Source organism: Paenibacillus xanthanilyticus, assembly GCF_042682185.1.
GTDB lineage: Bacteria > Bacillota > Bacilli > Paenibacillales > Paenibacillaceae > Paenibacillus_Z > Paenibacillus_Z xanthanilyticus.
The window spans coordinates 2,030,001-2,087,671 of the sequence record NZ_JBHUHA010000002.1 but is presented as its reverse complement, the minus strand read 5'-3'; the positions used below and the strand labels follow the sequence as shown (position 1 = coordinate 2,087,671).

49 protein-coding genes and 2 pseudogenes (2 of these 51 cut by a window edge) are annotated in these 57,671 nt (G+C 57.4%); 48 read left to right on the top strand and 3 right to left on the bottom strand.

The window, feature by feature from the left end; translation table 11 throughout:
- The 6 genes and pseudogenes from ACFSKT_RS26605 to ACFSKT_RS26580 form a co-directional block, all read left to right on the top strand.
- Positions 1-114: pseudogene (locus ACFSKT_RS26605) on the top strand (response regulator transcription factor) (its annotated part extends 255 nt beyond the left edge of the window); the annotation flags it as partial.
- Positions 106-852, top strand: a complete 747-nt coding sequence (locus ACFSKT_RS26600) for a winged helix-turn-helix domain-containing protein (RefSeq protein ID WP_377776387.1) — start codon at positions 106-108, stop codon at positions 850-852. The pseudogene ACFSKT_RS26605 and the gene ACFSKT_RS26600, both read left to right, overlap by 9 nt.
- Positions 849-2,273 (top strand): sensor histidine kinase, encoded by a 1,425-nt coding sequence (locus ACFSKT_RS26595; protein ID WP_377720799.1) that lies wholly within the window; start codon positions 849-851, stop codon positions 2,271-2,273. Before ACFSKT_RS26600 ends, ACFSKT_RS26595 begins: the two co-directional genes overlap by 4 nt.
- A gap of 466 nt (positions 2,274-2,739) precedes the next feature.
- The gene (locus ACFSKT_RS26590; RefSeq protein WP_377720800.1) at positions 2,740-3,840 is read left to right on the top strand and encodes a DUF3048 domain-containing protein; all 1,101 of its coding nucleotides are present in this window, start codon (positions 2,740-2,742) and stop codon (positions 3,838-3,840) included.
- Between the two features lie 304 nt (positions 3,841-4,144).
- Positions 4,145-4,756 (top strand): DUF47 domain-containing protein, encoded by a 612-nt coding sequence (locus ACFSKT_RS26585; RefSeq protein WP_377720801.1) that lies wholly within the window; start codon positions 4,145-4,147, stop codon positions 4,754-4,756.
- 20 nt (positions 4,757-4,776) lie between these two features.
- Complete coding sequence (locus tag ACFSKT_RS26580) at positions 4,777-5,772, top strand: inorganic phosphate transporter (RefSeq protein ID WP_377720802.1); 996 nt, start codon at positions 4,777-4,779, stop codon at positions 5,770-5,772.
- Between the two features lie 385 nt (positions 5,773-6,157).
- On the opposite strand, the gene ACFSKT_RS26575 is transcribed toward ACFSKT_RS26580, so the two are convergent.
- A complete protein-coding gene (locus tag ACFSKT_RS26575; protein ID WP_377720803.1) occupies positions 6,158-6,718 on the bottom strand; it encodes a hypothetical protein in 561 nt (186 codons plus the stop codon).
- A 320-nt stretch (positions 6,719-7,038) separates the two neighbouring features.
- Here ACFSKT_RS26575 and ACFSKT_RS26570 point away from each other — a divergent pair, with 320 nt between their 5' ends.
- The 30 genes and pseudogenes from ACFSKT_RS26570 (at position 7,039) to ACFSKT_RS26425 (ending at position 38,904) form a co-directional block, all read left to right on the top strand.
- Positions 7,039-7,329: a YerC/YecD family TrpR-related protein gene (locus tag ACFSKT_RS26570; protein ID WP_148932995.1), complete on the top strand. Its 291-nt coding sequence runs from the start codon at positions 7,039-7,041 to the stop codon at positions 7,327-7,329.
- A 2-nt stretch (positions 7,330-7,331) separates the two neighbouring features.
- The gene (locus tag ACFSKT_RS26565; RefSeq protein WP_377720804.1) at positions 7,332-8,198 is read left to right on the top strand and encodes a sirohydrochlorin chelatase; all 867 of its coding nucleotides are present in this window, start codon (positions 7,332-7,334) and stop codon (positions 8,196-8,198) included.
- Positions 8,199-8,313: 115 nt separating this feature from the next.
- On the top strand, positions 8,314-9,234 hold the full coding sequence (locus ACFSKT_RS26560; RefSeq protein ID WP_148932997.1) for a diacylglycerol kinase: 921 nt from the start codon (positions 8,314-8,316) through the stop codon (positions 9,232-9,234).
- A 29-nt stretch (positions 9,235-9,263) separates the two neighbouring features.
- Entirely contained in the window at positions 9,264-10,745 is a 1,482-nt protein-coding gene (gene rlmD / locus ACFSKT_RS26555; protein ID WP_377720805.1) for a 23S rRNA (uracil(1939)-C(5))-methyltransferase RlmD, read from the top strand.
- 85 nt (positions 10,746-10,830) lie between these two features.
- Positions 10,831-11,484, top strand: coding sequence for a M48 family metallopeptidase (locus ACFSKT_RS26550; RefSeq protein WP_377720806.1), 654 nt, complete (start codon positions 10,831-10,833; stop codon positions 11,482-11,484).
- A 342-nt stretch (positions 11,485-11,826) separates the two neighbouring features.
- Entirely contained in the window at positions 11,827-12,198 is a 372-nt protein-coding gene (locus ACFSKT_RS26545; protein ID WP_377720807.1) for a hypothetical protein, read from the top strand.
- 138 nt (positions 12,199-12,336) lie between these two features.
- Positions 12,337-13,902, top strand: coding sequence for a hypothetical protein (locus ACFSKT_RS26540; protein ID WP_377720808.1), 1,566 nt, complete (start codon positions 12,337-12,339; stop codon positions 13,900-13,902).
- Between the two features lie 26 nt (positions 13,903-13,928).
- The gene (locus ACFSKT_RS26535; RefSeq protein ID WP_377720809.1) at positions 13,929-14,798 is read left to right on the top strand and encodes an ABC transporter ATP-binding protein; all 870 of its coding nucleotides are present in this window, start codon (positions 13,929-13,931) and stop codon (positions 14,796-14,798) included.
- On the top strand, positions 14,780-15,430 hold the full coding sequence (locus tag ACFSKT_RS26530) for a hypothetical protein (RefSeq protein WP_377720810.1): 651 nt from the start codon (positions 14,780-14,782) through the stop codon (positions 15,428-15,430). Before ACFSKT_RS26535 ends, ACFSKT_RS26530 begins: the two co-directional genes overlap by 19 nt.
- Before the next feature lie 895 nt (positions 15,431-16,325).
- Positions 16,326-17,732, top strand: coding sequence for a cellulose synthase operon protein YhjQ/BcsQ (locus ACFSKT_RS26525; RefSeq protein ID WP_377720811.1), 1,407 nt, complete (start codon positions 16,326-16,328; stop codon positions 17,730-17,732).
- 4 nt (positions 17,733-17,736) lie between these two features.
- The gene (locus tag ACFSKT_RS26520) at positions 17,737-18,612 is read left to right on the top strand and encodes a CpaB family protein (RefSeq protein ID WP_377720812.1); all 876 of its coding nucleotides are present in this window, start codon (positions 17,737-17,739) and stop codon (positions 18,610-18,612) included.
- A complete protein-coding gene (locus tag ACFSKT_RS26515) occupies positions 18,588-19,412 on the top strand; it encodes a hypothetical protein (protein ID WP_377720813.1) in 825 nt (274 codons plus the stop codon). The genes ACFSKT_RS26520 and ACFSKT_RS26515 overlap by 25 nt, the downstream gene beginning before the upstream one ends.
- A 15-nt stretch (positions 19,413-19,427) precedes the next feature.
- A complete protein-coding gene (locus tag ACFSKT_RS26510; protein ID WP_377720814.1) occupies positions 19,428-20,888 on the top strand; it encodes a CpaF family protein in 1,461 nt (486 codons plus the stop codon).
- Entirely contained in the window at positions 20,878-21,855 is a 978-nt protein-coding gene (locus ACFSKT_RS26505; RefSeq protein WP_377720815.1) for a hypothetical protein, read from the top strand. Before ACFSKT_RS26510 ends, ACFSKT_RS26505 begins: the two co-directional genes overlap by 11 nt.
- On the top strand, positions 21,852-22,733 hold the full coding sequence (locus tag ACFSKT_RS26500) for a hypothetical protein (protein ID WP_377720816.1): 882 nt from the start codon (positions 21,852-21,854) through the stop codon (positions 22,731-22,733). Before ACFSKT_RS26505 ends, ACFSKT_RS26500 begins: the two co-directional genes overlap by 4 nt.
- Positions 22,734-22,766: 33 nt before the next feature.
- Complete coding sequence (locus ACFSKT_RS26495; protein ID WP_377720817.1) at positions 22,767-22,913, top strand: hypothetical protein; 147 nt, start codon at positions 22,767-22,769, stop codon at positions 22,911-22,913.
- A gap of 17 nt (positions 22,914-22,930) precedes the next feature.
- The gene (locus tag ACFSKT_RS26490; RefSeq protein WP_377720818.1) at positions 22,931-23,416 is read left to right on the top strand and encodes a hypothetical protein; all 486 of its coding nucleotides are present in this window, start codon (positions 22,931-22,933) and stop codon (positions 23,414-23,416) included.
- Positions 23,417-23,428: 12 nt separating this feature from the next.
- On the top strand, positions 23,429-23,926 hold the full coding sequence (locus ACFSKT_RS26485) for a hypothetical protein (protein WP_377720819.1): 498 nt from the start codon (positions 23,429-23,431) through the stop codon (positions 23,924-23,926).
- 13 nt (positions 23,927-23,939) lie between these two features.
- Positions 23,940-24,173, top strand: a complete 234-nt coding sequence (locus ACFSKT_RS26480; RefSeq protein ID WP_377720820.1) for an EsaB/YukD family protein — start codon at positions 23,940-23,942, stop codon at positions 24,171-24,173.
- A gap of 14 nt (positions 24,174-24,187) precedes the next feature.
- Positions 24,188-25,006 (top strand): DUF5050 domain-containing protein, encoded by an 819-nt coding sequence (locus ACFSKT_RS26475; protein WP_377720821.1) that lies wholly within the window; start codon positions 24,188-24,190, stop codon positions 25,004-25,006.
- 13 nt (positions 25,007-25,019) lie between these two features.
- A complete protein-coding gene (essC, locus tag ACFSKT_RS26470) occupies positions 25,020-28,871 on the top strand; it encodes a type VII secretion protein EssC (RefSeq protein ID WP_377720822.1) in 3,852 nt (1,283 codons plus the stop codon).
- 22 nt (positions 28,872-28,893) lie between these two features.
- Positions 28,894-29,229, top strand: a complete 336-nt coding sequence (locus ACFSKT_RS26465; protein ID WP_377720823.1) for a WXG100 family type VII secretion target — start codon at positions 28,894-28,896, stop codon at positions 29,227-29,229.
- A 286-nt stretch (positions 29,230-29,515) separates the two neighbouring features.
- Positions 29,516-29,815 (top strand): WXG100 family type VII secretion target, encoded by a 300-nt coding sequence (locus tag ACFSKT_RS26460; RefSeq protein WP_377488347.1) that lies wholly within the window; start codon positions 29,516-29,518, stop codon positions 29,813-29,815.
- Between the two features lie 91 nt (positions 29,816-29,906).
- On the top strand, positions 29,907-31,397 hold the full coding sequence (locus ACFSKT_RS26455) for a hypothetical protein (RefSeq protein ID WP_377720824.1): 1,491 nt from the start codon (positions 29,907-29,909) through the stop codon (positions 31,395-31,397).
- 86 nt (positions 31,398-31,483) lie between these two features.
- Positions 31,484-32,317 (top strand): hypothetical protein, encoded by an 834-nt coding sequence (locus tag ACFSKT_RS26450; RefSeq protein ID WP_377720825.1) that lies wholly within the window; start codon positions 31,484-31,486, stop codon positions 32,315-32,317.
- On the top strand, positions 32,314-34,218 hold the full coding sequence (locus ACFSKT_RS26445) for an Mbeg1-like protein (RefSeq protein WP_377720826.1): 1,905 nt from the start codon (positions 32,314-32,316) through the stop codon (positions 34,216-34,218). The genes ACFSKT_RS26450 and ACFSKT_RS26445 overlap by 4 nt, the downstream gene beginning before the upstream one ends.
- A gap of 27 nt (positions 34,219-34,245) precedes the next feature.
- A complete protein-coding gene (locus ACFSKT_RS26440) occupies positions 34,246-35,106 on the top strand; it encodes a copper amine oxidase N-terminal domain-containing protein (RefSeq protein WP_377720827.1) in 861 nt (286 codons plus the stop codon).
- Positions 35,107-35,114: 8 nt separating this feature from the next.
- Complete coding sequence (locus tag ACFSKT_RS26435; protein ID WP_377720828.1) at positions 35,115-37,829, top strand: Athe_2463 domain-containing protein; 2,715 nt, start codon at positions 35,115-35,117, stop codon at positions 37,827-37,829.
- A gap of 224 nt (positions 37,830-38,053) precedes the next feature.
- Positions 38,054-38,191 (top strand): annotated as a pseudogene (locus ACFSKT_RS26430) (DUF3934 family protein); the annotation flags it as partial.
- Positions 38,192-38,460: 269 nt separating this feature from the next.
- On the top strand, positions 38,461-38,904 hold the full coding sequence (locus ACFSKT_RS26425; RefSeq protein WP_377720829.1) for a HEAT repeat domain-containing protein: 444 nt from the start codon (positions 38,461-38,463) through the stop codon (positions 38,902-38,904).
- A gap of 88 nt (positions 38,905-38,992) precedes the next feature.
- Here the strand turns inward: ACFSKT_RS26425 and ACFSKT_RS26420 are convergent, their stop codons facing one another.
- Positions 38,993-39,553, bottom strand: a complete 561-nt coding sequence (locus ACFSKT_RS26420) for an O-acetyl-ADP-ribose deacetylase (RefSeq protein WP_377720830.1) — start codon at positions 39,551-39,553, stop codon at positions 38,993-38,995.
- A 633-nt stretch (positions 39,554-40,186) separates the two neighbouring features.
- Between ACFSKT_RS26420 and ACFSKT_RS26415 the strand changes: the two genes are divergently transcribed.
- The 7 genes from ACFSKT_RS26415 (at position 40,187) to ACFSKT_RS26385 (ending at position 53,110) form a co-directional block, all read left to right on the top strand.
- Positions 40,187-40,894, top strand: a complete 708-nt coding sequence (locus ACFSKT_RS26415) for a hypothetical protein (RefSeq protein ID WP_377776367.1) — start codon at positions 40,187-40,189, stop codon at positions 40,892-40,894.
- Entirely contained in the window at positions 40,821-42,116 is a 1,296-nt protein-coding gene (locus ACFSKT_RS26410) for a hypothetical protein (RefSeq protein ID WP_377776366.1), read from the top strand. Before ACFSKT_RS26415 ends, ACFSKT_RS26410 begins: the two co-directional genes overlap by 74 nt.
- Positions 42,106-42,945, top strand: a complete 840-nt coding sequence (locus ACFSKT_RS26405; protein ID WP_377720832.1) for a hypothetical protein — start codon at positions 42,106-42,108, stop codon at positions 42,943-42,945. Before ACFSKT_RS26410 ends, ACFSKT_RS26405 begins: the two co-directional genes overlap by 11 nt.
- Before the next feature lie 3 nt (positions 42,946-42,948).
- A complete protein-coding gene (locus ACFSKT_RS26400; protein ID WP_377720833.1) occupies positions 42,949-43,722 on the top strand; it encodes a DUF6339 family protein in 774 nt (257 codons plus the stop codon).
- Positions 43,723-44,015: 293 nt separating this feature from the next.
- Complete coding sequence (locus ACFSKT_RS26395) at positions 44,016-45,710, top strand: DNA cytosine methyltransferase (RefSeq protein ID WP_377720834.1); 1,695 nt, start codon at positions 44,016-44,018, stop codon at positions 45,708-45,710.
- A 163-nt stretch (positions 45,711-45,873) separates the two neighbouring features.
- A complete protein-coding gene (locus tag ACFSKT_RS26390) occupies positions 45,874-46,539 on the top strand; it encodes an HhH-GPD family protein (protein ID WP_377720835.1) in 666 nt (221 codons plus the stop codon).
- Positions 46,540-47,185: 646 nt separating this feature from the next.
- A complete protein-coding gene (locus ACFSKT_RS26385) occupies positions 47,186-53,110 on the top strand; it encodes a DUF3320 domain-containing protein (protein WP_377720836.1) in 5,925 nt (1,974 codons plus the stop codon).
- Between the two features lie 172 nt (positions 53,111-53,282).
- On the opposite strand, the gene ACFSKT_RS26380 is transcribed toward ACFSKT_RS26385, so the two are convergent.
- Positions 53,283-53,585, bottom strand: coding sequence for a hypothetical protein (locus tag ACFSKT_RS26380; RefSeq protein WP_377720837.1), 303 nt, complete (start codon positions 53,583-53,585; stop codon positions 53,283-53,285).
- A 500-nt stretch (positions 53,586-54,085) separates the two neighbouring features.
- Here ACFSKT_RS26380 and ACFSKT_RS26375 point away from each other — a divergent pair, with 500 nt between their 5' ends.
- The 5 genes from ACFSKT_RS26375 to speD all read left to right on the top strand — a co-directional run.
- The gene (locus tag ACFSKT_RS26375) at positions 54,086-55,252 is read left to right on the top strand and encodes a LysM peptidoglycan-binding domain-containing protein (RefSeq protein ID WP_377720838.1); all 1,167 of its coding nucleotides are present in this window, start codon (positions 54,086-54,088) and stop codon (positions 55,250-55,252) included.
- Between the two features lie 122 nt (positions 55,253-55,374).
- The gene (locus tag ACFSKT_RS26370) at positions 55,375-55,833 is read left to right on the top strand and encodes an acyl-CoA thioesterase (protein ID WP_377720839.1); all 459 of its coding nucleotides are present in this window, start codon (positions 55,375-55,377) and stop codon (positions 55,831-55,833) included.
- 119 nt (positions 55,834-55,952) lie between these two features.
- The gene (locus tag ACFSKT_RS26365; protein WP_377720840.1) at positions 55,953-56,456 is read left to right on the top strand and encodes an NUDIX hydrolase; all 504 of its coding nucleotides are present in this window, start codon (positions 55,953-55,955) and stop codon (positions 56,454-56,456) included.
- Between the two features lie 123 nt (positions 56,457-56,579).
- On the top strand, positions 56,580-56,927 hold the full coding sequence (locus ACFSKT_RS26360) for a hypothetical protein (RefSeq protein ID WP_377720841.1): 348 nt from the start codon (positions 56,580-56,582) through the stop codon (positions 56,925-56,927).
- A 389-nt stretch (positions 56,928-57,316) separates the two neighbouring features.
- A protein-coding gene (gene speD / locus ACFSKT_RS26355; protein WP_377720842.1) for an adenosylmethionine decarboxylase crosses the window boundary here: on the top strand, positions 57,317-57,671 show its beginning. It continues 455 nt past the right edge of the window; the window shows 355 of its 810 coding nt (coding positions 1-355); it begins with the start codon at positions 57,317-57,319; the stop codon falls past the right edge of the window.

Here is a 57,671-nt window from a genome sequence, read left to right as displayed (position 1 = left end):
GAAGAGGACAAAATCCGGGGGCTGGAATTAGGCGCGGACGATTACGTGCAGAAGCCGTTTAGCCCGGGCGAGCTGATCGCGCGCCTCGGGGCGCTGCACCGCCGCATGATGCCGGGTGGCTTATCGTGGACGGAGCAGCCGGGAGGATCGGGGACATCGGCCGCCGCACCGGGTGCAGGAGAATCGGCGGCCGCCAGCGAGACGGCGGACCTGCCGGAGAGCCGGACTTCGTCCGCGAGCAGCTTGACTCCATGGGACCAGGAGACGCACGAACCACAGTCGGCTAACGCCAGTCATGCAGGACCCGCGAGTATGCATCCCGAGCGGGACGCTTCGACCGTCGCCCACGCGCAGGCCCAAGCAAGCGCGCCTTCTTCCGTCATGCCGGATCCGGTTTCGGAGCTGCGCATGGATGGAGACGGCCATGCGCAATCCGCCGCGGCTTGGACCGGTGGCATATCAGCTCCTTCCGCGCCTGCAGCCGCAGACACGCACCCGACGGGCGTTTCGGCGCATAACGTTCCTTCCGTTTCCGGCGGCGGTCATGAATTGAAGGCGGGACCGTTCCGGCTGTCGGCCGTGCAGCGGCGCTTATGGAAGAACGGCGAAGAAGTGGTGCTGACGCCGACCGAATGGACGCTGGTGAAGCTGCTGATGGAGCGGGAAGGGGAGGGCCTCAGCCGGGACGAAATTTTAAGCGCCGTATGGGGACGGCATTTTATCGGGGACTTGAAAATCGTGGACGTGAACATTCGCCGCATCCGCCAGAAAATCGAGGACAATCCGTCGCACCCGAAATACATCGAGACGCTGTGGGGCTTCGGCTACCGCTTTAACCGGGGCGGCGCATGAACAGCATCCGGACGCGAATGGTGTGGAGCTTCGGCATCCTGATCATGCTCGTCGTCGTGACGCTCGGCTCCCTCTTCGCGGCGCTCGTCTGGAATTACTACTACGGCAGCGCGACCTCCTCGCTCATTCAGCGGGCGGAGACGGAAGCGGCGCTTCACAACCGCAATCTCGCGGTAGCCCCGATGAACGTGGTGGCGCGGTATATGCTGCAGAATATGACCGAGGGCAAATCCCGCTTGCAGCTGATCGACAACGCGGGCGCGCTTGTCGTGGACAGCGACGGTATGCCGGGCGAGGGACATGTGCTGGACACGCCGGACGTCGAGCAGGCGCTGAGCGGCGACCGCGGCATTTGGCGTGGTCGGGACCCGGTGACGGGTGAACGCGTCGCCGCCGTGTCGGTGCCGCTCATGCGGGACCAGCGCGTGGTCGCGCTTTTTCGCTATACCTCTTCACTGAAGGGCATCGACGACATCGTGCGCAACATGATCCTCGTCACGATCTTCGGGGCGCTCGTCGTCGTGCTGTTGTTCTTCGGCATGAGCGTCCTGATGGCGAATCTGATCGCAAGGCCCATTCGCAATTTAACCAAAGTAGCGGAACAGATGGCCGAAGGCGATTGGACGAAGCGGGCCAAAATCCAGAACCGCGACGAGATCGGGCGGCTCGCCGACACGCTCAATACGATGGCGGCGGAGATTACGAGAAGAGAGAAGCTGAAGAACGATTTCATCTCGTCCATCTCGCATGAACTGCGCACGCCGCTCACGTCGATCAAGGGCTGGAGCGAGACGCTCGTATCGGGCGATCCGACGGACGTGGAGGAAGTACGAATGGGGCTCAAAATCATCGACCGGGAGACGGAGCGATTGTCGGGTCTCGTCGAGGATTTGCTGGATTTCTCCAAGCTGTACGCCAAGAACATCGTGCTGCATCCCGAGCCGCTCGATATGCTGGCCCCGGTGCGGGAGACGGTTCGCCAGTTCGTGGCAAGGTCGCAGCGGGAGAGCGTGCAATTGTCGGCGGATTACGGGGCGGACGGCCCTTTGCTGGTCATGGCCGACGCCAACCGGCTCAAGCAGGTGTTGATTAATGTGTTGGATAACGCGCTCAAGTTCACCCCCAAAGGGGGAACCGTCGCGATTACCGTCTCGCGCGAGGCGGAGAAGGCCGTCGTGCGGATCGCGGATTCGGGGGTCGGCATCGCTGCGGACGATTTGCCGCATGTAACGGAGAAGTTCTATAAAGGCGAGAGCCAGCGCGCGGGGAGCGGACTCGGCCTGGCGATTTGCAAGGAAATCATTGAATTGCACGGCGGCGCGCTCGAGATCGCCAGCGTACCCGGCGAAGGCACGATGGTGACGCTCCGCCTGCCGCTCATGGAGACGCACGCGGCCGAGGATCCGACGGAGCATGTTTAGCAAGGCAGGCGAATCGGGAATCACATGATCGACAACAAGATGCCATCGCATGGGAATCGGATCGGATTTCCGGTGCGATGGCTATTCTTTATAGAACAATGCTTTATGTTTCGCGGTGATATAGGCGATCGCCAGGGCGGTAAGCACGACCAGCGAGACCGGCAGCCAGTGATCGACCACGAAATCGACGATAGCGGTCATCGTTTCACGTCCTTTCGTTCCAGCGTGAGGAGAGTTACGTTCAGTATGCCAACGGCGTGACGGAGGCTAACCGCGGTAACAATTGACTTGCAGGCGGCGAGCGGCATCTGAACGGTCAGAGATAGGTCGGCATTGACTTTCGCTAAAGATAGGGACTCCACATCTACGGGCGGACAAAAACAAGACAACCCGGTCTTCCTATGGTTTAATAGGGGTATTCTAGATATTGCCAGGCGAACAAGGCCGAAGAAGGAGGACCACTTCCTTGACCAACAGGTATACGAATGACGCGCGCCGCCATCCGCTGCGCTGGATGACGATCGGCGCGCTCGCCCTCGTGCTCATCGCCGGCTGCTCCGAAGGCGGCGGGCTGAACTCGCTGCCCGAGCAGCAATCGCAGTCGAACCATACGGGAAACGAGACGCAGCCGGAGACGGAGATTCCGGAGGAGGAAGCCGAGACGGGCGGCTACATCGCACCGCTGACCGGATTGCCGTCGGATCATGAGGTGACCGCGCGTCCGATCGCGGTGATGGTGAACAACATGGGCAAAGCCCGCCCGCAATCCGGCCTTCCGCATGCCGACGTCATTTGGGAGGTGCTGGCCGAAGGCGGGATCACGCGGCTGGTCGCGATCTTCCAGAGCGAGGAGTTCACGGACCCGATCGGCCCGATCCGCAGCATCCGCCCGTATTTGATCGAGCTTGGCGAATCGTACGGCGGTGTGCTCGTGCACGCAGGCGGCTCGCCCGATGCGTACGCCATTTTGCAGGGACAGGATAAGGAGCATCTCGACGAGATTACGAACGCGGGCAGCTACTTCTGGCGCGAATCGTTCCGCAAGGCCCCGCATAACCTGTATTCGAATTTGGAGAAAATTCGCGCGGGGGCGCTGAAGAAAGCTTACGCAAGCGACGTGCCGGCCCCGGTCCATCCGTTCTCGGAGACGGGCGGAACGGCAGGGGGCAGCGCCGCATCGAAGGTGGACATCTCCTTTATGCTGAAATCGTATCATGTCTCCTACGCGTACGACGTGGCGACCGGCTTGTACGCCCGGTCCATCAACAATGAGCGGCATATCGATCTGACGACCAAGGAGCAGCTGAAGGCGGCGAATCTCGTGCTATTGGGGACCGCGCACAAAGTGCTCGACAACGTCGGCCGCCTGGAGGTCGACCTGGAAGCCGGCGGTCCGGCCAAGCTGATCCAGAAAGGGTTGGCCGTGGATGCGGAGTGGGAGCGGGGGGTAGACGGCGTCATCCGGATTATGAAGGACGGCAGCGAGCTGCCGCTCGTCCCGGGCAGGACGTTCTACCATGTGCTTCCGAATTCGCCGAGTTTCGCCTCCCATTACACGTTAAGCTGATCTACGCGTTGAAAGCCGGTTCGCATGCTGCGGACCGGTTTTTTCATAGATAATCGAATCGTCCCCTTGCGGAGTTCTTACGTCCCGTGGCGGTTAAAATCAGCGCCGAAGGAAAACAATAGGGAGGCGGACGGCAGGGGAACGAAAGCTGAAGAGTTACTTAAAAAATGAAAGAAATCTAAAAATGTCATAATTCCTTTACAATGCCTTAACAATTGGGTAGTAAACTATGTTAAGATATTGTCGGTCTTAAGGTCTTTTAGAGTACTGGCAACGTAAACTGCATGATGCGAAGGGGATAACCATGTTTAAGAAAAAAGACGTGTTTTTCATCACGCTTGAAGCGATGGCGGACGTAATGCTCGAAGCCGTCGAATATTTCGCCAAGAACGTCTCGAACATCAAGGATGTCACGCATTTCGCGAAGACGATGAAAGAATACGAGAGCGCATGCGATCGTCATGTACATACGATTTTGACGGAGCTGAACAAGACGTTCATCACGCCGATCGAGCGCGAAGACATCATGGCGCTGACGACATCGCTCGACGACGTGCTCGACGGCATCGAGGCTTGCGCGTCGCGTTTCGAGATGTACCACATTACGGAGCCGGACGAGTACATTACGCTGTTCGCGGACAATCTGCTCCGCAGCGCGCAGCAGATCAAGAAAGCGATCTACCTGCTGACCGAGAAGAAGCTGCTGGCCATCCGCGAGCCGTCGATCGCGATCAACGAGCTGGAGAACCAAGCCGACGATATTCTGCGCGTCTGCATCAAGAGCTTGTTCGCGAACGTCAAGGATCCAATCGAGCTGATCAAGCGCAAAGAGATTTACGAGCGTCTGGAGCAAACGACCGACTACTGTGAAGACGTGGCCAATACACTCGAAACAATCATTATGCGCAACAGCTAAGGAGCAGGTGGACCACGGTCATGGATATCTATATTTTAGTCGGTATTGTTATTTTCCTGGCGTTGGCCTTTGACTTTATCAACGGCTTCCACGATACGGCCAACGCGATCGCGACGAGCGTATCGACGCGGGCGCTGTCCCCGCGGATGGCGATCATTATTGCGTCGGTCATGAACTTCGTCGGCGCGATGCTCTTCACGGGCGTCGCGAAGAAGATCGGCGGATCGGTCGCCGATCCGGCGAAGCTTGCGAACGGCGTCGAGATCGTCATCGCGACGCTGATTGCAGCGATCGCCTGGAATTTGCTTACGTGGTGGTTCGGCATTCCGTCGTCTTCCTCCCATGCGCTCATCGGCTCGCTTGCGGGCGCCGTCATCAGTGCGGAAGGCTTGGCCGGCATCAACGCCGGCGGTTTTATCGATATCGTGAAAGCACTTATTTTGTCGCCTTTGATTGCCTTTACGATTGGTTTCATCGTCATGTGGATTTTGAAGCTCATCTTCGCGAAGTCGAGTCCGCATCAGATCAACAAGGGCTTCCGCACCGGCCAGATCCTGACCGCGGCGTTCCAATCGTTCACGCACGGCACGAACGATGCCCAGAAGGCGATGGGGATCATCACCTTCGCGCTCGTGGCGGCGGAGCTGCAGGATACGCTGGACGTCCCGTTCTGGGTCAAGCTGTCCGCAGCGACGGCGATGGCGCTGGGTACCTCGGTCGGCGGCTGGAAGATCATCAAGACGATGGGCACGAAGATCTTCAAAATCGAGCCGATCAACGGCTTCGCGGCCGACATTACGTCCGCCTCCGTCATCATGACGGCGACGCTCACGCATCTGCCGGTCAGCACCACGCACGTGATCACGTCGGCTATTCTCGGCGTCGGCAGCGCGAAGCGCTTCTCGGCGGTGAAATGGGCGCTCGCGGGCAAGATCGTCATCGCTTGGGTCATCACGATCCCGATTACGGCGATTCTGGCGGCGCTCGTGTACAGAATCATGGCCCTCTTTATGTAAAAGGCAGACGGACCGCGAAGGCGGTCCGTTTTTTATTGCTTCGTGCTGAACTGCGCAGCTGGAAGGATCTTCAGAAGTGAACGGGAGTACGCGGCAAGCAAAGCCATCGAGATGGAAATGAAGCTGCCGCTTACGCGCCGGGGAAGCGCCAGGTAGGCGGCGAGTCTGACTGAGCGCCGCCGTCTGGGCTGCGGCCGCCAATTGTCACAGAATCGACCGGTACAAGTCTTGCAATTTGCTGGGAGATAGCGGATGATAAGGGGAGTCGAAGAGAGACCGGAGCCGCCCCGAAGGGCGATGCTCCGGTCTTCGTTGTGTGCGGCGCAGGGAGGTCAGCGACGACGCGCGCTGGCATTCAGCCAGCTCGCGCCTGCCGCGTGCCTCGTTACCGGCGCGGACGCCGGCGAGGTCCGCCTGCCGCCAGCGGCCTGCTTTTGCCGCCGGCGCGCTTGCGGGGCTTCTTCCGCTTCGGCGCGGCGGTTTCGAAGGCTTCCTCGTCCAGCGTGGCGGTCGTTGCCGCGGCGCCCTTCTTGCCGATCGAGCCGGCGAGCACTTTGATGAGCGGCGCCATCTGCTGCACGCTCGAGACGACCTTCTGCACCTTCTGCACGGTGCTCAGAATACCGTCGAGGCCGCCCATACGGTCGACGAGGCCTTGGAGATCCTTGATGTTGCCGCCGAGGCTGGCGAGCGAGAAGCCGCTCGCTTTCGTCGCGGCCGGCGCCGCCGCTTCGATCGCGTCGGCCGCGGCTGCGGCGGGGAGCGCGTCGGCAGTCGCACTAACGGGAAGCTGTGGAATATTCGTTTCGATCGTCGGGCTGAACGGCGTCGGGGCGCTGCCTAGACCGGGCGCTTGGAAGAACGGGTCGCTGATGCCCGGGTAAGGACTTTGTCCTCCGAACGGTTGCTGGAAGCCGCTGACGGAAGGGTCGTTACGGTATTTCACGCGGATCACAACCTTTTTCACGTTTTGCTGATAGTCTATGGGATAAAGGTCTATTCGGTCTGGACGAATGCCCGGGTTCGGCATAGAAATTTCCGCGCTTGCCTTGCGCGGAGCGCGTCCGGCACGGCTCGCTTCATAAGTACAGCCTATATCCTTATAGGTTGAAGGGCCTGCCGGGCGGCGGGAACGAAGCGTTGGAACGCGCAGGGACGGGCGCTGTAGTTCTTCTGTTCTGTAAAGCGTGAATACTGTAATGCTTGAAAAGTATGGGGAAAGCGAATACAATGAATTGCATAGTTCTTATAGGGATGTGACCTTTCATGCAGCTGAAAAAGCTGAACGATAAAACGATCGACCAATTATTCGAAGCGGTCTTAACGCTTAAATCGGTGGAAGAATGCTATATTTTCTTTGATGATCTGTGCACCGTGAACGAGATTCAATCCCTCTCGCAACGGCTAGAGGTGGCGCGCATGCTCGGCAAGGGCTGCACGTACAACCAGATCGAGGCGGAGACGGGCGCGAGCACGGCGACGATCTCGCGCGTGAAGCGCTGCTTGAACTATGGCAATGACGGGTACAAGATGGCGCTGGAGCGCGCGGGGCGCTAACCGTGAGCGGCCGGGGCATTCTCGTCATTAGCCATGGTTCCCGCGACCAAAGCTGGGTTCAACTGATCGACGAAGCGGTGGCGCACGTCGCCGACTCGCTATCGCTCGAGCTGCTGGATGCGGCGGAAGACGCCGAAGTCGTGAACGCTGCCGCCCCCGAGGGACGGCGCGGAGCGGGAACGCCGATCGTATCGGCGTTCCTGGAGATTGTAGAGGGCCGTCTCATCCAAGACGGCATAGACCGACTAGAAGCGGAAGGCGTAACGGAACTCTACGTCCTTCCGCTCTTTGTGTCGTCCGGAAGCACGCACGTGGACGACATCGCCCAAGGCTTCGGATTGCCGCCCGTCTCGCCCGGGCGTGAAGGGGAGCTTGGCCGCTTTCGGCTCCATCCCGATACGGCCGTGCGCTTCGGCACGCCGATCGACGGCCAGGCGGAGATCGCGGATCTGCTGCTCGCCAATATCCGGGAGCTCTCCGAGGCGCCGGAGCGGGAAGCGCTGCTGCTCGTGGCCCATGGCTCCAAGGAAGCGATCTTTCACGGCCGGTGGCGGCACGGATTGACGCATTTGGCGCGGCGCATGCAGGCGATCGGCGGCTTCGCCGGGGCGCACTACGCGATGCTGCTGCCGGATCAGGCGGCTTGCAAGCTTGGCGCGCTGCGGCGCAAACACCCGGAGCTTACCTTTATCGTCGTGCCGCTCTTCTTGAGCGACGGTTATTTTACGCGGAAGGTCATCCCGGGCCGGCTGGAAGGGCAGGCGTACCGGTACAACGGACGGCCGATGCTGCCGAATGCGGGCATCTTGCAGTGGATAGAAGCGCAAATCGCGCAGTATCTGAACGGGGCGAACGGACATATTTTATAAGAAATCGGGTAATAACGAGGGGCGGATGGGCTCGCTTGAGACTGCCCGCGAATAAGCGTAATATAGAGAACATTGGATGTCATCTTGTAAGGGAAGGGTACCGGAGGTGCCAGGGATGGAGATTAAACGGGCAAGATTGATTTATAACCCGACCTCGGGCCGGGAAGAGATGAAGCGACGGCTGCCGGATATTCTGCAGAAGCTTGAGCGCGGCGGCATCGAGACGAGCTGCCATGCGACCGAGAGCGAAGGCGACGCGACGATCGCGGCGGCCGAGGCGGCGGACCGCGGATTCGACATGATCATCGCGGCTGGCGGCGACGGCACGCTGTACGAGGTCATCAACGGCTTGGCGCAGAAGGAGAGCCGTCCGCCGCTCGGCATACTGCCGCTCGGGACGACGAACGATTTCGCGCGGGCGCTCGGCATCCCGAAGCATTGGGAATATGCGTGCGACCTGATTACGCAGCAGTATACGCGGCCGATCGACGTCGGGCAGGCGAACTCGCGGTATTTCATCAACATCGCGGGGGGCGGCTCGCTGACCGAGCTGACGTACGAGGTGCCGAGCAAGCTGAAGACGATGATCGGCCAGCTCGCCTATTATATGAAGGGGCTGGAGAAGATGACGCGCCTCCGGCCGACCGAGCTGATTCTGAAGGCCGAGGAGATCGGCGAGCTGCACGAAGAATTCATGATGTTCCTCATCTGTAACAGCAATTCCGTCGGCGGCTTCGAGAAGCTGGCGCAGGAGGCGATTCTCGACGACGGCCTGTTCGACGTAGTCGTGCTGCGCAAGTGCAACCTGCCGGAATTCATTCGGATCGCGACGATGGCGCTTCGCGGCGAGCATTTCAACGACCCGCACGTCATCCACTTCCAAACGCGCCAGCTGTCGGTGACGACGCCGGACTACGTGCAGCTGAACCTCGATGGCGAATACGGCGGCACGCTGCCGTGCACGTTCACGAATTTGCCGCGGCACTTGAATATTTTCGTGGACGAGGCGGGAGAATCGACGTATAAGCTGCGATAGGACTAACGAATACAAGACTGGAGATTGGCATGAGCATACCGGTAAATAAGAACGACGTCGTCACGGTCGATATCGTCGGTCTGACGCATGAAGGCGAAGGGGTAGGGCGCGAACAAGGCTTTACCCTTTTTATACGAGGAGCGCTGCCCGGCGAGCGCGTGCGCGCCAAGGTGCTGAAGGTGAAGAAGCAGTACGGCTACGCCAAGCTGCTGGAGCATGAGATCGCAAGCCCGGACCGCGTCGACGCGCCGTGCCCGATCTATAAGCAGTGCGGCGGCTGCCAGCTGCAGCATATGGACTATGCGGCCCAGCTGCGCTGGAAGCGGCAGCACGTCGTCGACAACCTGGTGCGGATCGGGAAGCTGGCCGTCGCGGGCGAGGCGGCGCCGAGGGCAGGCGCGAAGGACGACGAAGCGGCCCAAGGCGCGGCGCGAGAGGGCGAGAGTGAGGGCATTCTCGTGCATCCGACCGTCGGCATGGACGAGCCTTGGCGCTACCGCAACAAAGCGTCGGTCCCGATGGGCATGGGCCCGGTCGCGGCCGAGACGATCGGCGCGGCGGGAGCGTCCCAGCTGATCGGCGGCTTCTACGCGAGCGGCAGCCACCGCATCATCGACATGGGCGCGTGTCTCATCCAGCATGAGCGCAACGACGAAGTCGTCGCGCAGGTGAAGCGAATCGGACGCGAGCTCGGCATCACCGTGTACAACGAGGAGACCGGACGCGGCCTGCTGCGTCACGTCATGACGCGCGTCGGCTTCGTGACGGGCGAGGTCATGGTCGTGCTGGTCACGAACGGCTACCGGATTCCGCAGCTGGACCGCTGGATCGAACGTATCCGCGAGGCGCTGCCGAAGGTTACGAGCATCGTGCAGAACATCAACATGCGGACGACGAACGTAATCTTCGGCGACGAGACGAAGACGCTGTGGGGCAGCGACGTCATCTATGACGAGCTGGACGGCATCCGCTTCGCGATCTCGGCGCGTTCGTTCTACCAGGTCAATCCGCTGCAGACGATCGCGCTGTACCGCAAGGCGGTGGAGTACGCGGGGCTGACGGGGACGGAGAACGTCATCGATGCGTACTGCGGCATCGGGACGATCTCGCTGTTCCTGGCGCGGCAAGCCGGCCATGTGTACGGGGTCGAGATCGTGCCGGAGGCGATCGAGGACGCGAAGCGCAACGCGGCGCTGAACGGCATCGACAACGCCGACTTCGAGGCAGGCGCGGCAGAAGTCGTCATTCCGCGCTGGCGCAAGGAAGGCATCGTGCCGGACGTCATCTGCGTCGATCCGCCGCGCAAGGGCTGCGACCCGGCGCTGCTGGAGACGATTCTGGCGATGAAGCCGCGTCGCGTCGTCTACGTCTCGTGCAATCCGTCGACGCTGGCGCGCGATCTGCGCGTCCTCGAGGACGGCGGCTACCGGACGACCGAGGTGCAGCCGGTGGACATGTTCCCGTGGACGGTGCACGTGGAGAGCGTGGCCGTGCTGGATTATCAAGGGTAGCGGAAGGAGAGGGGCGTGCGGCATGCACGGCCCTTTTTGCTTATGTAAGGAGAAACGTCAAATCTATAAGCGGGAATGATCGCGAATGAAAGTACAAATCGAAGATTACGAGATTGAGGTCCATGTCCAATACGGGCAGCGGAAGAAGCTGGCGATGCAGCTCGAGGCGAACGGTCACGTGACCGTCAAGGCGCCGAACGGTACGAGCGACGAAGCGATCCTAGGCGCGGTGCGGCAGCATGGGAAGCAGATCGCGAAGCAGCTGGCGGCCATCGATCGGGCGAAGGAAGATCATCGCATCCGAGAGTATGAAGACGAGGGCAAATTTCTTCATTTGGGCAAATATTACGCGCTGCACGAGCTGATCGAGACGGACGGCCGCACGGAGGACGAGCTGCGGCTTCAGCTCAAGAAATTCTATTTCGCCAGCTGCAAGACGGTGATCGCAGAGCGGCTCAAGGTCTACCAGCCGCGGATGAAAGCGAAGGCGAAGTCGTTCGATATCGTGGAGTCCATCACCAAATGGGGCAGCTGCAGCTCGGACAAGAAGCTGACGTTCAACTATCGGCTCGCCATGGCGCCTGTGGACGTAATCGACTACGTCGTCGTGCATGAGCTTTGCCATCTGTTCCATATGAACCACGACCGCTCCTTCTGGCGGCTGGTCGGAAGCGTTATGCCGGATTACAAGGAGAAGGAAGCTTTTCTTGCGCGGTATGGGGGACAGATGACGCTGTGAGAGGACAGGCTCGCTGCCGAGCGTTCGGAGTTTTAGGCCCAAAGTAGTAACTTCTCGCCAAGCCGGTAAGGGAAGCATGAGCACTTATATAATCGAGGAGAATGAAAATGTAAGTTTTTTAAACGTACAAAACAATTGCAAATACATCTGTAGCGGGTATCTCGCCATGGAAATGATAGAATCGAGCTGTATGGCAACCCGTGTATACCTCTTGTTCGCTCTCGCAACCAAAAATAGTAATGGATCTCTATTCCATAATCATCCAAATAAATGATACTATTTCCAACGAAGATGGCCGGTTATCTTCTTCACCCGATCTTAAAGGAGGAAATGGTTTCAAAGGTGAAAGCATGCATCGTATCCTCATCCGCAGTCGTCGTTCTGTCCTTTGGTTTTTCAGCCTATGCGGCCGATCAGCACACGTATGTCGTCAAAGGCGTTAACACAACGAGCGCGACAAGCGGCAAAATTAACGGCGCTGGCCAATACGGCCGTATCGATGCCGGACTAGCGCAAGGCCAGAACGGCCGCGTCTCGTTGATGAAATCGAAATCGCTCTGGCCGGACTCCACGGAATACAGCATCGATCTGAATTCATCGACGACGTACAAAGCGGTGGATTACTGGCTCGAGGGCGGCGGCACATTATTCTACCTGAAGGCGACCGGGGATACGGACGACGAAGTGAGTGGCAACCTCTGGAACTACAAATAAGATCGAAATACGCGCTTCAACCATCGCGGCCGCGCATCGGGTACGCCATTCCCGATCGGCGTCAGTCCGCAAAGTAACGGGATATCGAGGGGGGAGAAAGTTCATCTTTCTCCCTACTTTCCATTTCAAGGAGATGCAATGGGCAAAGAGTGGAAGCAATTCTGGGCACAGCCGCAATATTGGTCGGTGTTCGCCGCTGCGCAGCTCGTCTTTCTAGGGGTTGCGATGCGTCTGCTGGAAGGCTGGCAAGACATACCGGGCATGATTTTTTTTATGATGGCGTTTCACTTTCTATTTTTGCTGTACGGAGCGGAACAAGCCCGCTTGGAGGCGAAACATCATACGGGCGAACTTGTCTCCTCTTTCCCGAACGGCGCTCGTTATTACGGGATCAAGCTGGCGTATTGGGTTTCGCACTCGGCGTTCTGGTACGGCTTGTTCGTCGTCATTCTACTCCTATGCCTGCAGCGGCAGGGGGAAGCGATCACCGGCGAGATCGCATGGATTATCGTTCTCTACACGGGCTGCAACTGGTTGGTCCCTTTTTTCGTGTACATGGTTCTCGGTTATGCCTTGTTTTCACTGCTTCCTTCGTTGACGACTTACGTGGCGCTGGCAGCGGTGTGGATTCTGCTAAGTCCTTATAATCATTTCGTTCAACTGCTTCCATCGCCGTTGCTTCCGTGGCTGGCTATCAGCGATCTTAATTTTTCGATTACGCAGAACCTCTTTACGACGGAGCATATGATGATCGGCGATGGCGTGCGCTGGCAGCGGCTGCTCGCCGTGCTTGGCGCCGTTGCGATCTATGCGGCGGCCGTTCCGCTTGTGCGAAGGAAGAAGACGGTCCGGCTGCTGCTGATCCCGCTGCTCGTCGGCCTGATTCTGATCCCCGCGTTCGCGCCGAATCAGCGGTTAACAGACGTGTACGGCGGGCAGACGCTGGAGCCGAATCCGTTCGAGGCGACGAACGCGTACGCGATGAATGCCTATACCATGAACATTCGGCATGCCCGCGACGATCATCGCTTGAGTTACGAGGCCGAGATTTCCATGACGGGGAAAACAGGTCCCATCGCGCTGGCGCTGTGGGATGCCATACATATCGACGAGTTGAAGCTGGATGACAAGCCGCTTCCCTACGAACGAGCGGGCAACTGGGTCAAGCTTGTGCTGCCGGACGGCTTCGAAGGGACGGGCGTCCTGCGTTTGGCTGCGAGCACGGACGCTTATCCGGACGTAAATGCGACTTCCTTCGAGCTGTTATCCACGCTCCCCTGGTATCCGATGGAACCGGAGGAAGCGCGCGATCCGATGGGACACGCGAAGAAGGAGCGGTACGAGATTACGCTGGAGGGCGTCGATGCCGACCGCCTCGTCACGAATTTTGCCAAGTCCGAAGGAGGAGCGTTAGCCGGGGAGACATACGGCCCCACCTTGCTGAACGCGCCTTATGCGGTCGCCGGCCAGCACGTTCGACTGATTCATTATCCCGAGCGGACCGCGAGACAAAAGCTGGATGCGGTCGCGCAGTTGACGACGGAATGGAATCACAAATTAAACCGGAACGTTCAACTTCCCAAGACGGTCTACTATGTGTCATCCAGCGCAAATTTGTCCGCCAATCCGGCGGAGTTGTTCATCAAGCCGCAGCAAATGTGGCTGGGGGATCTCGTCCGCGAGAAGCTTTTTCCGCCATCATGATCACAGGATAGGAGGAACAGGAGAAGATGCTTCAATTGGAAGGTGTTACGAAGCGGTTCGGTCGGCGCGAGGTGCTGCAGCGGACGGATTTGTCGCTGGAGAACGGCGTGATCGGTCTGCTAGGGCCGAACGGCGCGGGCAAAACGACGCTGCTGCGCTTACTCGCCACCGTATATGAACCGACCGCCGGATCGATCCGCTTGAACGGCATTTCCTGGTCGGGCCAACCGGAGGAGGCGCGCAAGCGGCTGGGGTATTTGCCTCAGCATGTCGGCTTATTCCCGGCTTTATCCGCGCATGAATATTTGGATTACGTCGCGATCTTAAGAGGGATGGCGTCCGGCAAGGAGCGCGGGGAGCGGATAAGACAGGTCCTGAGAGAGGTGAATCTGGAGGAGCAGGCAGCGACGAAAATCCGCAAGTTCTCGGGAGGCATGAAGCAGCGGCTCGGCATCGCGCAGGCGATTATTCACGATCCCGAGCTGCTGCTTGTGGACGAGCCGACCGCCGGGCTGGATCCGGAGGAAAGACTTCGTTTCCGGGGATTGGTGCGTCGGCTGGCGGAGCGCCGGATCGTGCTGCTCTCGACGCACATTATGGAGGACGTCTCGATGACATGCGACAGCGTCTGCATGATGAAGCAGGGAAGACTGCAATATTTCGGAGCTTTAGAGGAGGTGCTGAAGCTGGCGGCGGGTAAAGTATGGACGGCACGGGTAACGGCGGATGTCTACCGGCAGTTAGAGGGGCGGCCGGATATTCAGATTATTCAAGCGTCCGATGCAGGCGGACTGCAAAGTTTGAGGCTGCTGGCCGAAGAACGGCCCATTCCGGACGCGCAGCCCGCGGAGCCGTCGCTTGAAGAGGGGTACATGAAGTGGCTAAAGGGACATTAAGTTTGTGGGGATACCTGGCGAAGACCCAGACCTTGTTCTTATCGCTGCCCGTCGCCGTGTGTTTCATCAGCTTCGCGCTTCGCGGCGGCACGGCATTTTCGGCGGTTGATTTTCTAGCCATGATTGGCTTCTGGACGCTCGTATTCCCGGCGGCCGCGATGAACGCTCCTCTAGGCGCGCTGCATCAAAAGGAGCTATTCGTGTCGATGCCCATCTCGCCGATCTCGTTCGGCATGGCGCAACCCGTCGTTCTGATTCTGCTCTACGGCGGTCTTCTCTCCGGCGCCTATATCGGCAGCGCTTCAGGTCCGGCCGCAAGCGTGGGTTCCGGTCCAGTTGTCCTTGCATTATTCGCCGCCGCCGCGGTCATGTTCGCGCTGACCTGCCTGCTGATCAACTTGTTCAAGAACGCCGCGGTCGGCCTCGTGCTGTCCATTGCCTATTTATTCTATGGCATGTTTACGACCGGTGCCGGTCAAGGGCCCCTGTATTTGTTTCAATGGTTCCGGCCCCGACCGCATACGCATCCGGACGAATACGCGATCATCCAAATGGTGGGGGCGGTCGGTTGTCTCTTGTTAAACTACGCCGTCATTAAATATCGGAGCAAGCTGCAGTTGACGCCGTACTAGATTACAGAAAGTCTTCGCCGATTGAGCGGAGGTCGCAATAAGGAGCAAAGCCGGACCGTGAGGTCCGGCTTTCTTTTGTGCGACGAAAGTTTCATTTTAATGAAGTCGATCCAATGAACGATTGGGTCTTCTTGCATATCGAAAAATGTCGAACACTTCATTCTCTACGTCTATGGTGTTGAATGTGACAGATGGTAGAATCTGAATGGACCGGGAATGCAGCCCCTCGAATTTCCGTCATAAGGCAGGAGACGGAGGCGATATGCGGGGCGCGAGGCGGTAATCGCAGGGCGATAGGCAGGCACAGGGAACGAGGACAACGGAACAACGATCGTTAGGCGGAGTAAAAAGGTCATGCTGCAAGCGTGCGCAAAGGATCAGCGCCGACTTGACTAAAAATAGGTCCGAACTCCCGAATCTCTCCGAACGATTGCCGCGTATGAAAGCAGCATGGCGAGCATGGGATTTCCCGGTTTGACAACTCGGTTGGATTTTTTTGTGTTTCACCCCTGTTTCAAGGGGGCGAATCGGGGTTAATAGCAGTAGTTAAAGCGGTCTCTTCCACATCATGTAAGAAATTGGTTGTTGAAAGAAGGAGACTCGCTAGCTATAATCACCTATAAAAATGTTACATAACTGGGACTCTATGTAATTACCTCGCAAATTCTCCGCTAACGGGGAGTACAATAGCCCACGCCGAAGCTCACACTTTCTTTAGCTGATTTTTAGGACGCCCGCGGCGGAAGCTGGTGTAAACTAGGAACCGTCACGCAACTGGATGGGAATATTCCCCTTTACTGATGCGACGCTGGATGTGCAATCGGCCTACATAATAGCGAAGTATGTAAATTTATGTAAAACATAATGATTCTATACAGAATGCGAGATGAAGCATGTGAAGGTGTTGTTGGTCTCCGGCGGTCTTCACCGGCTCGTATGGGCGTGCAAGCCCAAGCCGCTCGACATCGTCAACGACGATCCGCTGAAGCTTGCCGAAGCGCTAGCTTACATAACGCAAGCGGAGCTCCGGTTGGACGCGGTGCTCATCACCGACGAGGGGTTCGCGGAGTCCGGTCACCCGGATTCGGAAGAGGCGTTGTCCCGCCTTCTGGACGAGCTGACCGCGCGGCTGCGCCGCTCCGTCCCGGTGCTGGTCATCACCCGGGATCCGGCGCGCATGGCGGCGATCGAGCGGCTCGGCAGCCGCAGAAGCGAGCTGCTCTTACAGAAGACCAGCCTCGTACGGATTCCCGAGCGCATCTACCGGGAAGGCTTCGAGCGCTTGATGGGCGGCAAGGCGTCGTCGTCGTTCCTCGGCTTCGGCGCGAGAAGCCGCGATGCGCAGCCGGCGACCAAGCCGACCGCCCCCACCGCCGAACCCATCCCGGAGAAGAAGCCGTCCTTCCTGGACCGCCTCAGACCGAAGCCGAAGCCGACCGCGGGGAACGGCGAACGATCGGCGACCGACGCGCTGACCCGCGAGCTGGATAAGGTGAGCCGCGGCATCAGCCGGGTCATCGCGGTCACCGGCCACCGGGGAAGCGGCATGACGAGCACGGTCGTCAACGTCGCGAGCGAGGCGAGCAAGCGCGGCCTTAGCGTCATGATCGTCGACATGGACGTGGATTATCGCGGCATGAACATGTATTTTAACAGCTTTCACGAGCGAACCCGCAAGGACGAGGACATGAACGCCTCGCTCATCCGGACGCTCGCGAAGCCGCAGGACTACATGACGACGGCGTTCAACCTGCGCGAGAATTTGTGGCTGACCGGACTCGGCTACGAATTCGCGGATGAGCGCAGGATCGACCAGTTCTACGCCAGCGCCAAGCTGATCGGGCTGCTGTCGCTGCTGCGTCACCGGTTCAATCTCATCCTGCTGGATATGCCGCTCGATATTCTGCGCCGGTTTCAGGAGACGATGATCCACATCGACGGCTTCGCGCTGTGCGTACCGAACAACCTGCACGCGGTGCTCAGCACGCTGAAGAACGCGGAGGTCGTACTCGGGGAGGAGGCGCAGGGCTACCTGAACGCCAAGTCCAAGGTCGTCGTCACGAAGTACAACGACCGCTCGCGGTTCCAAGGCGAGATTTTCGCCCCGGATCAAGTGTCTCGGGTGTTGACGTCGGGCTTGTTGGATTCGTTCGCGTACGAGATGAAGGTTGCGGGCCATGTGCCTTACCTCCCGGAGTTCGACGCGCAGATCGAGACCGATCTCCCGCTGGTCCACACGAATCGGGATTTCGAGCATGCCTACGGGACCATACTTTTGCGATTACTGGAAGGGGCTACGTAAGTTCATGGATTTAAGCAGCTTGAAGAATACAACGCCCAACCGGCATCTGTTCAAGCGCATCGCCGCGGTTGTCTTCAGCTTGGCGGTAATTGTTGTATCGTACATGGTCATGACGAACGCCAGCAAGGAAGCGAGGGACGTCGTGGCGGTGCTGCGCGTGAAGCCGAGCGGCGGCGTGCCGGCCTATGCGCCGCTGACGGAGAGCAGCATCGAGAAGTACAACTTGATCAAATCCGAGTACACGGAAGACATGGTGCTCGCGGAGGACATCGAGGACGTCAAGGGCAAGCTGTCCAAGTACTACCTGCGCAAGAACAGCGTGCTGTACAAAGACCAGCTGGCCGACGAGAAGCCGCTGAAGAACGAATGGCTTTACCAGGTCAACGAGAAGAACGAAGTGCTTACGCTCCCTTATAACTTCCTCGAAGTCGGCGGCGACATCCTCGTCCCGGGCGACCGCGTGCGGATCCGCGTTTCCTACGAGAAGGAAGCGGCGGGCGGCGGCAACCCCAACCTCAGCTTTTCCACGTCATCCACGGTAACGAAAACCGAGATTCTCTTCGACAGCATCGTCGTCAAGGACATGCTGAACGCGAACAGCCACTCGATTTACGAAGTGTACAAGGAAGTGCAGAAGCTCAGCGAGGACAAGAAGCAGGAAGTCATGAAGAGCAAGGATTTTCTCGCCAACATTCAGCCCAGAGCGCTGGTGCTGGAGGGGACGAGCGCGCAGATCAACAACTACGCCAGGTATAAGGGGCTGGAGGGCAAGTCCTTCCTGATCACGATCCTCAGCCGCAAGAATAGCGACGTCATCCTGGATCAGCTGCCGACGTTGGAGAAAGAGGTGGAGTCGTGGATCGAAGAAGAGAGCCGATAGGCTTCGGTCAGATTTTCCGCAAAATCTCCTCCAAGGAGCGGATCGGCGCGGACATGCAGGGCGGCGAGCTCATCTACAGCGTGGTCGGGTTCGTGCCGGCGTGCGATTTCGTCGACAACGCGATGCTGATCAGCAACCTCGGCTACCTGCTCTCGCAAAAAGGCCTTAACACGTGCATCGTCGATTTGAAGGTGTTCTATCCGAACCTGTACCAATACCTCGACGTGAAGCCGGTGAAGAAAGCCGACGGCCTGCTCAAGAGCGACAAGGTCGACTTCCGGGAAGAGATCCAGGCGACCAAATACGACAAGCTGTATCTGCTCTCGCCGAGTCCGCAGGATCTGATGGAGGAGTATTACGACTTCGACTTCGAGCATCTGGAGCGCGTCATTCAGACGCTGAAGGGCATGTTCGACGTCGTGCTGCTGGATATCCCGAACAACCCGCCATTGGAATTTTGCCTCGGCGCGATGAAGTTCTGCCACATCGGATTTTTCACCGCGGCCGAGCGAATCGAAGCGACGCACCATATGGTGAAGCTGCTCGATTACGCCAGCTCCGTCGGCATCAGCACGGCGAAGTTCACGAGCGTCATCCTGATGAATCTGATGGACATCGAGTTCGATTACAAAGTGATGCGGGAGACGGGCTTCAACATCGTGGCCGCGCTGCCGCTGGTCAAGGACGCGACCGCGCGGGCGCACGAAGGCAAGCTCTACGTCAAAGACAATCCCCTGCTGAACAAGCATTTCATGAAAGAACTATCACGGCTGGCGGGCCAACTCGCGGGCCAATCCTAGGAGCTGAAGCCGCTCATGCTGACGCGCAGCAAGATTAGCGACATGCAGCAGAAGGTGCTGCACCACACGATCAAAAAAGAAAACATGGAAGACCTGGCGAGCAAATACACGACCATCAGCTTCGAGGAAGCGCTGGAGCTGTGTCAGAAATACATCACGAAGGTGACCACCCACGCGTTCCGGCGCGAGAACGACCCGGCCCGCAAGCGCGAGATGACGAAGGCGTACATCAACGAGTTCGTCGATTCCCAGAAGCCGTCGGTCGACGGGTATTACGACCTGCTTCAGCTGAAGAGCGCGCTCATCGACGAGATCACGCACTACGGGCCGATCACGCGGGCGATGGAGGACCCGGCGATCGACGAGATCCGGGCGAACGGGCCGGATCAGATTTTCGTCGAGACCGGCGGGCGGTCGCTCGCGTGGGACCAGCATTTTACGGACCGCGAGCATATGGAGCGCATCATCGCCAAGCTGATCGGGGTGTCGAAGGTGCGTCTCACGCCGAAGATCCCGATGGTCAATGCGCGTACGATCGAAGGCTATCGGGTGAACGCCACCCATGCGGAGATTTCGCCCTACGACATGCCGGCCTTCGTCATCCGCAAATTCAACAAGAAGCAGATCACCCCGCGCATGTTCGTCGAGAACCAGTCGTTCACGGCCAATATGTACAAGCTGCTCTCGCTCATTCCGAAAGCCGATCTGAGCTGGATCACCGTCGGCGCGACCGGCAGCGGCAAGACGACGCTCAACGAAATTCTCGTCAAGGAGATCAACCCGCTCTCGCGCATCATCACGATCGAGAATCCGTCGGAGATGCGGCTGCAGCAGCGCGAGGAAGGCAGCGAGCACGGGCGCATTCGCAACGACGTGCTGCAGTACGAGTCGGTATCCGAGGAGGACGATTCCTCGCCGGCGACGATGGAGAATCTGCTCATCAACGCGATGCGGCAGTCCCCGCACTGGATCGGACCGGGCGAGCTGCGGACGCCGGGCGAATTCGCCACCGCGCTGCGCGCCGCGCAGACCGGGCACTACTTCTTCTCGACGCTGCACGCCGAAGGGGACAAGGAAGCGATCTACCGGTTCCTGACCGCCTACCTGATGGTGTCGAACGAGCCGGCGGAGCTGGCGCTCCGCAACATTTGCAGCGCGGTGAAGTTCGTCATCTTCCAGGAGAAGCTGGCCGACGGCACGCGGAAGGTGACGTCGATCTCCGAAGTCATCGGCTCGGAGGGGCTAAACCCGATCATCAACCAAATCTATGCCTTCGAGGTCGAGGACGTCATTGAAGAGGGAGACGGCTCCCATAAGGTCGCGCGCATCGTCGGCAAGCACAAGCGCGTCGGCAAGCTGTCGCCCAAGACGCAGCAGCTTATGCTGAAGGCGGGCATCAAGAAGAGCCGCTTCGAGCTGTTCACCCAAGACCCCGCAGCAGACGAAGAAGAGGTGTACGCGATCGATGGATACTGAAGTTCTGCTCAGTCTGCTGCTCGGCCTGGCCGCCTTCCTCGTCTTCAACACGGTGTTCGAGGTGCGCTTCTTCCAGGGTCTCGGACGCGCTTCGCTCGAGCTGCTGGATACGCTGGCCGAGCATCTGGGGCGCTACAACACGAAGCGTTACATCGACCGGGTGAAGAAGGAGCGCATCGTCAAGCAGAAGGAGAACGTCTACGCGCGCTACAACCGGATGGTGGAGGGGCTCATTCTCGATTTCAACATGCCCTTCACGCTGGAGAGCTTCACGTCGATGCTGTGCATCGGCTTCGCGCTCCTCGCGCTCGTCATCGTCTTCTTCATGCAGAGCGTGACGCTGTCGGTCGTCATTACGATCTCGATCTTCGTCGGCCTGCTCACCTTCTTCGTCATGCAGTCCCGGTTCATCAAGGCCGAGCGGCTTGAGCAGATCATGGACGCCGAGGACATCATCTGCCCGCTCGCCCGCGAAGGCGTGCTGGTGGCGATCAAGAAGGTGATGGAGAGCGACGAATACATCCATGCGAATTTGCGGCCGTACTTCCAGCAGTTCATTGATAACTGCGACAACAACGGCTATTCCTTCAAGCAGGCGATCCAGCTGCTCAACCGGCAGCTTGGCCCGAAGTTCGATAATTTCGCGAAGAAAGCGATCGTCTTCGAATACAACGAGCGCAAGGGGATGGCGGACATCTTCCTCGACATCGTCGACGAGAACGCCGTGCTGCGGGAGATCAACGGCAAGAAGGACCGCATTTTCCGCAAAATGAACCGCGACTTCATGATGAAGACCGGCATTATCGTGCTGTTCTTCCTGTACGGCCTGTCGGTCGAGGACTTCCGCGAATTCATGCTGGAGAGCAACCTGGGCAAGCTCATCAACACGGTGCTGATCAGCGTCATCTGCCTGAGCTTCGCCCGCACGCAGGTGCTGCAGGGCAACCTGGGGAGCGGTGAACGATGATCGCGTTATCGAAGCTGGCCGCGATGCTCGCCATTATTTATCTCGTGAAAGTCTTCCTGTACCCGTACTTCAAATCGGTCAGCCGAAGCCAGAAGAAGCGCTCGCGCCTCTACATGAAGGAGCGCAAGCAGGCGGCCGCCCGCGAGCGGTGGGGACGCATCAAGCGCGAATTCGCGCGGAAATACGTGACGCACCTGCTCAGCCCGGCCGAGCGGCTGCGCTTGACGAAGATCGTCGAGCGGCTCGATCTGGCGAAGAAGCCGGAGGAGATTCGCGCCGAGCAATTCTTGTACGCGGGCGGGGCGCTGCTGCTGACGCTGTTCATGCTGAAGGTGAATTTGATCCTCGGCTGCGGCTCGGCGCTGCTCATCCTGCTTGGCTGGCTGTACCCCGTCGACGAGCTGGAGAAGACGATCGACCGGAAGAACAAGAACATTTCGCTCGATTTTCCGTCCTTCTACAGCATGGTCTATTACCAATATTCCAAGTCGGTCAACATCCATCTGGCGGACGTCATCAAGGACTACATCCCGAACGCCAACCCGGACATCGCGGAGGAGCTGGGCGTCATGCTCGACAACATGGATTACGGGGAAGCGTTCGCGCTCAAGCAGCTGAAGAAGCGGGTGCCGATGCACTACATTATCAAGTTCTGCGACATTATGGAGACCCGGCTCAAGGGCTACGACAACGTGTCCCAGATGCAGTATTTGAAGAACGAGATCGACGGCTTCCGCATCCGGGCGCTCGAGGAGGAGCTGGAGCGGCGGCAGCGCAGCAACGGACGCATTCAGCTGACGCTGATCGGCGTGCTCGCGGTCTACATTGTGATCTACTACTTATTTACAATCTTAGATTCCATGAAAATGTTCCAATAATCGCAAAACTCATCTATCAGGGGGAAATCAAGCATGAACGTCAAGCAAATCGCGGTCACCGTGGCCGTCATCGTATTGATCGGGTTCGTCGTCACGACATTGAAAGGCGGCTTGCTGGCCGAATGGATCGACCAGGTGTGGGACAAATTCATGTCGCTCATCGACAGCACGATCCGCTAAGCGGCGGGTGAAGCGCCATGCGGGGAATCGCTAAAGCGGTGCTGATTACGATCCTGACCTCCGTGTGCATCGTGTTCCTGACGAATATGGCGTTCTTCTTCCCCTGGTATTTGACGCTGATTACCGAGACGTACGGGGTGACCCAAGTCGTCGCGGGCGATAACTACCTGAAGCGATCTCATTACGAGGACGCGATGGCGAGGCTCGAGGAGCGGCCGATCTTCCGGGACAAGGCATCGGACATCGAGATTATCGTCAAGAACGAGGACGGCTACGACGCGATCGGCAGCGACGACGAGACGAGCTACGAGAATGCCGCGGAGATCGACAAGCCTTACCGGCAGCGGGGCAAGACGCTGGACGTCGAGGTGAAGGCGGTCTATCCGTTCACGATCACGCTGTGGGGAAGGAAGCTGGAGCGCGAGCTGCCCGTCTCCTTCTCCCTGACGGCGACGGGGCTGAAGCACTACAAGGATTTGGAGTATTACTACGACACCGAATAAGGATGAATAGCCGTGAGAACGATGGCGATCGGCATCTTGCTGGTCATATTGGCGTCGATCTTCATCGAGCCCTTGACGGAGCTGGTCAACGTGTTCCGGGAGCGGCTCGTCGTCAGCACGGCCGTGAACAACGCGGTGCGGGCGGCGAAGGACCGGAGCTTAGAGTACGAGCTGCTGCGGGGGCTGGATGCCCAGATCGACGAGAACCGCTTCAAGGCGTATTTCGAGACCGCGTTCGAGGACGCGATGAACATGACCCGGACCGGCTCGGACGGCGATACGATGATCTTCCGCTCGGACGACGGCAAGTATAACGACTTTCGGGTTGCGCTTGCGTTCGACGCGAAGGAGGACCTTGCGAGCGGGCAGATCGTGACCGAGGTGGATGTAACCGTCGAGTCGGACTATAAATTCAAGACCAAGTATCTCAAATTGGCGGAGGACGCCAACAAGGACGCCGGGTTCCGGCTGATCGCGGAGCGGAGCTTCGTCGTCTCCGTGAAGAATTAGGAGGGACGCGCGAATGGACGATTACATCCTGGTGACGCTGGCGCCGGGCCGCCGGCCGAGCGTCGAGCTGAAGCTGCCGGCGTTCGTCCCGCTGGGCGAGCTGCTCGGCATGCTGGGCGAGGCGCTGGATCTGCCGCTGGACGGGAGCGCCAAGCTGCAGGCGGAGCCGCTCGGCCGGGTGCTGGACAACAAGCGGACGCTGGAGCAGGAGGGCGTCGCCTGCGGCGCGCTGCTGACCGTAGTGTGAGAAGGAGCGAGGACATGTACGGCAATCGGCAAAACGGAGGATTGATCGCAAGCGCGGGCGATGAGCGGATCGTCGGCGACGTCGGTCGGCATAGCGGAACGTACATCATCGAAGGGCCAGGCGATGCGCCGCGCCAGCTGCGCGAGGGCGTGTTCTGGTTCATGCAGGCGGGCGGCCCGGGCAGGCTGCTCTACAGCGATCAGCATCGCGGCAGCCGGCTGTACCGGATGGAGCTGGCCGAGCGGCGGGAGCAGCTGGTGCTGGACCGGCCGTGCTACATGCCGCTGCTGGCGGAGGACGGCATCTATTACATCGACGAAGAGGATCAAGGGCTGTACCGCTGCGACCGCGACGGCCGCGAGACGGAGCCGCTTGTCCGAGAGCAGGTGCAAGGCTTCTTCCTGGAGGAGGATGCCGTCTGGTATGCCGCGGCGAAGGGCATCAAGCGGTGCGCGCGGGACGGCTCCGGCGCGGAGCTGATCGCGCAGGCGGCCGCCGCCTTCCTGCTGCCGGTCGGCGACTATCTCGCCTTCGCGGATACGGATAACGGCAGCAGGCTGGCGCTGCTCGAACGCCGTAATGGCGAAGTCCATGCGGAGCGCGCGATCGCGGCGGCCAGCCTCAACACGGACGGGCGCTATCTCTATTGCGCCAACGCGCTCGGCGGCCATCATATTTACCGGTACGATCCGGTGCTGGGCAGCAGCTTCCGCATGAGCGGGGAGCGCGCGGATTATTTGCATATCCTGGACCGCGACCTCTACTACATGCACGGCGGCGCTTGGCGCAGGCTGTCCTTGGACGGCGGGGAACCGGTGCAAATTACGTTGTAAGGCAGGGTTATCGATGAAAACAGAATTTAGCCGTCAGCCCCGGTTCCTGCCGGAGCTGCCGCGGGGCGAAGTCGAGGTGCCGAACCCGCCGACGATGAGCGAGAAGCCGGAGATTTCCTGGTTCGGCCTGCTCGTGCCGCCGGCCGTCATGCTGGTCATTACGCTGCTGATCGCCATGACCTCGCAGTCGATTTTCATGCTCATCTCGATCGCGACGACGGTGATGACGCTCATCGGCTCGTTGGCCGGAGCGGCTTCGCAGATCCGCAAGTACAAGCGCAAGAAGAAGGAGCGGGAGGACAAATACCTGCAGTTCATTACCGATACGCGAAGCGAGCTGGGCGTCGCCCGGGAACAGCAGGCCAAGGCGATGAACGAGATGCATCCCGAACCGGGCGAATGCGTGCGGCGCATCGCGGGAACGAGCAGCAAGCTGTGGGAGAAGACGCCGTCGGCGGGCGATTTCCTGTCGCTGCGCGTCGGGGTCGGCAGCGCGCCGATGGAGCTGCGGATCAACTATACGAAGCAGGCGATCATCCTCGAATCCGATCCGCTCATCATGGAGCCGCAGCGGCTCGCCCGCGAATTCGAGCGCGTCCCGAACGTGCCGATCGCGGTCGATCTGATGAAGGCCGAGATTTGCGGCATCGCCGGCGAAGAAGAGAAGACGAGCGAGCTGCTGCGGCTGATGCTGCTGCAAGCGGTCACCCATCACGGGTACGACGACATGCGGCTTATTATCCTGACCAATGGCGAGAAAGTCGGAAAATGGGAATGGCTGAAGTTCATTCCGCATGTATGGGATGACGGCTATAATGTCCGCTTCCTGCTCGCGAATCAGGCGACGGCCCGCCAGACGCTGGGCGAGCTTCATGCCATTCTGAAGGAGCGGGAGACGAAGAGCGTCGGGGGGAGCGTGCTGCCGCATTACGTGTTCGTCGTCGAGGATCCGTCGCTGCTGGAGAACGAGCAGATCGGCCGCTACCTTTACAATGGCTGCGCCAAGCTCGGCGTGTCGACGATCTTCACCGCGCTCCATACGGCTTACCTGCCGATGAACTGCAAGACGGTCATCCATCTGCAGGGCAGAAGCGGGGAGCTGGCGAACCGGGCGACGGGCGAGAAAATCGTCTTCACCCCGGATAGCGCCGATTCGCTGAATCTCGAGCAGGCGGGCCGCGCGCTCGCGCCGCTGCGGCTGAAGAACACGTCCGCCGCGTTCGCGATTCCGCGATCCGTGACGCTGCTCGAGATGCTGGGGGCGCGCGAGGCGAAGCAGGTTCATCTCGTGCACAACTGGCACCGGAACAAGACGTACATGGGTATGCGCGTGCCGATCGGCGCGAGAGCCGGCGGAGAGCCGGTCTACCTCGACATGCACGAGACGGGCCACGGTCCGCACGGCTTGGTCGCCGGGACGACGGGCTCGGGCAAGAGCGAATTGCTGCAGAGCATCATCGTCTCGCAGGCGGTTCATTTTCACCCGCATGACGTGAACTTCGTGCTGATCGACTACAAGGGCGGCGGCATGGCCGACGCGTTCAAGGGCCTGCCGCATCTGGCGGGCACGATTACCAACCTGGGCGGCAACCAGACGACGCGGGCGCTGCTCTCCATCAAGAGCGAGCTGCTGCGACGGCAGCGGATTTTCTCCGAATTCGGCGTGAACAGCATCGACAAGTACCAGAAGCTGTATTACAGCCGGCAGGACGGGCGGGCGATGGTGCCGATTCCGCATCTGATCATGATCGCGGACGAGTTCGCGGAGCTGAAGCAGGACCAGCCGGAATTCATGAAGGAACTCGTGAGCGCGGCGAGGGTCGGCCGAAGCCTCGGCGTCCATCTCGTGCTCGCGACGCAGAAGCCGGCGGGCGTCGTCGACGACCAAATTTGGAGCAACTCGAAGTTCAAAATCAGTCTTAAAGTGCAGGACGAGCAGGACAGCCGGGACGTCATCAAGCGGCCCGACGCGGCCATGATCAAGGAGCCGGGACGCGCTTACCTGCAGGTCGGCAACGACGAAGTGTTCGAGCTGTTCCAGTCCGCCTACTCCGGCGCGGATTACGATCCGGACGGCGCGCTGCGCAAGAGCGAGAACCGGGCCAAGCGCATCTACAAGGTGGCGTGGAACGGCCGCCAAGAGCAGATCTACCCGCTGGCGGAGGAGAAGATCGTCAAGCACGAGCTGCCCTCCCAGCTGGATACGATGGTACGGCACATTCGCGAGACCGCGGAGGAGCTGGGCATCGAGCCGCTCGCCGGTCCGTGGCTGCCGCCGCTGCCGGAGACGCTCGATCTGGCGCCGCTCGCGGAAGGTGGGTATGCGGACGGGAAGTGGCCGGCGCAGCCGAAGCTGCTGAGCGTGCCGGTCGGCCTGATGGACGATCCGCGCGGGCAGCGGCAGGAGCTGCTGGAGATCGATTTCGCCCAGGAAGGGAATCTGTTCGTGTACGGCAGTCCGGGCACGGGCAAGACCGTCTTCCTGCGCACGCTTTGCTTGTCGCTGGCCCACCGGTATTCGCCGGAGGACGCGTTCGTGTACATCATGGATTTCGGCGGCAACGCGCTCAAATCGCTGGAGCGGCTGCCGCACGTCGGCGGCGTCATGACGCTCGAGCAGGAAGAGAAGATGGCGCAGTTCATGCTCTACATGGGCCGGACGATGGAGGAGCGCAAGCAGCTGTTCGAGGACGCGGGCGCCGACGGCTTCGCGGATTACCGTCGAAGCGGACGGCGGCTGCCGGCGATCGTGCTGCTCATCGACAACTACTTCGCCTTGTCCGAGACGTACGAGGACATGGACGCGGAGCTCGTCGTCCTCGCCCGGGAAGGCGCGAAGTACGGCATTTATCTGGCGGCGACGGCGACCAATGCCACGCTCATCCGGTATAAGCTGTCCGTCAATTTCAAAATGGCGCTGACGTTCCAGCTCACGGAGAAGAGCGAATACGACGGCATCGTCGGCCGGACCGAGGGGCTTGAACCGGCGAAGGTGCCTGGACGCGGCCTTATGCGCGGCAAGCCGCCGCTCGAATTCCAGGCGGCGCTGCCGGAGCTCGGCGAGCTGGGCACGGAGGCGCTGATCGCGCGGTTCGAGGGCACGGGCGCGCGGCGGGCGACGCCGATCCCGATGATGCCGGCGCGCATCGACATCCGCGAGCTGAACCGAGGACGCCGGGAGCTGGCGATCGCGCTCGGCAGTCACGATCTGCAGCCGGTCGTGCTCGATCTGCAGGCCACGCCGGTCGTCATGGTGGCCGGCGACGCCATGAGCGGCAAGAGCACGCTGCTCGTCTCGTGGATCAAGACGCTCCGCGAGCAGCAGCCGGACCTGACCGTCTACGCGCTGGACTCCGGCTCGATGGGCATCTACGAGCTGTTCGGCCAGCCGGGCGTTCACGACCTGACCGCCGTGGAGGATATGTACGACTTCACCGGCGAGATCAAGGAACTGCTGGACGCGCGCCGAGCCGAGCTGCTCGCCTGCAAGCAGAGCGGCGGCAGCCGCGAGGATGTCGTGGCGGGCTGGAAGCAGATCGTGTTCGTCATCGACCGGCTGAGCGAGCTGACCGGCAACGACATGTACGCCCTGCACGAGCTGCTCGAGCGCGTCGTCAAGCAGGAGCGCGGCATGAAGATCGCGGTCCTCGCGGCGGACAACACGTCCGACCTCGCCTCGAATTGGGATTCGCTCGGCAAGGCGATCCGCGAGGAGCAGACGGGCGTGCTGCTCGGCCGCTTGAAGGAGCAGAACCTCTTCTCCGTGAACGTGCCGTACGGCGTGCAGGAGAAGCATACGGATTTCGGCACCGGCTATCTGGTCGTCAAGAACCGGTACACCGGGCTGAAATGCGCGACATTCTAGCGACGAAAGGCGGGATGATCCCATGTCTGCAAGTCCTTCCGACATTCGGAGAAACGCGCATGCAATCGATAGCCTGGCCGCCGAGGTCAGGCAGGAGGCGGGTCAGATCCGCTCGGCGTTCGGGCAATCGGAGCGCTTCTGGACCGGGACGGCCGCCAAGACGTTCCGCGCCGAGCAGCAGTCGCTGAATCAAGAGCTGACGGCGCTCGCGCGCAAGATCGAGGCGCTCGCCGGCGGCGTGGAGCGCATCGCGGGCGAGGTGCAGCGCGCCGAGCAGGAGCGGGCCGAGAAGAAGCGCGCCGCGGAGCGCGCGGCCCAAGAGGCGCTGAAGCAGAAGCAGCAGCAGCAGCGCCGGTAACCGGCGGACCGCTTGAGGGCGATGGTTAAGGAAAACCTTCGGGTGAAAATGAAGCTTTGTCCGTTAGGACAAAAGCGTGCCCCGATAAAGCCCACCCGCCGACCGCAAACAATTGAACCAGCACGAAAGCGGGAGTCCAGAGGGCAAAGTCCTTTGGTTCCCCTCGGCGGAGGGGGAAGGGGGAGGGAGCGTCGTCAAAGGGGCGCAGCCCTCTTAACCTGACAGCATTGCGCTTGCGTGCGGAGCCGAGAGCGCAAGCCATATTCCATGAAGGGAGGTGACATCCATGGCGGGAAACAATTTGACGTTTAATCCGGATCAGGCGCTTGGCGTAGCCAAGTCCATCTCGAGCAAAGCGAACAACGCGCAGACGCTGGTCAACCAACTGCAGAAGGAAATTCATGCGGTTAGCGGCTGGTGGCAGGGCGAATCGCAGACGGCGTTCGTCGAGCAATTCGACGGCCTGATGCCGAGCTTCAAGGAACTCATTCAATGCGTGGAGAACATCAGCAAGAACCTGACTCAAATCGCGAACATCAAGCAGCAAGCGGAGCAGGAAATGGCAGCGAAACTGCGCTCCCGATAAGCAATTTCTCACAAGGCAGGCGGTTATACGTCCTGCCTTGTGATTTACTCCAGGACAGGATCGTCATGTAAACGAACGGTGGAGGGAACCCATGTTGGCGTTGACGGATAAACAATATTGGCTGCTGACCGCGGCGGCGGACGCATTTCGGGCGTGTCCCGCGAATGGTAACCGTATAAGGGAAATAATGGCGCATCTGGCGGATGAACCCACGGAGACGACGGACGTCGGTTCCACGTACCGGGCCGCGGAAGCGCTGCTGGCGGATGACCGCTTGAGCCGGCTGGTCCTGACGGACCGGATGACCTTCGGCGCGGCGGAAGCCTACGCCTTTCACGATGAACACGAGGATAAAATCTTTATCTTTACATATAAGACGGCGAATGAAGCGGAAGCGCTGACGGCGCTGTACGGCGCGGAGAGCAAGCTGCTCGCGGAGGCGGGCGCATTCCTGCGTCGGAATCGGGGCGCTGGAGACTGCCGCGTCACCGGACGCGGGATTGGCGGAGCGCTGGCGGCGTATGCGGCGCTGGCGGCAGATTCGGCCGAACAGACGGGCGAAGGCGTAACGGAGCAAGCGTTGACGGCAGCAGACGAGGCAGAATCGGCGCGGAATGCGGCTGCGGAAGCTGCGGCGACGGCCCGGAGATGGACCGCGGCTGCTCGGGAAGAGGACGCGTCGGCTGTCGCGGATCGCGTCGATGTCTCGACGCAGGCGCCGACCTTGGCCGCGGACGCGTCCGGCGCGGTGCAGGGCGTGATTTTCGATGCGCCGGGCATTGCGGGCAGGCTTGTTGGCGAGCATCGCGGCAGCAGCGGGCTCGTCCGCTACGTCTCGCAGGACAGCTGGCTGTCCGCGGTCGGGACGCACGTCGGGGAGGTGCGCTTCGCGGCCGAACCGGGCGACGCGGCAGATGCGCAGGGGGCGCAAGCGCGGGCGGCAGAGCCTTTCCGCTTCGGGCCGGACGGCCGGGTCGTGACGGGCGAGCCTAGCGCGATCTATGCGCTGCTCAGCCGGTTCCATCGGCTCACCGAAGCCGAAGCCTCCGCGCCGGCGTCCGAGCTGGTGCTGCGCGCGTTCGCGGAAGCGGCGGGACTCGAGCAGGAAGCCGAGGAGCAGCCGGGCTTCGTGCTGCTGACGATGATGGAGCGGCTCACGATGGTGAGCGCGACGCTGGGGCTGGAGACCGTCAAGCAGCAGTTCGAGCGGCTCGTCTACCGCACGGTGCACGTATGGAAGGAAGAGGCGGGCGCGTTGTTCCGCTCGCTGCCGCCGGAAGGGTTGGGCGAGCGGCTGGAGACCGCGAGCGCATCGTGCGCCAACGAGATCGCCCAGCTGACGGAGCAGGTCTACGCCTCGGTGGAAGCCGTCCTCAGCGCGCTAATTCTCGCGAACGGAGACGAGGCTAACCTCGTCGACCATTTGCAGCTGTCGCTGGAGCATTTCGCCGAGTGGTTGGAGGAACGCATGGACCGGCTGGAAGAAGAGATGGGCGCCCAGCTGGAGGCTTACGTGAGCGTGCCGGCGATCGGCGATTTGCGCGTGCCGGAGTTTGATTTTCAGCTCGAGCTTGGCGAGTAGTCTTGCCGCGGACGGCGGACGCGCCGGCCGGCAGGACCGGCCCGCGACTAGGTCTGCGACGCGGTTGACATAAAGGAGGCGTTATCATGAAACGAAACTATAAAAAGGCGGTGATCGGCATGCTGCTCGTATCGATGCTGGGCTTGATCGGCTGCGGCGGTTCGAAGGACGAGAAGGCCGTGAAGAAAATCGAAGAGGCGCTGCAGGCCAAATACGGCGAAGCATTCAAGGTCGAAGGCTTGGGCGGCGGCTTCGGCACGATGAACAGCAACACGCTGAAGGCAGTCATCCATCCGGTTAGCGATCCATCTCTCAAAGCATCGGCGGAGATCACGAAGGATCTGGAGCGGGTGTACGACAAGTATTTGAACGAGAAGCTCGCGAGAGACGCGCGGGAGCCGATCGGCGAATTGGCCCGGGGAATTTGGGGCGACATGCGTCTCGAGGTGTCGAACGACACGGGGATGACCTACCCCGAAGAGGCCGATACGTCGATGTCCTACGCGGACTTCATTAAGCTGTACCCGAACAACTGGCAGATCGTCAGCGTCTACCTCGACGGAAGCAAGTACATGTACGCGAAGGGCGACTTGAATGCGGAGGAAGAGATCGCCCGCTATGAACAATTCGCCGAGCAGCTGAAGGCGAAAGGGTATGTCCGCAGCAGCGTCTATATCCACTACTTGATGCCGGACGTCTATGCAAAATTCGACGAGCTGACCAAGGAAACGAAGGCCGTCGGCTCGCTATTGTTCGACGAACAGGAGGAGGACGGCACGCTGAACGTGCTGACGATCTCCGGGTTCAAAATCGACGAGAATGGCCGTTTGGACGCGACGAAGGCGGTGTTCCAAGCGGACTTCGACCGCTGGCAGCAGGAGAGACGGCAGGGCGCGCAGCGGATGGGAGCGTCCGAATGAGCGGCGGGCTGAGCGAGAACGAGCTGCGGGAGCTCGCCCAGCTGGTGTACTTGGACATCAAGGGAACGCACAACGGCGTCGACTTGGACATCCAGAGAACGTATAACCAAAAAAAGCAGATTACCGTTGGCCAGCTCATCGATTATTACACCGGCACGGGCGAGTTCTCGAACACGACGCAGGGCATCGACAAGCTGAAGGAGCGGTTCGCGAGCGATCTGAACGGCAAGAACGAGTACGAGCACTGGCTCGAGATGCTGAACAAGATGGACGACACCGAATCCGCCAACTGGGTCATCTCCGACGTCGTTTCGAAGAATGCGCAGCAGCAGTCCGGCTTCGTCGCCTTCACCGTCACGACGACGAGCAACGAGAAGGTCGCCGTCTTCCGGGGCAGCGAGCCGATTAACGACCCGCTGTACCGCAACGACTGGAAGAACAACGGCACGACGGCTTATACCGACGAATCGCTGCAGCAGGCGGACGCCAAAGCGTACATGTCGCGGTTCAACAACCATAACGGCGACCTGTATTTGACCGGTCATTCTCTGGGCGGGAATCTGGCGCTCTACTCCTCCTTTATTTTGCCGGACGAGCTGCGTCAGCGGCTGATCTCGGCCACGACCTTCAACGCGCCGGGCTTCAACCGCGGCGTGCTCGATAGGTACGCTTCCCAGATCGCGGAGATGAACGCGAACGGCCAGCTCCGAGAGTTCCGCAACCGCCATGACATCGTGCCGGCATTGTTCAGCAATCCGTCGGCGGGCATCTACATCGACACGCTGGCCACGGGGCTCGGGTTCGCGCACCACTCCATGTTCTCCCTGATGATGAACGGGGACGGCGAGACGTTCAAGCGCGCCGATAAGCAGGACGGCGGCGCGCTCGTCCCTCGCCTGATCCAGAATCTGACCGTGGGGCTGGAGGTGGTGCCGGCCCGCGTGAAGGAGCTGCTGCTGCAGGAGGCGTTCAAAATGTGGGACGGCCGCTTCGAGATCCAGCATTTCGTCCTCGGCGCGCTTGCGCTGATCGGCGTTATCGCCGGGGGACCGGCTGTCGTCGTGACGGCGCTGCTCGGCGTCGTCCGCGCCTTGGTGGCGCTCGTCGTCATCGGCTTCGTGCTGAACACCGTCATTCCGATGCTCCAGAAGGGGCTCGAACGGTTGAAGGAGCTCGCCGTCACGTTCTTCAACGAAGCGGTTGATTTCATTAAGGAGACGGTGCAGAGGGTGGTCGAGATGGCGAATCTGATCGGCGATCAGATCGTCGATTTCGCCAAGCGGGTCAAGGACGCGGTGTCGAACTTCATGACCAAGCTGAAGGACGGTCTAACTAAGTTCATCAACGATACGATTACCGCCGTCAAAGCCAAGTGGGATGCGCTCGTGCGGGCGAAGGACGCCGCCGTCCGGAAGATCGGCGACGTGTTCGGCAGGGTGAAGGCGAAGATCAAGCAGGAGAAGGACGAGTTCGTCGCCGGCGTGAAGTCGTTTAAGGACAAGCTGGTCGGCAAGGTCAAGTCGGGCTTGACCAAGACGGTGAGCAAGATTGCGGCTGCTGCTGCGGGCGTGGCGCGCGGGGCGACGATTCTGGCGAATCTCGGTCAGCTGGAGAATCTGCACCGGACGCTGCAGCGCAAGGAGGAACGGCTCGAGGAGCTGGCCGAGCGGGCGCTGTCTATCGCGTCGGGCGTATCATCCGGCGTCGGCAGAAGCTACCACGAATACTACGTGCAGAATCAGATCCGCCAGGTGCAAAGCCTGTGCGACGCGGTGCGTACGGAGAAGCGGCGGGTCGCCGAATCGATGGCGCATTACGCCAGAGGCTTGAAGTTTACGCTCGATAAATACCGGACGATGGAGGCCAAGCTCGTCAGTCTGTCGCGCGCGGCGCTCCACTAACCTAAGAGACCAGGAGGAATACGACACATGACCATGAAACGCTTTTCTTTCGCACTCATCATCGCCGCTCTGATGTTCACCATCGCGGGCATGCCGGCCGCGCAGGCCGCATCCCCGCTGCCGCTCCGCGTCGTCGTGAACGGCAGCAAGATCCAGTTCCCGGACGCGCAGCCGTTCGCCGATGCGAACCAGCGGGTGCAGATCCCGATCCGCTTCGTCAGCGAGGCGCTCGGCGCGAAGGTCGCTTGGAACGGCACGACCAAGAAGGCGGCGATCAGCCTGAAGACGACGTCGCTGGTCATCACGATCGGCAAGCGCAGCTACACGCTGAACGGCGTGACGAAGCAGATGGACACCGTAGCGCTGACGCGCAATCAGCGCACGTTCGTGCCGCTGCGTTTTGTCAGCGAAGGTCTCGGGGCCGTCGTGCAATGGGATGCCGACGCGCGCACCGTGTACATCAACACGGACGGCAAGACGCCGGTGAAGGAGACGCCGACCGAGGGGAACACGAAGGAAGCGACGGTGCACGGGGCAACGTTTAATTATCAGAAGTCGGGACCGTACAGCGATCCATCCTATGTCACGGCCGCGCAGCTGCGCATCGTGGATTATGGCAAAACGACCGAGAAGGATCTCATTTTTATGGATGTGTCGATCAGCTTCACGCATAAAGACGCCGACCCGACCGAGGCGATGAATGAGGCGCAGGCGGTGCTGGAGCAGCTGCTCGAACAATCGACGGCCGACGCGGTCATGAACTACGCGAGAACGAAGACGAAGCGGGAACAATCGCTGGACACCAAGACGTTCACCGATTCCAAGTACGGCGTCATGGTGGCGTCGAATCCGAACTCGGACATTCGCATCGCGATCTACAATAAATAGGTGACGTTATGAAACGAGTATTAACTATTATCACGGCGATAGGGCTATTGCTGACGGCGCTGCCGCCGGGCGGTTCATCAGCCGCCGCGCCCCCCGCTCCGACCACGGTGGACGAGGTGCTGGCGCAGGCGAATCAGGACATGGAGCAGCTTTACGGGCGATCGGAATATTTTCCGCGCAGCTCGAATTACCGGCAGCTTCGGACGGACCTGTTAGCCAGCCAGCTGGGCAGCCGCAGCTTTCAGATCGTCTATGGCACGGATCACGGCGATGTGATTCATCACAACGGCAAAAGCATGCACCGCTATGTGGGCTATACGGTCGGCGGGGATCCGGTCTCGACCAAGGGCTTTCCTTGGGATGCGGGCTGGAGCGGCACGCAAATCCAAAACTTTAGTTTGATCAAGAAACCGTGGCGTAATCCCGGACTTGCGATTAAGGATACCAATTTTAATGATTACCAGGACCGGAGCAACCCGTACCTGGTCAGCTCCGGCGGCACCTTCGACGAGGCGATCATCGCGGGGCTGAACGAAGTGTATGCCGGCAAGAAATACCAAGAGTTCATGCATGGCAGCAAGGATAGCGAGTATGCGGACCGAGTGGTCTACCAGCGGAACGCGACGCCTTCCCAAGGCGGGAAGTGGACGGATTACGTTCATATTCTGCAGCCGCCGACCTTCTATTCGTGGGGCGCGGGCCGCATCTATCTCACCGGCGGCACCTACCTCGGCATCCCGATCGCGCCGTTCAATCTGCTGGAGCGGGATAACGATCTGTCCGCCCACTTCGAATCGCTGCCATCCGGCGCGATCGAGGGGCAGCAGGTCCGGGTTGCCGTCAAGGTCAAATCGACGTTCGACGAGACCAAAGAAACCGAGTACGAGTGGAGCATCACCAGCAACAGCGAGGTGTCGGCCGAATTCGACGGCAGCGGCGGCTCGGCCAAGAGCGGCAAGGTTACGCTGTCCGCGGGCGGACAGAAAGTATTTTACGTGACCTTCGCCATGCCGCCGAGCGACGTCAGAATCAAATTCGCCGTGAACAAGCACAACAATTCGCCGAAGGAAGCTTATTACGACAACAATAAGCTCGACTCCGGCGCGTCGGCGGTCCGAATCGTCACGGCGATGCCGAAGACGGTCGGCGAGTTCGACCTGGATTACAACGTGCTGAGCCGGGACGTGCAGTACCCGCTCGCGAACGGGGCCGATATCGTGGCGCAGCTGAACCTGCCGCCTAGCTCCTATTGGGACGGGAACGCAACGGGCTCGCTTGGCGTCTCGAATCAGGCGCCGAGCCTGCTCCGCAATTTCCAGGTGGGCAACAATCCGGACGTGAACGAAGCCGGGGCGACGATTACCCGCAATCCGATTATCAGCTCGACGCTGAGCAGAACCGATTTCGGCGACAATCCGCTGCAGCGCGGATGGTTGAACAACGCGTCGCCGACCGCCCCGCGTTCGAGGACCGGCACGGTTTGGTTCAGCGGGTCGGTGAGCCGGAATTACATCCACGAGTACGAGGAGTGTTCGTCGACCACGGACTCGGAGGGCGTGAGTCACCGTACCTGCGAGACCAAGCGGGAGCATGGCTCGACGTCGGCGCCGTTCACGCCGGGCGTCGACGAGCGGAAGATCAACGTCTACGTCTACAACGGCCGTACGACGGTGCCGGCCAAGGACTACAAGGACCAGATCGACACGAACGCGATTACGTCGCTGACCCGCAAGCTGTGGTGGACGAGCGAGCCGTATAAGTTCAATGTCATCCGCTGGATGGCCCACCAGGCGACGGACGGCTCGCTGACGAATTGGACGGACGTGCCGGGGCAATTCCAGCGGACGTTCACCCAGCAGGCGACCGGGGACATCAAGTGGACGAAGACGGTCCCGCAGGCGAAAGCGTACGAAGCGTCGCGCGCGGCGGCCGCGAAGAAGCAGAACGTGAAGGCGCAGTATGACCGGGCGGTCTTCGCGACGGACCGCGAGCTGCAGAAGCATGCATACCCGGTCAAGGCGGGGTACTACTTCAACCCGGCGGGCGAGTATACGTTCACGGTCGAGACCGTCACATACAAGACGACGCGGGACGACACGCAGGACCATAAGGATCTCGTGGATGCGGTGATCGATTCCTTCCGCTACGAGACGGACCTCATGTTCGTCAACAACAAGAAGCAGGCCGTCAATCTCGCGAACGAGGCGCTGCCGGCGAGAGGCCAGAAGATCGGCAGACGGGCGGCGACGCTGACGGCGGCCGCGCCGAAGGGCGTCGATGCGATGACGCTGCTCACCGTCCGCGATCGCAGTACAGACGGCTCCCGTTACGAGAAGGAAGTCGTCGAGCTGGAGCATGCGGAGACGAGCGCGGGTTCCACGCATCCGTACTGGAAGAACATCCTGGAAGGCTATGGCGAGTCCGGCACGTCGGGCAGCGACCAGTATTTCAAGTACCAGGAGTTTGTAAAGAACGGCCAGCACATCTACAAAATCACGGAGAAGACCACCGTCACGATCGCGATCAATCCGCAGAACCTGCGGGTGTACACGAACGTGGGCATGCCGGACGGCGAGTATTACGTCAAGGCGTGGATCGGCGACGTCCAACTTTCTCAGCAGCCGCATGCCTATCGCAAATTGGGCACGCTGGTCGGCATCAAGCCGCTCGACGAGATCAAGGTCAGCGTGGTCGGGTCGATGTACGATGATTTGAATAACTAACGCTGGCATTGCGAGCGTTCGGAAGCCCCCGCGGGAGAGCGGGGGTTTTTCGTTTGTGCGGAAGCATGCAGCGGGTTGTCCCTTCGTTTCCGTTAAAATCCCGCTCGACGTGTTATAATGGACAATATAGCGATCGATCGGGCTTGCGAGAGCGGATTCCTGTGGTAAAGTAAGGAATGGCCCCTAGCGGCGCGCAATATGGAAGTTCATAACGGAGTGATGAGTTGAGCAAAGCAAAAGGCACGGGCCGAGGTACCGGCAAGAAGGGCTGGAACCGCTGGCAGAAGAGCGCGAACAAGGCGGCGAATGCGCCGAAGCCTTATAAGAGCAAGGGCACGAAGCAAGGAAGCGAGCAGGCGGGCGAGTCGGCCGGGGCAGCAGCCGCGGGCGCGAAGAAGACGGCGGGCGCTCCGGGCGCTGGCGTGAAGCGGGCGGCCGGAGCGGCCAAGCCGGCAGTTGCCAAGCGCGAGAGACCGGCGTCGGAAGCATCGCCTCTGACGCATGGCAGCACGCGCAGATCGCTTGAAGCGAGAGGCGCGACGGGCGCGACAGGCATGGTGCCATTCATGCGCGATCGTGACGAAGACAGATAGCCGACATTTGAATCCATAGATAGGATGGGAAGCACACAATGAGCCAAGTCGAAATTACAATTGGGCTGCCGGAGAACTACGAGCAGCTGAAGACGTCCGCGAACCGTTCGTCCAACTGGCGCGAGCGCCTGTCGGCGGTGGAAGAGCTGGGCAAGTGGGAACACGCGAAGATCATGGATATTTTGAACCACCGGATGAACAATGATCTGGTGTACGCGGTGCAGGAGGCGGCTTACCGCCAGCTGCAGCTGCTCGGCGAATCGCCGCAGAAGCCGGCGCGCCGCAAGGGCGAGCTGTTTAAGGGCGTGAACAAAGTGCTGCTGCGCGTCAAGAAGAGCCTTCCAGCCGGCCATTCCTACGAGGAATTCAAGGACAAGCTGAAGCGGATGCGCGAAGACATTTACGATACGTACGAAGGCGACAAAGGCGACGAGTTCGACGCGTGGCTGCAGGGCGTGTGGAGCACGCTCGGCGGACGGTAAGCGATAGGCAGACACAAGAAGAAGCACCTGCTGCGGGCAGGTGCTTTTTGTGTTTGGAATACGAGAACGCAATGACTCGCGTCATCCATCACGAGCAATTCCCCAGCGTCTCCCGGTAAATCAGCTCGTTCTCTGCGTCGTAGCAGACGAAAATGATCCGCTTGGGCGCGGGCGCATCGTCCGCCAGCTCGCACAGATATTCCGCGACCGCATCCAAGGCGATCTCGGCTGCGAGCAATTTCGGGAAGCTGTAGATGCCCGTGCTAATGTTCGGGAACGCGATGCTGGCCGCGCCATGTTCGATGGCTAGCGTCAGCGAATTGCGATAGCAGTCGCGGAGCTTCTCCGCCTCGTCGTCATCCCCGCCGTTCCAGACCGGACCGACCGTGTGCACGACATATTGGGCGGGCAGCTGCCCGGCCGTCGTGATGACCGCTTCGCCGACGGGACAACCGCCTTGCTGGGCGCGGATACGCCTGCAGGCGTCGAGAATCTCCGGCCCGCCGGCTCGGTGAATGGCGCCGTCCACGCCGCCGCCCCCGAGCAAGCTCGTATTGGCCGCGTTGACGATGACGTCCGCGGGGATCTTCGTAATATCTCCCCGGACCACGGTGAGGACCGTGCGATTGATCGTGATGCTGGCCTCCATAAGATTCGCCTCCCCGCCATAAGGAACCGCTTATCGTTAGAATATGTCGTTCCTTGCTACTTCTAGTATACCCCCGGCACGGCGCTGGTGAAAATCGGCGAACGCTGCCAGCTTCGTAATACTTTATGAAATGCGGTAATGAAATTTCAAAAGGAGTAGGATGTACACTATCAATCAATGGTTATGCCGGGAAAATGAATCTGAGCACAAATGTGATTTGGGTGGTTCTTGTATGGTATATAAGGAACTATATTTCGATAATATGAAACTATAATTTTAATTTGTAGTAGACTTTGTGAATTGTATGTGGTTAAATACTGGTATATTATCTCAGAATATTAGGGGGTTTTATCCTTTGGAGAAACGAAGTAACTTTGAAAGATTAGCGGAAAAGCGAGTTTCTGAAGCGATAAAGAAAATACGTCTTATTGGTAATTTGTCTAACCGTCGGAATTATGATTACTCGGAAGCACATGTTAAACAAATTATAGAAGCTTTGGAGTCTGAATTGAAGAACATGAAGTCAAAGTTTAGAAGCGAGGAGACATCTGAAGATGTGGCTTTCTCCTTTAAAAAAAACTAGCCCTATCTAGTATGAGAACTACTAAATATAAAATATAAGGGGGCATTCTAATGGCTAGTTGGAAGTTTCCATTAAATGATGGGGGAATACGGGAAGGGTTAAATGACGCTGGAATTGAAACTTTTGCGGGCAGTCCTGCATCATTAGTTCGCGAAACAATCCAAAATGCAATAGATGCTAAAATCTCGGATTCAAAGCCTGTAATAGTTAAATACAACTGTGAGTTCTTGCTAAAGAGTATGTTCCCTGAATGGAAGGAATTTGTGCAGATCTTGCAGCGGTGTCTAGAGTTTGCTGAGCTCGCAGAAAGTCATCTGGACGAGATAAACTTTTTTCGCGAAGCTCTAAAGGTGTTTGAGGATGATCATATCCCATTTATGAAAGTTAGCGATTACAACACGACTGGGTTATCGGGATCAGACAATGACCTTAAGGGGAAGTGGTTTGCGCTTGTCAAAGCGGTTGGTGTTTCGAATAAAGCCGATGATGACGGGGGTTCTTTTGGTATAGGGAAAGCGGCACCGTTTGAATGCTCCATGTTACGTACTGTCTTTTACAACACTGTAGACTTGGAAAACAAAAGAGCATTTCAGGGCTCCGCGAGATTGGTCTCCCATTATAATGAGCAGGAGCAATTAACTAGGGGGACAGGTTTTTTTTGGAAACCCAAACGGAAATCTTCCGGTGTCAGAGTACAACCCACATCCCTTTTTTATGAGAGAAGAGATAGGTACAGATATTTTTATCGCAGGATTTAAGAATAGTGGGAATTGGGAAGAAATCACTATTAAGACAGTTGTCGAAAACTTTTTTGTCGCGATAATGGAAAATAAGCTGATTGTTCATGCCGGCAATATTGTGATTGATAATACGACAATCAAAGGTTTAATCGAGGAATATTTCTCAGAGGATAATCCTAAGCTTCTTTCATACTTCGAAGCTTTCACCAGTAAAATCATTTATTTTTCAGAGGCCAATTTTAGTAATAGAGGAGCTATTGCACTCTATTTAAAGCTCGGACCAGATCAAAATAATACAATTGCTATGTTCCGGAAAACAGGAATGCTGATAAGGGAAAGACAATTTCGCAGCCCTTTGAAGTTTTCCGGGGTCTTTATTGCCAGTGGTGACGATATAAACAAGCTGCTTCGAAAAATGGAGCCGCCCAAACACGATAACTGGATCGCAAGTCGGGCCAAAGAACGAGGGGCTAGTAAAGTATTGTCCGATATGTATGACTGGATTTCAGATCAAATTAAAACGCTTGTCAGAAAAAATACTGGGGATACTCTTGACCTTGAAGGGATTAGCCAGTACTTGGCGGATGATAATGATGACATTATCTTATCCTCTACTGGTAATGTCCTGGATACAAATTATAATGCGCCAGAATCCATTATTATCCGCCCGAAAAAAAATATTTCAAAGGAAGAAGCAACTTATATAGTTCAAGAAGAACACATGACAGGCACAGAAGATCCAATGAATGACTTCGATGTACCAGACCGAGGTAAGCACGGTGGTGCAAGTACTAACGGTGGGGATAATGAAGGAGAGAATGGTAGAGGTAAGGGAGCTGGACATGGTAGTGGAAGTGGAGGACGAGGTGAAAAAGAGAGGCGGACTGGCGGGAACTCTAATAGTCAACCGAATCCTGAGGGTGAAAAAATTCAAAGCATTACTACACTACCAAAACTAAAGAAACAACTGCCGTACTACCGGTCTGGTAAATATTATATTGTACTTGTTCCTGAAACGGATGGACAAGCATATTTGGGTCTTTTGTTTGAGGGAGAAGAGTCCTCAGAGCAAGCCAAAATTGTATCGGCCAAGAACAAAGTTACCGGAGAAGTGATAGATGTACACGGACAAATGAAAATTGGACCCATCGTTATGAAAGCTAATCAACAATATACGGTAGAGCTTTCGCTTGTAGATCCGGAAAAACGTGCAATAAGGGTGAAACTTTATGCAAATTAAACACAGGTATTTCCCACATCCGGTATTATGTGACTTTTTCAATGGGTTTGGAGAGCACAAATATGAAGTTGAACTAATATCCGAACCTGAAGGTGACTTCTATCGATTTACTGCAGTTTTTAATACAACGAGCCAGACTCTAAAAAAAATGATTCATAAAAGACAGGCTTGCTATCTTCTTCATTTTGAATGCGGCCATACTCGTTATCGTAAGGTCTTTACTTCGAATGATGAAACTATGAGCTTTATTGTTCCAGCTGATCAGCTGGAAAATCATGTCGATGTATGCCCTGCTATTGCTGCAATTGAGGATATTGAAAAGTATTCCAGTGACGAATTTGACGAAGCGTATGGTGACGAGCCATTTTCAGTTAGCCGAGGTGACATCTTAGCTGTAGCAGAACCGTTGACCTTGATAACCGTAAAAAAGAAAGATTCGCTTCGACCGGTATCATCGGTGTTTATGTTTGAAAGGTTACCGGACAGTTCAAACCCCATCGACTTTACTCTAGATGAAGATAAAATAACAATATATCTACCGGAAGAAGAGTTCAATAACCTAAGTCTATTGAACAGTAACAATAAGGCGTTTGCACCGATGTATTCATTAATGGCAGTTGTGCCCGTTCTTGTAAACGTAATTGAGATGATAAAATCAAAGAATGTTAGTGAGAATGAAACAAACAAAAAGTGGTATGCCGTAATTATGAATTCGATTAAAAAGAAAAACATTAATATGCAGGATACTTCTATTAGCATTGCGCACAAATTGCTAGGCAAACCTTTGGGACCCTCCTTAAAATTGTTGATGGAAATGGAGGAGAATTGATTAATGCGAATTCGTTACTTTACTGAGAATGGATTGCAACGTCTGAAGTTGAGAGTATTGGAGCATGTTCAAACGAAAAAGTATGAAGAGAGAGAGTCTTGGATTGATGATTCTTTGTCAGTACAATCAAATCTACTTATCCCGGACATTCAATTAAAGAACTCTATCCGCACAAATGGTAAACGACCTGTGCATTATGATTTGGAGAATGTCCGTACTCTTTACGGCGCTCTTAAACATTTAACTCCCGCAGAGGCTTCAAATGAAAGGCTCTGGGCGTTCTTGACTCATTCAACATTTTGGGACTATATGCGATCCCGCTGGCCAGTTGAGCTAAAGGATGATGACGAAGAGGAAGATGGTCCCGATCCAGAGCAGAGCAAGAAAAAGAGTAGTCCATCGAAACGAGTTGAAACTAGATATTTCCTTTCAGGTCAAAAAGCTCCGGTGCGAAATGGTCTTGCCAGACTGTGGTGGTTCGGCTATATGACGTATGACGAATCCCTTGCTAATCCCTGGGAGCTCACAGATATTTTGCTTCACAATTCTGATCTTACCTTAAATTTAGCAGAACGAAATTTCTCTAGGAACACTGAGTTTACAAGAACTATATTAGATACTCTTGCAAAAATTAAGAAAGAGAATCCTAGTTTTTATAATCGAGATAGATTCCGGGACTTAATGAAACATTTCAACTATGCTGGAGGAATGGCTATCGTGGATTTACTAGATTCCGCTGCCATCGAAAAGGTGGTAAAGAAAAAACTGATATCTTGATGTGATACAATGAGGAATAAACTGAGGAATAGGTTTGGAGAAAAGAAAAGCAGAACTCTTATATTAGAATGTATAGTTACAGAGCCTTCTTGAGTGTATTCTTTCAAGAATAAATAATTTATTTCATACTCCTGCCAAGAAAAGAGGGCAGGAGTTATTTTTATGTGGAATGATTGTTTGAAATGTTGTATTCTATTGATTTGCACTACTTACCACTTGAAAAATATTATCTGAAATGATAAGCTGCTTATATGTGGAACGGATGTTCGTGATTAAGAGGTGGGAGTATTTACATGGAGAATAAGAAACTGCTGGCGGTGGATCTATTTTCTGGGGCTGGTGGACTAAGTTTAGGTTTTTTGCAAACAGGACAAGTTAAAATTGTTGCTGCTGTGGAAAACAATGAATCTGCTCAGAAAACGTATAAAAGGAATCATTGTCGATTCGTTCATACTTATGATGACGGTAAAGCTATAAAATATTTTAAAGATATAAAAAAAGTTAACTTTCAACAATTGAAAGATGAAAATGAGAAGATCGATCTTGTATTCGGTGGACCACCCTGTCAGGGTTTCTCAAATGCAAACAGGCAAAAGTCAGAGTTGATTTCAACCAATAATCAGCTCGTTAAAGAATATGTAAGGGCAATTGAAGAACTAAATCCAGACGCTTTTGTGATGGAAAACGTCAAAGCTATGAGGTCAGAAAAACATAAGTTTCTGTATTCTTTAAAAGATCGGCAAGAGATTGTAGAGGATTTAGGAATTGAGCTAATTCCTAATAAGGTTATTCTAGGGAAACATAATAGTTTAACGAGCCAGCTGGTTTCATTTTTAAAAAATAGTATTCAAAGGGAATTGGATTTATCACAGTTTATCATTAATGACAAGTATCTATATTCTAAAATTAGCCATATCAATAGAAAAGAGAAAGAGGCTCGTATTTATATTGCTAAAGCAAAAAAAGATTTACAAAAAGCACTTAGTAATTGGAATGAACAGCACAATAGTTACTGGAGTACTGCATATGAAGAAAAATGGATGAAACTTAGGGATCTATTGTTGAGTGAAGAGTATAGTGATTCATCCAGTAATGATCTATTTTTAATATTAAATGAGATCATAGAAATTCAAAAGATTTTAATGAAAATGAATGAAATTCAAGCTAATTCTATTGTGATAGTTGATATCTTGTCAGATCATAAAAATGTATGTGTAAAAGTACAGACATATGGTGTGATGAGTTACTTAATATCTAAGTTTAAGAGTCTTGATTATGTAATTAACGAAGATCGTATTATAAATGCAGCTCACTTTGGGGCACCTCAGCTTAGAGAGCGCCTTATTCTTATCGGAGTTAAAAAATCATTCGTAGGAGAGGGCTCTGTAGTACTACCAGAGTCAATTATAAAGGAGCCAAGTCTTTATTATAATGTGGAAGAAGCAATAGCAGATCTAGAAGATCTTGATCCATTTACAATAATGGAAGAGGATAAACCAATTGATAAACCGCTACTTAGTGTTTGCAATCCCCTTCTTCAGTATTTGCGTGGAGCTACTTATAAGCTTCGAAATCATGTTATGACTGAAACGACTAACACGGCATTGGAAAGATTTAAAGTTTTAGAGCAAGGCCAGAACTTTCATGATTTAGATGAGGCGTATAAGCAAACCTATTCTAATCCTGGCAGGACACAAAACACAGTCTATCTCAGACTAAACTACAAAACACCTTCTGGTACGGTTTTGAACGCTCGGAAGTCGATGTGGATTCATCCGAGAAAAAATCGAGCCATCAGTATTCGTGAGGCTGCACGTCTTCAAACTTTTCCTGATGATTTTGTTTTTGAAGGGGCAAAAGATTCTCAGTATCAACAAATTGGTAACGCTGTTCCGCCACTATTAGGGAGAGCGGTAGCTGAACAAGTCTTGAAATACTTAGGAATAGAAGAAGGATACGAAAAGCTCCGATCTTTTATAATGAGATAAAGATAAAATGTGCCCATAGTCCTTTTCAGTGTGTTTTGGTAAGCACTCAATACGGTCCAATCAGGACCGTATTGAGTGCTTTATTTTTCATGATATACATGTATTGTAATTATGTATTCGATAAAATGGGTAAAATACATGAAAACTAAACATGGTGATTTGTGTGAATGAAATATTCTGGGAAAAGTTACTTAATTGGTACGCAGAAAATGGACGACATCAGTATCCTTGGAGAACAACCAATGATCCATACCATATTTTAGTTGCGGAATTCCTGCTTCAGCAAACGCATGTTCGAAAGGTCGAAGAAGTGTACAAACAAATTCTTCATAAATACGTTGACATAAAAAAGCTTTCAAATGCAGACGTTTCTGAACTTGAAAATATTATTGCACCTCTTGGGTTGAAATATAGGGCTACGAGATTAATCCTAACAGCGAAAGAAATTTGTATTCAACACGCTGGAGAAGTACCAAGTAATTATAATGATTTAATACAACTCCCTGGGATAGGTGACTATATTGCGAATGCAATACTTTGTTATGCATACGGGCAACCTGTTGTTCCAATTGATACTAATGTAATTCGTCTCTTTACAAGGTTCTTTGGATATACATCAAATAATACAAGGCCTAGAGTGGATAAGGTTTTAGCATCTAAAATTAGAGATCATTTTAAAGGATTTAAAAGTACACGTTCAGAAAATCTAGCTATTCTAGACTTTGCAGGGCTAGTATGTATTGCTAAGAAGCCGCATTCGAAAGAATGTCCATTAGCACAGTATTGTGATTATTTTAACTCTAGAGACAAAGATGATATTCTAGGCTGACACAATACATTGATGTATTGTCTGCAATATTTGTCGAGTTGACATTAATTAATACCTAAAGAATGGTGGTGTTGGTGTGGCCTTATTATCTACAAGGTATATGACAAAGACAGATAAAACAAGAGTTCACGTACATCAAATAGTGAAAGGGACATACTCGGTTTTCACAGATGAATGTGGTAAAAAATACTTTCAGATTGATACATACGGCACAGAAAGTAGAGAGATTTTGGGGAAGATTAGTCAATCGATTCAATTTGATGAGGAGAGCGCACTTTACTTAATCCAACTAATTAAAAAAGAAATGGGTCAAGCTTAGTTTTTGTGATATTTGAATTAATTAATGATTTTGTTTAAAGAGGGAGTAGCGACACCGGCCGCGGTATGGGCCGAATGACAATCGTGAAGTCCCCCGAACCCTACGCGACTGGGAACGCTACTACGTAAGAAAATAACCAGACATAGCGGTGGCACCGGGAAGCGCCATCGCTTTTCTATTTCCCCAAACCCTCACATTCCCGCCATCCAACCACCACCCCTCCAAAATCCCACAAAATTCCCAACAATCCTCCTATCCCCGCGCGCGCCCACATAGGATAGTGCTATGATAGAAGCATCGATTCTACATAGGACGGAGGCTTTATTGTTGAACAGCGCCTTACAATGTCAATGGTCCTTTAGCGAGACCGTCAACTACGCCATGCAGCAAAATCACGTCCCCGTCGTGCGGCAGATCGTGCTCGCCAATCGAACGGAGGCGGATCTACGCAACCTAACGATCACCCTCACCGCGGAGCCCGCGTTCGCCTACGAATGGAGCAAGTCCATCGACGTGCTGCCGGCGGGGCAGCCGATCGATCTGGGCATCGTGAATCTCCAAATGTCGGCGCAATTCCTCGCGGAACTGACGGAGCGCGTCACGGGAACGCTCACCCTCACCGTACGATCCGATAATCAACTCATCCACGAGGAACGCGGCACCATCACGGTTCTCGCCTTCGATGAGTGGAGCGGACTCGCGGTGCTGCCGGAGATGACCGCCGCCTTCGTCACGCCGAATCACCAGCACGTCGCGAGCATCGTGCGGGAAGCGGCGGATATCCTGGCCAAGTGGACCGGCAACCCGTCGTTCACCGCCTACCAGAGCAAAAGCGCGAATCAAGCGCGCATCCAAGCCGCCGCGATTTACGCCGCTCTTCACAACCGCAGCATCGCGTACTGCGTCGCACCGCCAAGCTTCGAGCAGATCGGACAGCGCGTCCGGCTGCCGGAGACGATAGTCGCGCATCGCATGGGCAATTGCCTCGATCTCTCCCTTCTCTATGCCGCGTGCTTGGAGGCGGTCGGTTTGCATCCGCTCCTCGTCTTCACGACGGGCCATGCGTTCACGGGCGTCTGGCTGGTGGAGGAGACGTTCGCCGAGAGCGTGCAGGACGATATCTCGCTGCTGACCAAGCGTCTCGCGCCGGGCGTCAACGAGATCTGCGTCATGGAGGCGACGGCGTTCGTAGAAGGCTCGGCTGCCAGCTTCGACGAAGCGGTTAACCTCGCGATCGCGCATTTGCAGAATCCGGATCAATTCGATTGTCTCGTGGATATCCGTAGAGCGCGCGCGGCGGCGATTCGTCCGCTTCCGATCCGGACGGCCAGCGGGAACGGCTGGGTGATCGAATCTCCCTCTCCATCCTCGAGCGCCAGCGGAATAACTGCGGCACCCGAACAGCTGGAAGAGCTCGGCAAGCCGATCGAGGTCGATCAGCTGCAGCCAGGCACGAAGCAGAAGCAGTGGGAACGCCGTTTGCTCGATATGACGCTGCGCAACGGACTGCTCAATTTCCGCCTGACCAAATCCAGCGTGCCGATCATCACCGCGCAGCTGGGCGATCTGGAGGATGCGCTGGCCGAGCGGGAGGAGTTCCAGCTGCTGGCGAAGCCGAGCGACTGGCAGGACAATGCGCGCAGCGCGGGCTTGTACCAGAACGTGAACAGCAACCATCCGCTGGCGCTGCTGCTGCGGGAGGAGTTCAATCGGAAGCGGCTGCGTGCTGACCTGCAGGCATCGGAGTTAGACCGGCGGCTCATTCACTTGTACAGATCTGCCCGAACGTCGCTGGAGGAAAATGGGGCGAATACGCTCTTCCTGGCGCTTGGTCTGTTGAAATGGTACGAATCCCCCGTCAGCGAAGCGCCGCGTTACGCGCCGATCGTCCTGCTGCCCGTCGACATCATTCGCAGGTCATCCCGCCAAGGCTACGTCATTCGGGCGCGCGACGAAGAGCCGCAGATCAACGTGACGCTGCTGGAGATGATCAAGCAGGACTTCGGCATCGGCATCGGCGGACTGGATCCGCTGCCCCGGGACGAGAAGGGCGTCGCGCTTAAGCAGGTGTTCAACGTCTTCCGTCATGCCCTCATTCAAGTGCCCCGCTGGGACGTGGAGGAGAGCGCGTGCTTGGGGCTGTTCTCGTTCGGCCAATTCGTCATGTGGAACGACATCCGTTCGCGTTCGCAGGAGCTGGCGGAGAACCGCATCGTGGCGAGTCTGATGGCCGGCAAGCTGCAATGGCAAGAAGCGGCGGACGACGCGGCACCACTAGATCATACTTCGCCTTCCAGTCTCGCCGTTCCCATCAGTGCGGACTCGTCCCAGCTGGCTGCGATCCAGGCGGCGGGAAGTGGCGAGAGCTTCGTGCTCCATGGTCCGCCCGGCACCGGCAAATCCCAGACGATTACGAACATGATCGCCAGCGCCCTGGCGAGCGGCAAGAAAGTGCTGTTCGTCGCGGAGAAAATGGCGGCCCTATCGGTCGTTCAGCGGCGATTGGAGCAGATCGGGCTCGGTCCGTTTTGCTTGGAGCTGCATTCGAACAAGAGCACGAAGAAAGCGGTGTTGGATCAGCTGAACGCGGTGCTGGAGACATCCCGTATTCTGCCGCCGGAAGGGTGGAACGCGCAGTCCGACCGATTGGCCGCGCTTCGCGACGAACTGAACGGCTATGTCGAGGCGCTGCATCGCAAGCAGCATTTCGGAATTTCGCTGTTCGAGGCGATCGCCGGCTACGAGCAGGCGGGGCAAGGACCGGATTGCGTTCAGTTCGACGCAGCCGCGATCGATGCGCTGCAGCCGGAGCGGTGGACGGCATGGAGCGACCTCGTCTCCCAGATGACGACCGCCGGCAGCCAGTGCGGCAACCCGCACGGTCATGCGCTGTCTGAGCTCACGCTGAAGAATTACACGCAACCGGTCAAAACAGAGGCAGAGCAGCTGCTCCGCCAGTACGCGGCGCATCTATCCGAAGGCGAAGCCGCTCTTGCGCAAGTCGCCGATCTGCTCGGGATCGCCTCTGCCAAGGCGTTGTCGCGCCAACAGACCGTGCTTTTCGCCAAACTATGCGACTTGCTTAGCCGCACGCCAGACATTAAACCCGCTTTCGTACAGACGCCTAGTCTCGCAGAGACGGTTGCCCAGGTGCAAGCCGCGACGGCCCAGGGCAGACAGCGGGACCGATTGAAGGCGCAAGTGCTGGCGATTTTCAAGCCAGAGGTCCTCAAATTCGACGCGCAATTGACCAGCTCGGAATGGACGAAGACCGAACTGCAGTGGATGCTGCCGAGATGGCTCGGACAGAACCGGATCGTGAAGCTGCTTCGGAGCATGGCGGCATCCGGCGTGACGATCGCCAAGACCGAGGTGAAAAGCCATTTGTCCGCGATCCTCGATCTGCAAGCGGAAGAGCGAACTTTCCGCGAGAGGGGCGCCGGTATCCTTCCGCTGCTGGGACCATCGATCCGAAGCGAAGAACAAGGCGACTGGGACGCTGCCGATGCGGCTTGCAGTTGGTTGCTGGAGCTGGATCGGACGCTGCGCGAAGCGTTCGGCGCCACCGGTGCCACTCAGACGAAAACCCGCCTAGCGGAGCTTCTCGCGAACGGCCCAAGCGGCATGCAGCCGCATCAGGACCAACTCCTTCGAGCCGTACGCAGCGGGCAAGAAATCGCCGCAGACGAGGAACAACTCGAACGCTTGCTTCAAGCCGACTGGTCCGCGCTGACGGCCGCCGCCGGCTCGGAACACTGGTACCGCTTCATGCAAGGCAAGGCGCAGCAGTGGTCCTCGCATTTCGATCAGCTTCGCGACTGGAGCGCTTGGCGCCGCATTCGCGACCAAGCGGTGGAGGCGGGCTTGCAGCCGCTCGTGGCCAGCTACGAAGAAGGCCGGATCGCGACCGACGAGATCGAAGGCGCGTTCGACCGAGGCGTGTACCGCGCCTGCGCCAACTTCATCATTGCGCGCAATGAGCAGCTGGGCGCCTTCTCGGGCCAGCTGTTCGAGGAGGCGATCAAGCGGTTCAAGGAGGCGGACCAACGCTTCGCCGAGCTGACCCGTCAAGAGATCGCCGCGCGGCTATCCGCCCGCGTGCCCCAGATCACGAAGGAAGCGGCGCAAAGCTCGGAAGCGGGCATTTTGCAGCGGGCTATCCGCAGCGGCGGCCGTGCGATGTCGATTCGCAAGCTGTTCGAAGGCATTCCGAACCTGCTGTCCCGGTTGACGCCGTGCATGCTGATGAGTCCGATCTCGGTCGCGCAATATTTGGATCCGAAGCACGCGAAGTTCGACTTGGTCATTTTCGACGAGGCGTCCCAGGTACCTACCGCGCAAGCCGTCGGGGCGTTGGCGCGGGGGACGCAGGCCGTCATCGTGGGCGACCCGAAGCAGCTGCCGCCGACCAGCTTCTTCTCCAAATCCAGCGGCGACGCGGAGGACGAGGAAGAAGTGCTGCAGGACATGGAGAGCATTCTCGAGGATTGCTTGTCGCTCGGCATGCCGCAGCGGCACTTGACCTGGCATTACCGCAGCCGTCACGAAAGCTTGATCGCGTTCAGCAATGCCCATTATTACGAGAACAAGCTGATGACCTTCCCGTCTCCGGATGAGCCGGTCTCCAGCGTCACGTGGTTCCCGATCGAAGGGTATTATGATCGCGGACGCACGAAGCAGAATCGCGCCGAGGGCGAAGCGGTCATCGCGGAGATCGCGCGCCGGTTGAAGCATCCCGCCAAGCGCCAAAGCATGGGCGTCGTCACCTTCAGCTCGATTCAGCAGACGTTGATCGAGGATATGCTCGACGCGGCGTTCGCGCGCGAACCGGAGCTCGAGCAGTTGGCCGCGCAGCTGCCGGAACCGATTTTCATCAAGAACCTCGAGAACGTCCAAGGCGACGAACGGGACGTCATCTTGTTCTCCGTCGGCTACGGGCCGGATGCGAGCGGCAAAGTGAATCTCAACTTCGGACCGCTGAACCGCGAAGGCGGCTGGCGCCGGTTGAACGTCGCAGTATCCCGGGCGAGGGAGGAGATGCTCGTCTTCTCCACGCTTCGCGCCCATCATTTGCAGGCCAGCCGGATTAGCGCGCAAGGCGTGCTTGGGCTGAGGTCGTTCCTGGAGTATGCGGAGAAAGGCAAGCATGCGCTGCCGGCCGGCGAAGAGGCGAAGCAGATTCCGCTTGTCTCGCACGTGCATCGGGGCGTTGCAGAGAAATTACGTCAGCGCGGCTATGAGACGGATCTCTACGTCGGCACGTCGGGTTACCGGATCGACATCGGCGTACGGCACCCGGAGCAAGGCGAGCAATACAAGCTCGGCATCCTAATGGACGGCCCGATGTACCGGAACGCCGACACCGCGCGCGACCGCGACATTTTGCGCGAGCAGGTGCTGCGCCAGCTAGGGTGGAGGCTCTATCGGCTGTGGACGCCGGACTGGTGGGAGAATGCGGATAAGGTCGTCGAGGGGATCGTGGCGGCGATTCGACAAGCGGCTAGCGAACAGGAACGATCCGAACCGCGAGCAGCGTCCGATTCGCCCAAACCATCGCTTCTACCGTGGCCGACCGCAGCGACAGCATCAGCAGCTCCATCAACGCCAACGCCATCACCGCAAACACCGCCAACAACGCCAATAGCCTCTCCGGAACCATCAGCCGCCGCGCACCCAGGGCCGTCGGCAGAGAACAGGCAAGCTTACCGTCCTGCCGCGCTGGATAAGGTAGAGTGGGGGACGGAGGCGTTCTACGCTTCGTCCAATACCGGCTTCATTCTGAAGCAAATCCGGCAGGTCATCCAAGAGGAAGGGCCGATTAGCCGCGGGCTGCTGGCCAAGCGCATTTTGCAAGCTTGGGGCATCTCGCGTCTCGGCGCCAAGCTCGACCAGCGGTTTACGGAGCTGCTTCAGCAGATCAGCGAGCAGCGAACCGAGCGCGAGGGGACGGTCTATTTCTGGTCTGCGGGTGTGGATCCGAGCGAATATGCGCACTTCCGGGTTGCAGAAGAAGAGGCGCTGCGCCGAACCGCGGAAGAGCTGCCGCCGGAGGAGATCGCCGCCGCCGTGCGATACGTGCTCGCCACGCAGATCAGCCTGCCGCATGACGAGCTGGTCAAGCAAGTGGTGAGGGCGTTCGGGTACGCCCGCAGCGGAGCGGCTTTGGATAAGGCCGTGCGAGCCGGAATCGCATGCGCGCTCGAGCGCGGCACGGTACAGATGGACGACCAGCAGCGGATTATTTTGAAATAACGAATTCTGGAAACGACAAAAGCGATGGCACCTGGATGCGCCATCGCTTTTCTCATTTCTACGTAACCCCGATCCCATAAGCCCCGGTAACCAGCCGCTTACCTCCAGCCGTCAGCGATCGCAGCTAGGGAGCTCCTTTATCTCGGGTACGAATCGACCGGCAAACCGGAATCTACCCCTCGCTGCCGCTCTTCCCCTTCTGATCCGCCAGCAAAGTTTGCTTCTCTTTCAACGCCTTAGCCATCTGCGCCAGCTCCGCATCGATTTGCTCGATCTCTTTGCGCAGCTTATTCTCTCGCGTAATCTTGCTGCTCAAGTCGCTCGCCGATTGGCTCAGCTTCTGGTCGCGCTGCAGCTGGTTGATCTTGCCCAACGTCTTCTTGCGTTTCTGTTGATGTCCCCGTACCGTCGTCTCAAGCTCCGCGATCTCGCGCGTTAACCGATCGACCAGAGAGCGGGTAAAACTAATGCCCATCTTAGCACCTCATATCCTCGCGTTCTAATCCTCCCATCTTACTACACCGGCCCCGTATAAGCGAGCGACGACAGGGGAGGGACATCGCACGTGCATGCACCTTTACTTCTCGTTTTCCGATCCGTCTCGTAATCCCTCCATCCCGCGCATTCCTGACACTGGCCTTCCCGCCCACGTCCATAACCCCGCAATCCCCTCCATCCCTAACACGCAAAATTCTACCCCAGCGCTCTACCAAACTCCCGCCATCCCCATCCATCCCCGGACGCCCGCGCCAGCCCATCAATAACCCTGCCTAAAATCCCACCATCTCGCACGCGCCATACCTCTTCGGGTACACCGCCAATCACCGCCCAAGACCCATTGCCACGATCCGTCACATTGTGCCGCCCCGGACCAAAGGTTCGTTTTCGGGCTCCCGGCCGCGAACAAGCAGGAAAATACAAGAATCTTGACGAAACCTCAGCGCCGAACATATTTCATCTAAGGTGTGATCAACAGTGAGACAGTGGGTAAAATGGACCGCGAGCATGCTCGTCATGCTCATCGCGGTGGGTCAATGCATGTGGACGACGGCAGGAGCGGAAGCCGGACCGTCCGCGGCAAGGTACATAAGCGTAGCGTACACGGTACAGCCGGGCGATACGCTTTTTGGCGTGGCGCGAACGTTCTACCTCAGCGGCGACGACTACGCGCGGATCGCGGCATACAACGGCATCGCGAGCGCGGCGGGGCTGAAGGCGGGCACGACGCTCATCCTCCCGAATCCGATCCTTATAGGCATGTATAAGGTCCGCAAAGGCGATACGCTCTACGCGATCGCCAGTCGCCAGTTCCCGCGCAGCGGCTACATCCGCGCGATCATGCAGTACAACGACATTTTAGATCCGGCTCAAGGGCTCCGTACCCATGCCGTTCTCGTCATTCCGCAGCCGACGGGGAACGTGAAGCATACCGTGCAGCCGGGCGATACGCTCTACGGCCTGTCCGTCCGCTACTTCAAGCCGGCGGCCTATCTGCAGTTTTTGGCGACCTTCAACAGCCTCGACCCGGCAGCGGCGAAGCTCCTGGTTGGCCAAAAGCTCGCGATCCCCAACCCGTACTACGCCTACTCGAACATGCCGACCGGCGCATCCGCAGCCAACGCGACGCAACCGTCTGCATCCGATGGCCAGCCCGCGAACTCGCAGCCGACCCAACCGACCCAACCGACCCAACCGACCCAACCGGCTCAGCCCGGCTCCTCGACCTCGCAGACCGCCAAACCTTCGCCTTCTGCGCAGACGCCCAGCATTCGCATCGACCTGTCCGAGAACAAGTTGTCCGTGCTTGCCGGCACGAAGGTGACGAGGACGTTCGCGATCGCCAGCGGCAAGACGAAGGGTCTGACCCCGACCGGCACGTTCGCCATCATTACGAAAATCAAAAACCCGTACTACTCCGCCCGCAGCATCCCCGGCGGCGATCCCGCGAACCCGCTCGGCACGCGATGGATGGGGCTCGACGTCCCGAACACGAACGGCACCAAATACGGCATCCACGGCACCAACGTGCCCTCGTCCATCGGCAAGTACGTAAGCGCCGGCTGCATTCGGATGCTCGCGAAGGATGTCGAATGGCTCTACGACGCGATCCCGACCGGCACGAAAGTGGTCATCGCAGCGTAGCCGCACAGCAGGTTGCGTCGGTAATTCAGTAAGCTCCCCAGGGCTCAACAGCCATATTGTGGTTCGCGCCCCTAGCCTGCTACAATGACTGTTGTATCGTGCAACTCGAAGGGAGTTTCGTCATGAGAAAAGAATCCTTTATCCAGCCCGATCCGCAAAGCTGGTTGGCCCAATTTCGCTTTTATACGCCGATTAAAGTCCGCTATTGCGAGACGGATATGCTCGGCCACGTGAACAACGTCAGCTATTTTATGTATTTCGAACAAGGCCGCATCGAATATTTCGAGAATTTGGAGCTGACCGGCGAGCTCTTCTCCGACGAGAAGGTGTCCGTGGTTGCCGATCTCGAGTGCCAGTACTTGGCGCAGCTCTACTTGAAGGATCCGATCAAGCTGTACGTGCGGGCAGCGCATATCGGACGCTCGTCCATCGACGTCGAATACGCGCTCGTGGTGAACGATCAGCTGAAGGCCGGCGGACGCGGCGCGATCGTCCTCATCGACACGAAGACGGGCAAAAGCACGCCGATCTCCGATGCCGCGCGCGAGCGGATTCTCGCATTCGAAGGCGCCCAAGCGTAAGCGCACCGCAACCCATAACCGCAACCGCGAATCAACCACCACCAAGACGGAGCAATCCGTCTTTTTTCAAATAAAGAAGTTGATCGATTCACATCTATAACAGAGGGAGCGTGACCAGGATGCTGCGCTATACGATCGCGTTTATCCGGCGGGGGGACGACGTGCTCATGCTGAACCGGAACGCGGCGCCCAACATGGGGCTGTGGAACGGCGTCGGCGGCAAGCTCGAGCAAGGGGAGACGCCGCTGGCGAACATCATGCGGGAGATCGAAGAGGAGACGGGGCTCCGAGTAGAGGCAAGTCGGCTTCGGTATGCGGGCACCGTGACGTGGACGAGCGAAGAGGGGGACGGCGGTATGCATGCGTTTATCGCGGAGCTGGCCCAAGAAGCCGATGTTTTCGAAGGACCGGTGGGCACGCGGGAAGGCATCCTGGAGTGGAAAAATCCCGACTGGCTCTTTCACCCGCGCAACCGCGGCGTCGTGAGCAACGTCCCGCATTTTCTTCCGCACATGTTGAAGCATCCCTCACCGATCGAGCACCATTTTACCTACGCCGGCGATCACCTGATCGCATATGAGCGTCGAGCGCAGACCGAACCGACCCATCACGTTCGGTATTAAAATCCGCCCACAATCTTGCCCGGACGCTAACCCGCGGCACCCGCATCCACGCGCCGGCCGTAACCCGCCAGCCTAAAAACCGCCCATCCCGCATACATTTAGACCAAGGAGCGTGATGGGCACGTGGATCAACAGTTGAAGCGGTATTACCAGCTGAAGAACAAGCACAAGGAGATCGAGCAGGAGCTCGCAGAGCTTCGCGCGGAAATCACCGGGTTTTGCGCCGGGCAGGGGGAGGCAGGTCTCGAAGCGGGTGGCTACCGGGCCAAATTAGTGCTGCAGGAGCGTAAGGAGTACGACGAGGAGAAGCTCTACGCGGCGCTCCCCGATCCGCAGCTCTGGCGTTTGCTGGCGCGGCCCGATTCGGCCAAGATCGCCAGTTTACTCAAGCTGGGCGTGCTCAAGGACGAGCATCTGCAAGGCACTTTTCAAGCGAAGACGGTCACGCTATTACACGTCGAGAAGAAATAGCGCAGCCGCCGCATCGACGCACGCACGCAACAAAGCCTCGCCAATCATGGCGAGGCTTTGTTTTATCTATTAAAGAATAGCCTGACCGTCTCAAACCTGCTGCCCAATGATCTACCATTCTACTTATGAAAACTAGCTCGAATCGCGTCCGACAACCGCTGCAGCCGATCCGCGTCGCGGTGTACGCGAAGAATCCACCTACTTGGCGGAGACGCCCAACCAAACCTGCCCAAATCGCACCAGTACCTGTCCTTATATGTAACAGCGATTGGTACAATGATGGACATACGGGTAATAAAAGCTGTCCCCCCATCCGTCGGAATCGGAATAGGGGACTTACATCAAGGGAACATTAGGCGAGGACTTTTAACGAAACGGGGGATTCCTTCATGTCACTGACGCCCGAACAACGGATCACGCTCCACGGCTTCAACAACCTGACCAAATCGCTTGCGTTCAATATGTACGACATTTGCTATACGAAGACCAAAGAGGAGCGGGAAGCATATCTCGCTTACATTGACGAACAATACAATTCCGAGCGGCTCACCAAAATCCTTAAGACCGTCACAGACATCATTGGCGCCCATGTGCTCAACATCGCCCGTCAGGATTACGAGCCTCAAGGGGCCAGCGTGACGATCCTCGTGTCGGAGGGACCGGTGGAGACCGCCCCTAACGAGTCGTTCGAAGAATCCCCGGGACCAATACCGGAGGCGGTTGTGGCTGCGCTCGACAAAAGTC

Coding starts and splice junctions, on each gene's coding strand:
- ACFSKT_RS26600 (WP_377776387.1), top strand. CDS start 106: ATGATGCCGGGTGGCTTATCGTGGACGGAGCAGCCGGGAGGATCGGGG.
- ACFSKT_RS26595 (WP_377720799.1), top strand. CDS start 849: ATGAACAGCATCCGGACGCGAATGGTGTGGAGCTTCGGCATCCTGATC.
- ACFSKT_RS26585 (WP_377720801.1), top strand. CDS start 4,145: ATGTTTAAGAAAAAAGACGTGTTTTTCATCACGCTTGAAGCGATGGCG.
- ACFSKT_RS26580 (WP_377720802.1), top strand. CDS start 4,777: ATGGATATCTATATTTTAGTCGGTATTGTTATTTTCCTGGCGTTGGCC.
- ACFSKT_RS26570 (WP_148932995.1), top strand. CDS start 7,039: ATGCAGCTGAAAAAGCTGAACGATAAAACGATCGACCAATTATTCGAA.
- ACFSKT_RS26560 (WP_148932997.1), top strand. CDS start 8,314: ATGGAGATTAAACGGGCAAGATTGATTTATAACCCGACCTCGGGCCGG.
- rlmD (WP_377720805.1), top strand. CDS start 9,264: ATGAGCATACCGGTAAATAAGAACGACGTCGTCACGGTCGATATCGTC.
- ACFSKT_RS26550 (WP_377720806.1), top strand. CDS start 10,831: ATGAAAGTACAAATCGAAGATTACGAGATTGAGGTCCATGTCCAATAC.
- ACFSKT_RS26540 (WP_377720808.1), top strand. CDS start 12,337: ATGGGCAAAGAGTGGAAGCAATTCTGGGCACAGCCGCAATATTGGTCG.
- ACFSKT_RS26535 (WP_377720809.1), top strand. CDS start 13,929: ATGCTTCAATTGGAAGGTGTTACGAAGCGGTTCGGTCGGCGCGAGGTG.
- ACFSKT_RS26520 (WP_377720812.1), top strand. CDS start 17,737: ATGGATTTAAGCAGCTTGAAGAATACAACGCCCAACCGGCATCTGTTC.
- ACFSKT_RS26510 (WP_377720814.1), top strand. CDS start 19,428: ATGCTGACGCGCAGCAAGATTAGCGACATGCAGCAGAAGGTGCTGCAC.
- ACFSKT_RS26505 (WP_377720815.1), top strand. CDS start 20,878: ATGGATACTGAAGTTCTGCTCAGTCTGCTGCTCGGCCTGGCCGCCTTC.
- ACFSKT_RS26500 (WP_377720816.1), top strand. CDS start 21,852: ATGATCGCGTTATCGAAGCTGGCCGCGATGCTCGCCATTATTTATCTC.
- ACFSKT_RS26495 (WP_377720817.1), top strand. CDS start 22,767: ATGAACGTCAAGCAAATCGCGGTCACCGTGGCCGTCATCGTATTGATC.
- ACFSKT_RS26490 (WP_377720818.1), top strand. CDS start 22,931: ATGCGGGGAATCGCTAAAGCGGTGCTGATTACGATCCTGACCTCCGTG.
- ACFSKT_RS26480 (WP_377720820.1), top strand. CDS start 23,940: ATGGACGATTACATCCTGGTGACGCTGGCGCCGGGCCGCCGGCCGAGC.
- ACFSKT_RS26475 (WP_377720821.1), top strand. CDS start 24,188: ATGTACGGCAATCGGCAAAACGGAGGATTGATCGCAAGCGCGGGCGAT.
- essC (WP_377720822.1), top strand. CDS start 25,020: ATGAAAACAGAATTTAGCCGTCAGCCCCGGTTCCTGCCGGAGCTGCCG.
- ACFSKT_RS26465 (WP_377720823.1), top strand. CDS start 28,894: ATGTCTGCAAGTCCTTCCGACATTCGGAGAAACGCGCATGCAATCGAT.
- ACFSKT_RS26460 (WP_377488347.1), top strand. CDS start 29,516: ATGGCGGGAAACAATTTGACGTTTAATCCGGATCAGGCGCTTGGCGTA.
- ACFSKT_RS26455 (WP_377720824.1), top strand. CDS start 29,907: ATGTTGGCGTTGACGGATAAACAATATTGGCTGCTGACCGCGGCGGCG.
- ACFSKT_RS26450 (WP_377720825.1), top strand. CDS start 31,484: ATGAAACGAAACTATAAAAAGGCGGTGATCGGCATGCTGCTCGTATCG.
- ACFSKT_RS26445 (WP_377720826.1), top strand. CDS start 32,314: ATGAGCGGCGGGCTGAGCGAGAACGAGCTGCGGGAGCTCGCCCAGCTG.
- ACFSKT_RS26440 (WP_377720827.1), top strand. CDS start 34,246: ATGACCATGAAACGCTTTTCTTTCGCACTCATCATCGCCGCTCTGATG.
- ACFSKT_RS26435 (WP_377720828.1), top strand. CDS start 35,115: ATGAAACGAGTATTAACTATTATCACGGCGATAGGGCTATTGCTGACG.
- ACFSKT_RS26425 (WP_377720829.1), top strand. CDS start 38,461: ATGAGCCAAGTCGAAATTACAATTGGGCTGCCGGAGAACTACGAGCAG.
- ACFSKT_RS26420 (WP_377720830.1), bottom strand. CDS start 39,553: ATGGAGGCCAGCATCACGATCAATCGCACGGTCCTCACCGTGGTCCGG.
- ACFSKT_RS26415 (WP_377776367.1), top strand. CDS start 40,187: ATGGCTAGTTGGAAGTTTCCATTAAATGATGGGGGAATACGGGAAGGG.
- ACFSKT_RS26405 (WP_377720832.1), top strand. CDS start 42,106: ATGCAAATTAAACACAGGTATTTCCCACATCCGGTATTATGTGACTTT.
- ACFSKT_RS26400 (WP_377720833.1), top strand. CDS start 42,949: ATGCGAATTCGTTACTTTACTGAGAATGGATTGCAACGTCTGAAGTTG.
- ACFSKT_RS26395 (WP_377720834.1), top strand. CDS start 44,016: ATGGAGAATAAGAAACTGCTGGCGGTGGATCTATTTTCTGGGGCTGGT.
- ACFSKT_RS26380 (WP_377720837.1), bottom strand. CDS start 53,585: ATGGGCATTAGTTTTACCCGCTCTCTGGTCGATCGGTTAACGCGCGAG.
- ACFSKT_RS26370 (WP_377720839.1), top strand. CDS start 55,375: ATGAGAAAAGAATCCTTTATCCAGCCCGATCCGCAAAGCTGGTTGGCC.
- ACFSKT_RS26365 (WP_377720840.1), top strand. CDS start 55,953: ATGCTGCGCTATACGATCGCGTTTATCCGGCGGGGGGACGACGTGCTC.